General features: G+C 70.9%; 52 protein-coding genes and 1 pseudogene (1 of these 53 only partly in view). 33 read left to right on the top strand and 20 right to left on the bottom strand.

What is annotated here, in order from left to right; all coding sequences use genetic code 11:
* Window positions 1-29: 29 nt before the first annotated feature.
* The 4 genes and pseudogenes from ASC56_RS16925 to ASC56_RS16940 form a co-directional block, all read right to left on the bottom strand.
* A pseudogene (locus tag ASC56_RS16925) lies at window positions 30-1,317 on the bottom strand (IS256 family transposase).
* Window positions 1,318-1,352: 35 nt separating this feature from the next.
* Complete coding sequence (locus ASC56_RS16930; protein ID WP_234376979.1) at window positions 1,353-1,946, bottom strand: hypothetical protein; 594 nt, start codon at window positions 1,944-1,946, stop codon at window positions 1,353-1,355.
* Window positions 1,943-2,617 carry a peptide-methionine (S)-S-oxide reductase MsrA gene (gene msrA, locus ASC56_RS16935; RefSeq protein WP_055492268.1) on the bottom strand — a complete coding sequence of 225 codons (675 nt, stop codon included), beginning with the start codon at window positions 2,615-2,617 and terminating at the stop codon, window positions 1,943-1,945. Before msrA ends, ASC56_RS16930 begins: the two co-directional genes overlap by 4 nt.
* Before the next feature lie 198 nt (window positions 2,618-2,815).
* Window positions 2,816-3,934 (bottom strand): hypothetical protein, encoded by a 1,119-nt coding sequence (locus ASC56_RS16940; RefSeq protein ID WP_055492269.1) that lies wholly within the window; start codon window positions 3,932-3,934, stop codon window positions 2,816-2,818.
* 177 nt (window positions 3,935-4,111) lie between these two features.
* Between ASC56_RS16940 and ASC56_RS16945 the strand changes: the two genes are divergently transcribed.
* Window positions 4,112-5,266 carry a cystathionine gamma-synthase gene (locus ASC56_RS16945; protein WP_055492270.1) on the top strand — a complete coding sequence of 385 codons (1,155 nt, stop codon included), beginning with the start codon at window positions 4,112-4,114 and terminating at the stop codon, window positions 5,264-5,266.
* A 9-nt stretch (window positions 5,267-5,275) separates the two neighbouring features.
* Here ASC56_RS16945 and ASC56_RS16950 read toward each other — a convergent pair whose 3' ends face one another.
* The 3 genes from ASC56_RS16950 to ASC56_RS16960 all read right to left on the bottom strand — a co-directional run bounded on the left by ASC56_RS16950 (window position 5,276) and on the right by ASC56_RS16960 (window position 6,823).
* On the bottom strand, window positions 5,276-5,524 hold the full coding sequence (locus ASC56_RS16950; RefSeq protein WP_055492271.1) for a hypothetical protein: 249 nt from the start codon (window positions 5,522-5,524) through the stop codon (window positions 5,276-5,278).
* A 61-nt stretch (window positions 5,525-5,585) separates the two neighbouring features.
* Window positions 5,586-6,086 carry a sigma factor-like helix-turn-helix DNA-binding protein gene (locus ASC56_RS16955; RefSeq protein WP_055492272.1) on the bottom strand — a complete coding sequence of 167 codons (501 nt, stop codon included), beginning with the start codon at window positions 6,084-6,086 and terminating at the stop codon, window positions 5,586-5,588.
* Between the two features lie 215 nt (window positions 6,087-6,301).
* Window positions 6,302-6,823 (bottom strand): MarR family winged helix-turn-helix transcriptional regulator, encoded by a 522-nt coding sequence (locus tag ASC56_RS16960; protein ID WP_199836013.1) that lies wholly within the window; start codon window positions 6,821-6,823, stop codon window positions 6,302-6,304.
* Between the two features lie 146 nt (window positions 6,824-6,969).
* On the opposite strand from ASC56_RS16960, the gene ilvA reads away from it, so the two are divergent.
* Window positions 6,970-8,199, top strand: a complete 1,230-nt coding sequence (gene ilvA / locus ASC56_RS16965; protein WP_055492274.1) for a threonine ammonia-lyase — start codon at window positions 6,970-6,972, stop codon at window positions 8,197-8,199.
* 100 nt (window positions 8,200-8,299) lie between these two features.
* Here ilvA and greA read toward each other — a convergent pair whose 3' ends face one another.
* Window positions 8,300-8,797 carry a transcription elongation factor GreA gene (gene greA / locus ASC56_RS16970; protein ID WP_055492275.1) on the bottom strand — a complete coding sequence of 166 codons (498 nt, stop codon included), beginning with the start codon at window positions 8,795-8,797 and terminating at the stop codon, window positions 8,300-8,302.
* A gap of 168 nt (window positions 8,798-8,965) precedes the next feature.
* Window positions 8,966-9,364: a DUF4307 domain-containing protein gene (locus ASC56_RS16975; protein WP_055492276.1), complete on the bottom strand. Its 399-nt coding sequence runs from the start codon at window positions 9,362-9,364 to the stop codon at window positions 8,966-8,968.
* 155 nt (window positions 9,365-9,519) lie between these two features.
* On the opposite strand from ASC56_RS16975, the gene mca reads away from it, so the two are divergent.
* Together mca and ASC56_RS16985 are read left to right on the top strand one after the other, a co-directional pair.
* Window positions 9,520-10,392 (top strand): mycothiol conjugate amidase Mca, encoded by an 873-nt coding sequence (gene mca, locus ASC56_RS16980; RefSeq protein WP_055492277.1) that lies wholly within the window; start codon window positions 9,520-9,522, stop codon window positions 10,390-10,392.
* A 12-nt stretch (window positions 10,393-10,404) separates the two neighbouring features.
* Window positions 10,405-10,665, top strand: a complete 261-nt coding sequence (locus ASC56_RS16985) for a hypothetical protein (protein WP_055492278.1) — start codon at window positions 10,405-10,407, stop codon at window positions 10,663-10,665.
* 143 nt (window positions 10,666-10,808) lie between these two features.
* Here the strand turns inward: ASC56_RS16985 and ASC56_RS16990 are convergent, their stop codons facing one another.
* Complete coding sequence (locus ASC56_RS16990; RefSeq protein ID WP_055492279.1) at window positions 10,809-14,009, bottom strand: tetratricopeptide repeat protein; 3,201 nt, start codon at window positions 14,007-14,009, stop codon at window positions 10,809-10,811.
* 265 nt (window positions 14,010-14,274) lie between these two features.
* Window positions 14,275-14,694 (bottom strand): hypothetical protein, encoded by a 420-nt coding sequence (locus ASC56_RS16995; RefSeq protein WP_055492280.1) that lies wholly within the window; start codon window positions 14,692-14,694, stop codon window positions 14,275-14,277.
* Between the two features lie 88 nt (window positions 14,695-14,782).
* On the opposite strand from ASC56_RS16995, the gene ASC56_RS17000 reads away from it, so the two are divergent.
* From ASC56_RS17000 to ASC56_RS17025, 6 genes are all read left to right on the top strand, one after another.
* Window positions 14,783-15,430 (top strand): helix-turn-helix domain-containing protein, encoded by a 648-nt coding sequence (locus ASC56_RS17000; protein ID WP_055492281.1) that lies wholly within the window; start codon window positions 14,783-14,785, stop codon window positions 15,428-15,430.
* Between the two features lie 65 nt (window positions 15,431-15,495).
* Entirely contained in the window at window positions 15,496-17,523 is a 2,028-nt protein-coding gene (locus ASC56_RS17005) for a thioredoxin domain-containing protein (RefSeq protein WP_055492282.1), read from the top strand.
* Between the two features lie 212 nt (window positions 17,524-17,735).
* A complete protein-coding gene (locus ASC56_RS17010; protein WP_055492283.1) occupies window positions 17,736-19,013 on the top strand; it encodes a glycosyltransferase in 1,278 nt (425 codons plus the stop codon).
* Window positions 19,010-20,650, top strand: coding sequence for a glycosyltransferase family 39 protein (locus ASC56_RS17015; RefSeq protein ID WP_055492284.1), 1,641 nt, complete (start codon window positions 19,010-19,012; stop codon window positions 20,648-20,650). Before ASC56_RS17010 ends, ASC56_RS17015 begins: the two co-directional genes overlap by 4 nt.
* Before the next feature lie 40 nt (window positions 20,651-20,690).
* Window positions 20,691-21,926 carry a glycosyltransferase family 2 protein gene (locus tag ASC56_RS17020; protein WP_055492285.1) on the top strand — a complete coding sequence of 412 codons (1,236 nt, stop codon included), beginning with the start codon at window positions 20,691-20,693 and terminating at the stop codon, window positions 21,924-21,926.
* 20 nt (window positions 21,927-21,946) lie between these two features.
* Window positions 21,947-24,346, top strand: a complete 2,400-nt coding sequence (locus ASC56_RS17025) for a galactose oxidase-like domain-containing protein (protein WP_079102591.1) — start codon at window positions 21,947-21,949, stop codon at window positions 24,344-24,346.
* A 52-nt stretch (window positions 24,347-24,398) separates the two neighbouring features.
* On the opposite strand, the gene ASC56_RS17030 is transcribed toward ASC56_RS17025, so the two are convergent.
* The 3 genes from ASC56_RS17030 to ASC56_RS17040 form a co-directional block, all read right to left on the bottom strand.
* Window positions 24,399-25,130: a Mut7-C RNAse domain-containing protein gene (locus ASC56_RS17030; RefSeq protein ID WP_055492287.1), complete on the bottom strand. Its 732-nt coding sequence runs from the start codon at window positions 25,128-25,130 to the stop codon at window positions 24,399-24,401.
* Between the two features lie 25 nt (window positions 25,131-25,155).
* Window positions 25,156-25,824, bottom strand: coding sequence for a TetR/AcrR family transcriptional regulator (locus tag ASC56_RS17035; RefSeq protein ID WP_055492288.1), 669 nt, complete (start codon window positions 25,822-25,824; stop codon window positions 25,156-25,158).
* A gap of 246 nt (window positions 25,825-26,070) precedes the next feature.
* Window positions 26,071-26,784: a hemolysin III family protein gene (locus ASC56_RS17040; protein ID WP_055492289.1), complete on the bottom strand. Its 714-nt coding sequence runs from the start codon at window positions 26,782-26,784 to the stop codon at window positions 26,071-26,073.
* A gap of 316 nt (window positions 26,785-27,100) precedes the next feature.
* On the opposite strand from ASC56_RS17040, the gene ASC56_RS17045 reads away from it, so the two are divergent.
* The gene (locus ASC56_RS17045) at window positions 27,101-28,924 is read left to right on the top strand and encodes a phosphoenolpyruvate carboxykinase (GTP) (RefSeq protein WP_055492290.1); all 1,824 of its coding nucleotides are present in this window, start codon (window positions 27,101-27,103) and stop codon (window positions 28,922-28,924) included.
* A 257-nt stretch (window positions 28,925-29,181) separates the two neighbouring features.
* On the opposite strand, the gene ASC56_RS17050 is transcribed toward ASC56_RS17045, so the two are convergent.
* Together ASC56_RS17050 and ASC56_RS17055 are read right to left on the bottom strand one after the other, a co-directional pair.
* A complete protein-coding gene (locus ASC56_RS17050; RefSeq protein WP_055492291.1) occupies window positions 29,182-29,607 on the bottom strand; it encodes a hypothetical protein in 426 nt (141 codons plus the stop codon).
* Between the two features lie 102 nt (window positions 29,608-29,709).
* Window positions 29,710-30,921 (bottom strand): pyridoxal phosphate-dependent aminotransferase, encoded by a 1,212-nt coding sequence (locus ASC56_RS17055; protein WP_055492292.1) that lies wholly within the window; start codon window positions 30,919-30,921, stop codon window positions 29,710-29,712.
* Window positions 30,922-31,274: 353 nt separating this feature from the next.
* On the opposite strand from ASC56_RS17055, the gene ASC56_RS17060 reads away from it, so the two are divergent.
* The gene (locus ASC56_RS17060; RefSeq protein WP_055492293.1) at window positions 31,275-32,174 is read left to right on the top strand and encodes a serine protease; all 900 of its coding nucleotides are present in this window, start codon (window positions 31,275-31,277) and stop codon (window positions 32,172-32,174) included.
* Between the two features lie 18 nt (window positions 32,175-32,192).
* Here the strand turns inward: ASC56_RS17060 and ASC56_RS17065 are convergent, their stop codons facing one another.
* On the bottom strand, window positions 32,193-33,890 hold the full coding sequence (locus ASC56_RS17065; RefSeq protein ID WP_079102563.1) for an amidohydrolase family protein: 1,698 nt from the start codon (window positions 33,888-33,890) through the stop codon (window positions 32,193-32,195).
* A 93-nt stretch (window positions 33,891-33,983) separates the two neighbouring features.
* Window positions 33,984-35,261 (bottom strand): amino acid deaminase, encoded by a 1,278-nt coding sequence (locus tag ASC56_RS17070; protein ID WP_055492294.1) that lies wholly within the window; start codon window positions 35,259-35,261, stop codon window positions 33,984-33,986.
* A 137-nt stretch (window positions 35,262-35,398) separates the two neighbouring features.
* Here ASC56_RS17070 and ASC56_RS17075 point away from each other — a divergent pair, with 137 nt between their 5' ends.
* The 5 genes from ASC56_RS17075 to ASC56_RS17095 all read left to right on the top strand — a co-directional run bounded on the left by ASC56_RS17075 (window position 35,399) and on the right by ASC56_RS17095 (window position 39,932).
* Window positions 35,399-36,490, top strand: a complete 1,092-nt coding sequence (locus ASC56_RS17075) for a sugar kinase (protein WP_055492295.1) — start codon at window positions 35,399-35,401, stop codon at window positions 36,488-36,490.
* Window positions 36,487-37,248, top strand: a complete 762-nt coding sequence (locus tag ASC56_RS17080) for an IclR family transcriptional regulator (RefSeq protein ID WP_055492296.1) — start codon at window positions 36,487-36,489, stop codon at window positions 37,246-37,248. The genes ASC56_RS17075 and ASC56_RS17080 overlap by 4 nt, the downstream gene beginning before the upstream one ends.
* Window positions 37,245-37,655 (top strand): RidA family protein, encoded by a 411-nt coding sequence (locus ASC56_RS17085; protein WP_055492297.1) that lies wholly within the window; start codon window positions 37,245-37,247, stop codon window positions 37,653-37,655. The genes ASC56_RS17080 and ASC56_RS17085 overlap by 4 nt, the downstream gene beginning before the upstream one ends.
* Before the next feature lie 135 nt (window positions 37,656-37,790).
* On the top strand, window positions 37,791-39,266 hold the full coding sequence (locus tag ASC56_RS17090) for a GntP family permease (protein WP_055492549.1): 1,476 nt from the start codon (window positions 37,791-37,793) through the stop codon (window positions 39,264-39,266).
* Window positions 39,267-39,353: 87 nt separating this feature from the next.
* Window positions 39,354-39,932 (top strand): hypothetical protein, encoded by a 579-nt coding sequence (locus tag ASC56_RS17095; protein ID WP_055492298.1) that lies wholly within the window; start codon window positions 39,354-39,356, stop codon window positions 39,930-39,932.
* Window positions 39,933-40,044: 112 nt separating this feature from the next.
* Here ASC56_RS17095 and ASC56_RS17100 read toward each other — a convergent pair whose 3' ends face one another.
* Window positions 40,045-41,727 (bottom strand): chitinase, encoded by a 1,683-nt coding sequence (locus ASC56_RS17100; protein ID WP_107309274.1) that lies wholly within the window; start codon window positions 41,725-41,727, stop codon window positions 40,045-40,047.
* 445 nt (window positions 41,728-42,172) lie between these two features.
* Here ASC56_RS17100 and ASC56_RS17105 point away from each other — a divergent pair, with 445 nt between their 5' ends.
* From ASC56_RS17105 to ASC56_RS17175, 15 genes are all read left to right on the top strand, one after another.
* Entirely contained in the window at window positions 42,173-43,018 is an 846-nt protein-coding gene (locus ASC56_RS17105; protein WP_234376980.1) for a hypothetical protein, read from the top strand.
* A 163-nt stretch (window positions 43,019-43,181) separates the two neighbouring features.
* Entirely contained in the window at window positions 43,182-43,895 is a 714-nt protein-coding gene (cpaB, locus tag ASC56_RS17110) for a Flp pilus assembly protein CpaB (RefSeq protein ID WP_055492301.1), read from the top strand.
* Window positions 43,896-43,955: 60 nt separating this feature from the next.
* Window positions 43,956-45,569, top strand: a complete 1,614-nt coding sequence (locus ASC56_RS17115; protein ID WP_055492302.1) for an AAA family ATPase — start codon at window positions 43,956-43,958, stop codon at window positions 45,567-45,569.
* 74 nt (window positions 45,570-45,643) lie between these two features.
* On the top strand, window positions 45,644-45,955 hold the full coding sequence (locus ASC56_RS17120; protein WP_079102565.1) for a TadE/TadG family type IV pilus assembly protein: 312 nt from the start codon (window positions 45,644-45,646) through the stop codon (window positions 45,953-45,955).
* A gap of 32 nt (window positions 45,956-45,987) precedes the next feature.
* Window positions 45,988-47,328, top strand: a complete 1,341-nt coding sequence (locus ASC56_RS17125) for a CpaF family protein (RefSeq protein ID WP_055492304.1) — start codon at window positions 45,988-45,990, stop codon at window positions 47,326-47,328.
* A 25-nt stretch (window positions 47,329-47,353) separates the two neighbouring features.
* Entirely contained in the window at window positions 47,354-48,301 is a 948-nt protein-coding gene (locus tag ASC56_RS17130) for a type II secretion system F family protein (protein WP_055492305.1), read from the top strand.
* 13 nt (window positions 48,302-48,314) lie between these two features.
* Complete coding sequence (locus tag ASC56_RS17135; RefSeq protein WP_055492306.1) at window positions 48,315-49,205, top strand: DUF5936 domain-containing protein; 891 nt, start codon at window positions 48,315-48,317, stop codon at window positions 49,203-49,205.
* Window positions 49,202-50,578, top strand: a complete 1,377-nt coding sequence (locus ASC56_RS17140) for a sensor histidine kinase (protein ID WP_199836014.1) — start codon at window positions 49,202-49,204, stop codon at window positions 50,576-50,578. The genes ASC56_RS17135 and ASC56_RS17140 overlap by 4 nt, the downstream gene beginning before the upstream one ends.
* Entirely contained in the window at window positions 50,571-51,323 is a 753-nt protein-coding gene (locus ASC56_RS17145) for a response regulator transcription factor (RefSeq protein ID WP_055492307.1), read from the top strand. Before ASC56_RS17140 ends, ASC56_RS17145 begins: the two co-directional genes overlap by 8 nt.
* Before the next feature lie 132 nt (window positions 51,324-51,455).
* Window positions 51,456-51,647 (top strand): hypothetical protein, encoded by a 192-nt coding sequence (locus ASC56_RS17150; RefSeq protein WP_107309276.1) that lies wholly within the window; start codon window positions 51,456-51,458, stop codon window positions 51,645-51,647.
* 68 nt (window positions 51,648-51,715) lie between these two features.
* Complete coding sequence (locus ASC56_RS17155; protein ID WP_234376981.1) at window positions 51,716-52,252, top strand: hypothetical protein; 537 nt, start codon at window positions 51,716-51,718, stop codon at window positions 52,250-52,252.
* Between the two features lie 15 nt (window positions 52,253-52,267).
* Window positions 52,268-52,858: a hypothetical protein gene (locus tag ASC56_RS17160; RefSeq protein WP_055492308.1), complete on the top strand. Its 591-nt coding sequence runs from the start codon at window positions 52,268-52,270 to the stop codon at window positions 52,856-52,858.
* Window positions 52,859-52,864: 6 nt separating this feature from the next.
* Window positions 52,865-53,509 (top strand): OmpA family protein, encoded by a 645-nt coding sequence (locus ASC56_RS17165; RefSeq protein ID WP_055492309.1) that lies wholly within the window; start codon window positions 52,865-52,867, stop codon window positions 53,507-53,509.
* Window positions 53,510-53,610: 101 nt separating this feature from the next.
* Complete coding sequence (locus ASC56_RS17170; protein WP_055492310.1) at window positions 53,611-54,201, top strand: dihydrofolate reductase family protein; 591 nt, start codon at window positions 53,611-53,613, stop codon at window positions 54,199-54,201.
* Window positions 54,202-54,336: 135 nt separating this feature from the next.
* Window positions 54,337-55,107: a class I SAM-dependent methyltransferase gene (locus tag ASC56_RS17175; RefSeq protein ID WP_055492311.1), complete on the top strand. Its 771-nt coding sequence runs from the start codon at window positions 54,337-54,339 to the stop codon at window positions 55,105-55,107.
* Between the two features lie 228 nt (window positions 55,108-55,335).
* Here ASC56_RS17175 and ASC56_RS17180 read toward each other — a convergent pair whose 3' ends face one another.
* Window positions 55,336-55,671, bottom strand: a complete 336-nt coding sequence (locus ASC56_RS17180) for a DUF192 domain-containing protein (RefSeq protein ID WP_055492312.1) — start codon at window positions 55,669-55,671, stop codon at window positions 55,336-55,338.
* A 587-nt stretch (window positions 55,672-56,258) separates the two neighbouring features.
* Between ASC56_RS17180 and ASC56_RS17185 the strand changes: the two genes are divergently transcribed.
* Window positions 56,259-56,646 carry the 5' portion of an isoprenyl transferase gene (locus tag ASC56_RS17185; protein ID WP_055492313.1) on the top strand. Its footprint extends 386 nt past the window's final position, so only the first 388 of its 774 coding nucleotides appear in the window; it begins with the start codon at window positions 56,259-56,261; its stop codon lies off the right edge, out of view.

The following is a 56,646-nucleotide window of genomic DNA, read 5'->3' on the forward strand; positions in this document are numbered from 1 at the left end:
AAACGACCGGTGCAAACAGGGTGGTTGGGTTACTGACGGGCCACTGAGAGCCGGCCGTCGAAGGTGATGTCGAAGGCGTTCAGCGCGGTCTTCCAGCGCATGGTCCAGCGGGCCTGGCCCTTGCCGGTGGGGTCGAGCGACATGATGGCCATGTAGACGCACTTCAAGGCGGCCTGCTCGTTCGGGAAGTGTCCGCGGGCTTTGACCGCTCGCCGGATCCGGGCGTTGACCGACTCGATCGCGTTGGTGGTGCAGACGATGCGGCGGATCTCCGTGTCGAACCGCAGGAACGGAGTGAACTCCTCCCACGCGCTCTCCCATAGCTTCACGATCGCCGGATACTTCCTTCCCCAGGCATCGGCGAACTCGGCGAACCGGTCCAGGGCGGCTTCCTCGGTCGGCGCGGTGTAGACGGGCTTGAGGAGCCTGGCGATCTTGTCCCAGTCCTGGCGGGCGGCATAACGGAACGAGTTCCGCAGCAGGTGGACCACGCAGGTCTGCACAATGGTGCGAGGCCAGACCGTCTCCACCGCCTCGGGCAGACCCTTGAGCCCGTCGCAGACCAGCATCAGCACGTCGCTCACGCCGCGATTCTTGATCTCGGTGAGGATGTGCAACCAGTGCTTGGCGCCCTCACCACCGTCGCCGGCCCACAGGCCCAGAATCTCGCGCCGGCCCTCAACAGTGACGGCCAGGGCCACGTAGATGGGCCGGTTGGCAACCGCACCGTCGCGGATCTTGACCTGGATGGCGTCGATGAAGACCACCGGATAGACGGAGTCCAGAGGGCGGCTTTGCCATTCGGCCATGCCCTCGAGGACCTTGTCGGTGATGGCGGAGATGGTCTGCCGGGAGACCTCGGCGCCATAGACCTCGGCAAGGTGGGCCTGTACCTCACCGGTGGTCAGGCCCTTCGGCGGCCAGCGAGATCACCATCTCGTCGACGCCGGTCAGGCGCTTCTGCCGCTTCTTGACGATCTTCGGCTCGAACGAGCCGTCCCGGTCACGGGGCACGGCTTCCTCCACCGGCCCGACCTCGGTCAGCACGGTCTTGGAGCGTTTGCCGTTGCGGGAGTTGCCGCCGTCCTTGCCCGCCGGATCGTGCTTGTCATAGCCGAGGTGATCGGTGATCTCGCCCTCCAGAGCGGACTCCAGCAGCCGTTTCGTCAACTGCTGGAGCAGTCCGCCCTGACCGGTCAGCTGCAGGTCCTCTGCCTGAGCCCGGCTCACCAGCTCGTCGATCGGCTGGTCATCCACGGCCTTCGCCGACACAGCCACTGCCGACTCGCCGGCTTCGTGCTCGGCCGCTTGTGACATGCGGCGTCCAGATCTAGCGGCCCTGGTGGCTGGGCTCACAGACCGGATGGATAGGGGGAGAGCCAGTCCGAGTGGCGGTGTCGTAGTCGGTCGCGCTCGGCGGGAGTCGGCAGGATGACGTCCGCGCCGCCGTCGTATGGGTGGTAGAGGCGGCGCAGTCCGACATCGGTCAGGAACACCTCGGCGATGGCTTCGTCAGCGACGGCCCGTAGCAGGGCGTCTATGCCCTCGCGGTGCCATGGGCGGCGGTCGGCGTAGAGATACCAGTAGGAGTGGAAGGCGGGGTCGGGATCGTCACGGTCCGGCTCCGTCCACCAGCGCACGGCGTCCGGGTGGAGGATGCGTCGCTCGGGCGGAATGACCAGACTCGCGGGCGTGTCCGACCAGTCCATCGTCACGACGAGCACGTCGCTGCCGGCGAAGAGCTCATCGAGCAGAGTGTTGTGGCGGTCCAGAACGATCGCGTACTCGTCCTCGGACGCGGGGTAGCGCTTTGAATCCGGAAGGCTGTGGAAGCGCACCCAGCAGTCGGGGTAGGCGCGCCGGAACCGGTGGGCGAGAGGCGGGGACGACGGTCGTCGTTCCCGCCAGCGTCTCGCGAGTTCGTCAGGAACGAAGCCGGAGCTCATCCTTCGGCCGGCGCCACGCCGATCGGGCAGGAGACGCCGGTCCCTCCCAGCCCGCAGTACCCGCCCGGGTTTTTGCTGTCCGAAAGGTACTGCTGGTGGTAGCCCTCCGCCGGGTAGAACTCGCGGCCCTCCGCGGGGAGCAGTTCCGTGGTGATGGCGCCGTATCGCGAGTCCGTGAGGACCTTCTGGTAGGCGTCGCGGGACGCCTTGGCCGCGGCGGCCTGGGCGGGGGAGTGGGTGTAGATCGCCGAGCGGTACTGGGTGCCGACGTCATTGCCCTGGCGGAAGCCCTGCGTGGGGTCGTGCGCCTCCCAGAAGACCTGGAGCAGGCGCTCGTACGAGATCTGCTTCGGGTCGTAGACCACGCGGACCGCCTCCGTGTGGCCGGTCAGGCCCGAGCAGACCTCCTCGTAGGTCGGGTTCTGTGTGTAGCCGCCCTGGTAGCCGACCAGCGTCGTGTGGATGCCCGCGGGCAGCTGCCAGAACTTGCGCTCGGCGCCCCAGAAGCAGCCCAGGCCGAAGTCGGCGATCTCCAGGCCCTCCGGGTAGGGGCCGAGGAGCGGGGTGCCGAGCACCGTGTGCCGCTCGGGGACCGTGAAGGCAGGCTCGGGGCGCCCGCGCAGGGCCTGCTCGGGGGTCGGCAGCTGGGGTGTACGGCTGTGCAGGAACATGGGGTCTCCACAAGGTCACAGGGCCGAGGGGTGGGGTGGCGTCCGTGTACGTCAACGTGCGCGTTCCCCCGGGAATTCCGGACCGGGGCCCGGTTTGGGCGCCCCGGTCCGCAGTCGTGCATGTGCGGTACGTGGGCCCGCCTTGCCGAGCGGTGCGCCCGCCCGTCGCGGAGCGGGCGGTGCTCGTCGCCGTCGTCCTCAGCGGGGCAGCGTCGCCGGGCTTCCCCCGTTCGCCTCGTAACCGGCCACCGCCAGCGCGCGGAAGAGCGCGTAGTCCGCGGCCGGGTCTGCGACCAGCGTCCAGGGCAGCGCGCCCACATGGCCGTCGATGTGGACCAGCTGGGCCATCGCCTCCGTCCAGCGCTCGCCGCGGACCAGGAAGAACACCAGGAGATGGCGGACGTGCGCCAGCATCGGGTCGTCCGGGCGGGCCGACTGGACCGCGAAGAGCGCTCCGTGGACCGCCTTCGTCACGACCTCGCTCCGGTAGAAGCTGCTGACCAGGTTCACCTCGGGCAGGTGCTCGAAGACCGCGAAGAGGGGCATGGCGGCCAGCAGGGAGCCCTGGGGCGCCCGGGCCGCGGCCGACTCCGCGAAGGAGTACGCGAGCTCCCGCGAGCCGTGCCACTTCTCGCACCAGTAGTGCAGCGCCGCCAGGTGCGCCCCCATATGGGTCGGCGCGCGGTCCAGGATCTTCAGCCAGAGCTGCTCGAACTCCGGCTGTGGGTAGCCGAGCCCGCGGGCCACCGAGAGCTCGACGATGTACGGGACGGGGTCACCGGGGGCCAGCAGCGCCGCCTCCGCGCACGCCGCCTTCGCCTCCTCCATGATGATCCGGAATTCGTCCGTCCCCGGTGTCGACGTGCGCCATGCCTGCTGCACCAGGAACTCCGCGTGCACGGCCGCACCGCCCGGGTCCTTGGGGGCCTCGGCCCGCCACACCCGCAGCCACTGACCGCCCGGCGTCTCGCTCACCCCGCCGGGCCGCTGCTGCAGCTCCAGGGACGCGGCGCCCGCGAAGGCCTGCACGCGCTGCCAGCGCGTCTCGCCCTCCTTGTCCGTGCCGGCCAGGAGCTGCGCCGCCGCGCGGTAGTCCTGCGAGCGCTGCACGACGTCCAGGACGTCCAGCAGGTCCTGGTCGGGGCCGGGCATCCGGACGTCCAGCTGCTCCTGGCGCACGAAGCCGTAGTTCGCCGGGTCCGCGGCGTCCGGGTCGCCCGGCGCGACCTGCTGGATGCCCGAGCGCCTGCGCATGAGGACGGGCAGCAGGACCATGCTGAACAGGGCCAGCGCCATCAGGACCCAAAGAATCACCATGCCCCAAGCGAACCAGACCGGTCCGACACTTGGCCAACCTGTTGCCGGGCCTGTGGAAAACCGGTCGCCGCATTCCCCGCTCCGCTCGGGCCCGGGCGGCGCTCCTCCTCCCGCGCGCGGCACCCGCGGGCCCCGCGCGCCCTCATCCCCGCCGCGGGCGCACTACCCTCGGTTGCCATGAGCGACAGGCATATCAGTCAGCACTTCGAGACCCTCGCGATTCACGCGGGGAACACCGCCGACCCCCTCACCGGCGCGGTCGTCCCGCCGATCTACCAGGTGTCGACCTACAAGCAGGACGGCGTCGGCGGTCTGCGCGGCGGCTATGAGTACAGCCGCAGCGCCAACCCCACCAGGACCGCCCTGGAGGAGAACCTCGCCGCCCTGGAGGGCGGCCGCCGCGGCCTCGCGTTCGCGTCCGGACTGGCGGCCGAGGACTGCCTGTTGCGTACGCTGCTCAGCCCCGGCGACCACGTGGTCATCCCGAACGACGCGTACGGCGGTACGTTCCGCCTCTTCGCCAAGGTCGTCTCGCGGTGGGGCGTGGACTGGTCGGTCGCCGACACCAGCGATCCGTCGGCGGTACGAGCCGCGCTCACCCCCAGGACCAAGGCCGTCTGGGTGGAGACCCCCTCGAACCCGCTGCTCGGCATCACCGACATCGCCGCCGTCGCCCAGATCGCCCGTGACGCGGGCGCCAGGCTCGTCGTCGACAACACGTTCGCGACCCCCTATCTGCAGCAGCCGCTCTCGCTGGGCGCGGACGTCGTGGTGCACTCCCTGACCAAGTACATGGGCGGCCACTCCGACGTCGTCGGCGGTGCCCTGATCGTGAACGACCAGGAGTTGGGCGAGCAGCTGGCCTACCACCAGAACGCGATGGGCGCGATCGCCGGCCCGTTCGACGCCTGGCTGGTGCTGCGCGGCACGAAGACGCTCGCCGTCCGTATGGACCGGCACAGCCAGAACGCCGCCAAGATCGCCGAGATGCTCACCCGGCACGCGCGCGTGACGCGTGTGCTGTACCCCGGCCTGCCGGAGCACCCCGGTCACGAGACCGCCGCGAAGCAGATGAAGGCGTTCGGCGGCATGGTCTCCTTCCAGGTCGAGGGCGGCGAGGAGGCGGCCGTCGAGGTCTGCAACCGTGCGGAGGTGTTCACCCTCGGCGAGTCCCTCGGCGGTGTCGAGTCCCTGATCGAGCACCCGGGACGCATGACGCACGCGTCCGCGGCCGGCTCGGCCCTGGAGGTCCCCGCCGACCTCGTCCGCCTCTCCGTGGGCATCGAGAACGTCGACGACCTCCTGGCGGATCTGCAGCAGGCCCTGGGCTGAGGCGCGGTCTCACCAGTTGCTGACGGGCGGAGTCGTCGTCGACGGCGGCTCCGCCCAGGGGCGCGCGACCGACGCCCAGACCACGAAGGCGAGGGCCGCGGCGAGCAGCACCAGCCAGAGCAGGCGACGCGCCGCCGTCCGTCGGCGCAGCATGCGGCTGCCGCGCCGCACCACCTCCGCGTGCAGGTCGGGCGGCACCGGCGGTGGCGTGCGCTCCAGCAGCCGCCGCACGGTCGCCTCCCGCTGGGTCTGGTTCACCGGCCACCTCCGCTCGGGCCCGGCTCCCGATGAGCGTCGGTCACGCCGCGGTAGGGCCCCCTCACGACGGTGCCACCTTCGCGCCCAGCACCGGCGGTACCGGCTTCTGCGGCGGATGCAGCAGCGTCGCCATGGCCCGCGCGCATATCCTGCGCACCCGTTCGGCGGGAAGTCCCAGCAGGGCCGCCGTCTGCTCCTCGGCCACGCCCTCGTACATCCGCAGGACGAGGATCAGCCGCTCCTGGGGTGACAGGCGGGCGAGCACGCTGCCGGAGTCCGGCCGGTGCCGACCGAGCGCCCCGTACCGGTGCCACGCCTCACGCGCGAAGCGGATGGCCAGGTGCTGGCGTGCCCGGGCGTAGGGGTCCTCGCCGCGCAACCGGTCCCAGGAGGCGTACGTCTGGGCGAGGGCGAGCGTCAGCAGGCGTCGCGCGCGGGGGTTGTCGTCCGGGGCCTCCGCGGTGAGCAGCGTGGCGGCGTGCAGCAGCCGGCCGGCCGCGCCCGCAAGGAACTCCTCGAACTCCCGGGCTCGGCGCGCCCTGGACGCATGCCGTTCTCGCACCGCGCCTCCCGCCTGAGGGCGACCCTGAGGGGAATCGGGACCCCGCCCGTACGGGAAGCCTGCGCGCCTGCCCACAGGACGGCGGGTACGGCACGGTGGACCGCGTACGACGGGGACCCGGTCTCATATGAGACCGTCGTGCGGTCCGGGTCAAGAGCCGGGAGGACCCGGACGCCCGTGTGTCGGCGTGCGGACGTACGAGCCGCTCCGGGGGATCAGGATGTCGGCTGGGACTCCGCCACCGGGGGCCCCTGTGCGGCCTGCCGGGCGGAGAGTGCGACGTTGAAGCGTGTGAGCAGGGTGCAGAACGACTGGCGCTCCTCCGCCGTCCAGTCGTGCGTCAGTTCGGCCATCAGCTGTCGCCTGGAGGAGCGGACCTCCTCCAGGCGGGACAGCCCGCGCGGGGAGAGCTGGAGCACCACCGCGCGGCCGTCCTCGGGGTGCGAGGTGCGTTTGACGAGGCCGGTGTCGACCAGCGGGGCCACCTGCCGGGTGACCGTCGACGAGTCGATCCCCATGCTCGCGGCGAGCGCCTTGACGCCCATCGGGCCCTCGTTGTCGAGGCGGTTCAGCAGCAGGTACGCGGCGCGGTCCATGGAGTTGCGCACCTGCCCCACCCCGCCGAGCCGCGTCTGTTCGGCACGGCGCGCGAACACCGCGACCTCGTGCTGCAGCGTGTCCAGAAGACCGGTGTCACCGACGGTCGTCATGTCCATCGAGATTTCAGGTGTGGGCATGGCCGGGGGCTCACTTCATGCGTGGGGGCTGGGTTGGGGGACAGGGTACGCGGCCGGGGCGCGGGGTGTACCGGCGCTGCGCAAACCCGGTCCCGGCCCTTGGTCACACCCGCTGTGGACGGGCGTGAACTGCGAGACTGGGGGTCATGAGCTACAGCACGGCCGACTCCTTGCCGACGGTGACGCCGGACGACGTACGCGGCGCCCAGAAGATGCTCTCGGGCATTGCGCGGGTGACCGCCCTGGAGGGCAGCAGGCATCTGTCCCAGCTGGTCGGCGCGCCGGTGCACCTCAAGTGCGAGAACCTGCAGCGGACCGGGTCCTTCAAGTTGCGGGGCGCGTATGTGCGTATCGCGGGCCTGCTGCCCGAGGAGCGCGCCGCGGGTGTCGTCGCCGCGAGCGCGGGCAACCACGCGCAGGGCGTCGCCCTGGCGTCCGCGCTGCTCGGTGTGCACTCCACGGTCTTCATGCCGAAGGGCGCCCCGCTGCCGAAGATCAGCGCGACCCGCGAGTACGGCGCCGAGGTACGGCTGCACGGCCAGGTGGTGGACGAGACGCTGGCCGCCGCTCAGGAGTACGCGGCCGGGACGGGTGCGGTCTTCATCCACCCGTTCGACCACCCGGACATCATCGCGGGGCAGGGCACGGTCGGTCTGGAGATCCTGGAGCAGTGCCCCGAGGCGCGCACGATCGTCGTCGGCATCGGCGGCGGCGGGCTGGCCGCGGGCATCGCCACCGCGGTGAAGGCCGTGCGGCCGGATGTGCGGGTGGTGGGTGTGCAGGCGGAGGGCGCGGCCGCGTATCCGCCCTCGCTGGCGGCCGGGCGCCCGGTGGCGGTCCGGACGTCGGCCACCATGGCCGACGGCATCAAGGTGGGGCGGCCCGGCGAGGTGCCGTTCCGGATCGTCCGCGACCTGGTCGACGAGGTCCGTACGGTGTCCGAGGACGCGCTGTCGGCCGCGGTGCTGCTCTGCCTGGAGCGGGCCAAGCTGGTCGTCGAGCCGGCCGGCGCGAGCCCCGTGGCGGCGCTGCTGAGCGAACCGGACGCCTTCGAGGGCCCGGTGGTCGCGGTGCTGTCCGGGGGCAACGTCGACCCGCTGCTGCTGCAGCGCATCCTGCGGCACGGCATGGCCGCGCAGGGCCGCTACCTCGCCGTGCGGCTGCGGCTGACCGACCGCCCGGGCGCCCTTGCGACGCTTCTCGGCGTCCTGTCGACGGTCGACGCCAACGTCCTCGACGTCAGCCATGTACGCACCGACCCGCGCCTCGGGCTCACGGAGGCGGAGGTCGAACTCCATCTGGAGACCAAGGGCCCGGAGCACTGCGCGGAGGTCGGCAGCGCGCTGCGGGAGGCGGGTTACACCGTCATCGACTGAGGCCGGGGCGTTGCCGTGGCGGGGCGGCGAAAATGACCTGGGCATGACGAGGCCCCCGGGCCCTGGGGCGCCGGGGGCCTGTCGAAGGTGTCCTGGGGGCTCAGCCCTGGTAGGGCTCGGCCTTGAGGATCCTCACGGTGGCCTTCTTGCCGTTCGGCAGCTCGTACTCGGCGTCCTCGCCGACCTTCTTGCCGTTGACGCCCATGCCGAGCGGGGACTGCGGCGAGTAGGTCTCGATGTCGGAGCTCGCGTACTCGCGGGAGGCGAGCAGGAAGGTCAGAGTGTCGTCCTCGTCACCGTCGAAGGCGATGGTGACGACCATGCCGGGCGCCACCGCACCATCGGCCGCCGGAGCCTCGCCGACCTTGGCGTTCTCCAGGAGCTGGGTCAGCTGGCGCACACGGAGCTCCTGCTTGCCCTGCTCCTCCTTGGCAGCGTGGTACCCGCCGTTCTCACGCAGGTCGCCCTCCTCGCGCGCGGCGGCGATCTTGGCGGCGATCTCCGTGCGCGCAGGACCAGAAAGGTACTCCAGCTCGGCCTTGAGCTGGTTGTACGCCTCCTGGGTCAGCCAGGTGACGTTCTCGCTGGTCTGGGTCACAGGTGCTCCTCGTCGGTACTGGGAATACAAAGCATCGCCCTACCCAGAAGAATGTTCCTTCACGGGTGGGCGAAACCACGAGCCTAACAATTCAACGGCCCAAAGGGGAGGACATAAGCCATCAGAATTACGTCAACGCAGGTCAGGGGGTGTGTGACAGGAGTGGCGTCAGTCCGCGTGACAGCCGAGCAGCTCGGCGGTGGTGCCCGGGGAGGTCGTCCGCAGTGTGAGGACCTGGTCGATGCGTGTGGCGTGTCCGCCGAACCGGAAGTCCGCGCGGCCCACCTCGGTGCCGTCCGCCGCCTGGGAGCGCACGGTGCAGTAACCGGAGGTGTCCGCGTCCTTGCGCACCTCAAGATGGATCTTGACCGCGTCATGCGAGGTGTCGAAGGTGATGACCTCGCCGCTTATCTTGCTCTGCGCCACGTAGTGGTACGCGAACCAGCCGATGACGACCAGCAGGACCGCACCCAGCACAGTGCCGACGATCTTGAGTGTGCGGTCGGCGTGCTCGTCCGCTGAGCGGCCGTAGCGGCCCTCGGGCAGCCGGGTGCTCGCCGTACTCATGATCGTCCTCTCGGCAGGGCCGGGACGGATGTCCCGGATGGGGCGCCCGGAGACCGGACCCGGAATTTTTCGCCCCCCGATTCGGTCACTATAGAAGCCGCCCGAAGGCCCGCATCACACGGGCGCCGACTTGCCGACCTACTGAGGATCGAGTCTTGACTGACCAACTGCGACTGATGGCTGTGCACGCGCACCCCGACGACGAGTCGAGCAAGGGCGCGGCCACCATGGCGAAGTACGTGTCCGAGGGGGTGGACGTGCTGGTGGTGACCTGCACGGGCGGTGAACGCGGCTCCATCCTCAACCCCAAGCTCCAGAGCGACAAGTACATCGAGGAGCACATCCACGAGGTCCGCAAGAAGGAGATGGACGAGGCCCGGGAGATCCTCGGCGTCAAGCAGGAGTGGCTCGGCTTCGTCGACTCCGGTCTGCCGGAGGGCGATCCGCTGCCGCCGCTGCCCGAGGGCTGCTTCGCCCTGGAGGACGTCGACAAGGCGGCGGGGGAGCTCGTCCGCAAGATCCGTGCGTTCCGGCCGCAGGTGATCACCACGTACGACGAGAACGGCGGCTACCCGCACCCCGACCACATCATGACCCACAAGATCTCGATGGTGGCGTTCGAGGGTGCGTCGGACACCGAGAAGTACCCGGAGGCGGAGTTCGGCCCGGCGTGGGAGCCGCTGAAGCTGTACTACAACCAGGGCTTCAACCGGCCGCGCACCGAGGCGCTGCACAAGGCGATGCTCGATCGCGGGCTGGAGTCGCCGTACGGGGACTGGCTGAAGCGGTGGGACGAGTTCCAGCGGGCCGAGCGCACGCTGACCACCCATATCCCCTGCGCGGACTTCTTCGAGGTCCGTGACAAGGCGCTGATCGCGCACGCCACGCAGATCGACCCCGACGGCGGCTGGTTCCGTGTCCCGATGGAGCTCCAGAAGGAGGTCTGGCCGACGGAGGAGTACGAGCTGGCGAAGTCGCTCGTGGACACCTCCCTCCCGGAGGACGACCTCTTTGCCGGCATCCGCTAGCCCTGAGGGACAATGCCTGACATGAGCGCAAGCGTGAGCCTGGCGATGACACATCTGGTCCCCCTCGCCGAGGTCGACCAGAACAAGGTCACCCCCGGCGTCCTCGGCTTCATCGTCTTCGCGGTGATGGCACTGGCGGTGTGGGGCCTGATGAAGTCCATGAACAAGCACATGGGCAAGGTGGACTTCGAGGAGCCCGACGCCTCCGCCGCGGAGACCGGGAAGAAGGGTGCGGGCACGCCCGAGGGGGCGCCCAAGGCCCAGCGGGGCTGAGCATCCCCTGTTCGCAATGAGCGGTCGGCCTGCGGTGCCGTGAACCGGGATCGGGCGGTTCGGCACCGGGCCGCGCCGTCGCCGTTGCCCGCCATGGCCGCGGACAGGTGGCGCACGACGCGGCCGGTCCTGGCCGCGGCCCCTCAGCTCTGGGCCCCGACCGCCACCCCCATGACCTCGCGTGCGTGCCGGCCCGGCACCATTCCCAGGCGCCAAGCCTGCCAGCCGTCCTCCAGGCTCACCCCGCGCTCCAACGCCAGCTGGTAGGCCCCCACGTAGTCGTCCAGCTTCTCGTCCCGCATCGGGTGGCCGGTGCGGGACAGCTGGGCCAGTTCCTCCTGGGCAACGGCCGTGCCCACCTCCGTGCCTCCCGGGGAGGCGTAGGGAAGGAGGGTGCAGCGCAGGAAGCGGGCCCAGTCCTCGCCCCTGCGGTCGCCGTACGAGGTGAACAGGCCCACCGCCTCGTCGCACAGGGCCAGCGCCTGCTGGGTGCGGGCGTTGCCGGCGTCCACCACCGCCAGTTCCAGACACGTCCATGCCTCGCCGTGGGCGACGCCGATGCGCTGGAAGTCCGCCTTCGCGTCCACCAGCAGCTGCCGGGCGAAGCCCGAGTTCCGCAGAGATCCCGTCTGGGCCGCGCGCTGGTCCCGGGTCACCCGCGCCGAGTGGTGGCGGGCGCAGGCCAGGCCGTAGACGTCGCGCATCCGCGAGAACATCGTGCGCGAGCGTTCCAGTTCGCGGACCGCCTGGTCCAGGTCGCCCGTCTCCTCCAGGCCCTGGCCCAGGTAGTAGACCGTCCAGGCCTCGCCGCGCGCGTCCTCGTTCTCCCGGTGGCGGGCGGCCGCCCGGCGCAGGGCGTCGGCCGCCGCGGACGCGTCGCCGGCGACCAGCCGGGCCCGGGCCAGCTGGGTCAGGGCCCAGGCCTCGCCGCGTGCGTCACGGGTGCGGGTGTACAGATCCAGCGCCGTGTTCAGCTCGCTCTCCGCGCGCGGTACGTCCCCCATGCGCAGGGCCAGTTGGCCCAGCTGGAAGTGGGCCCAGGCCTCGCCGTGCACCGACTCGTTCTCCCGGTGCAGCACGAGGGCACGGGTGAGCAGGTCCAGTGCCTGGGCCAGCCGGGCCCGGTCGCGCTCCACCGCCGCCAGCGCGTGCATCGTCCACGCGCGGTCCGCGGCCAGCTCGGGGGAGGCCTGCAGGTCCATCGCCTCCTGGAGCCTGCCCGCCGCCTCGGTGAGGTTGCCCTGGTGGTGGAGGGTGATGCCGAGCGAGCACAGCGCCCTGGCCGCGCCCGCGTCGTGGTGTGCCTCGAAGTAGAGGTCCACCACCGAGGCCAGCGTCGTGCGCGCCTTGTCCAGTTCGCCCAGCTGACGGGCCGCGATGCCCGTACGCCACTGCACCGAGCGCACCAGCAGGCCCTGGTCGACGGCCTGCGTCAGCTCGCTGATCTCACCCAGCCGGTACAGGTCGCCGCGCAGCAGGCAGTAGTCGCACAGGGCGCCGAGGAGGTTGAGTACCGCCGCCTGGTCGACGCCCTCCGTGTGCCGCAGGGTCGCGGTGATGAAGCTCGACTCGTCGTCCAGCCAGCGCAGCGCGGCGTCCAGCGAGGTGAAGCCGTGCGGGCCGAAGCGGTCCGAGCGGGTCGACATGTTGCCGTCCACCAGGCGCAGCACCGAGTCCGCGAGCTCCGCGTAGTTCACGATCAGGCGTTCCTGTGCGGCCGTGCGCTCGGCCGGCTCCTCCTCGTCCAGCAGCCGGGCCTGGGCGAAGGCCCGTACCAGGTCGTGCAGGCGGTAGCGGCTGCCGCGCACATGGTCGATCAGGCCCGCGCGGGACAGCGTCTGCAGATGCCGTGTCGCCTCCTGCTCGTCCGTGGCCAGCAGGGCCGCCGCCGCGGCGGCGCCCAGCGACGCCCGGCCCGCCAGCGCGAGCCGCCGCAGCAGGCGCCTGGCCGTCTCCGGCTGGTCCGTGTAGCGCAGCCACAGGGCGCGCTCCACCGGCTCCACCGGGCCGTAGGCGCCGAGGTCCGTGGCCAGTTGACGGGGCGTCCGGGGACCGAGGGACGAGCCCGCGATGCGCAGGGCGAGCGGCAGGCCGCCGCACAGCTCCCTGGTGCGGTCGGCGGCCTCGGCGTCGTACGGCCCCGAGCTGTCCTGGGCCGCCGCGGTCAGCAGTTCCTCCGCGCCCGCCGCGTCCAGTGCCTCGACCGGGAGCTGGTGCACCCGGGCCGGCAGGTCCGACGGCAGGTCGAGGGGCGCCCGCGCGGTGACGATCACCAGGCTCTCGGAGCGCTCCGGTACGAGGGTGCGGACCTGTTCGGGGTCCGAGGCGTCGTCGAGGACGATGGTGACCGGAAGACCCGTCAGATGCTGGTGGTAGAGCTCGCTCAGCCGCTTGACCTGCTGGTCGGGTGCGGAGCGTTCGCGGAACAGGAGCTGCTCGCGGGGTGCGCCGAGGCGGTTGAGCAGATGGAGCAGGGCGTCACGGGTGGACAGCGGGGGCTCCTCGGGGCTGTCGCCGCGCAGGTCCACGACGCAGGCGCCGCGGAAGTGGTCCCTGAGGTCGTGCGCGGCGCGGATCGCGAGCGTCGTGCGGCCCGAGCCCGGGGTGCCGTGCAGGACGACCACCGATGGCTTGGTCTGCGTACTCGCGCGGGCCGCCTGGACCCATTGCCGGATCCGCGCCAGCTCCTGCCGTCGGCCCGCGAACGGCCCGACGGGCTCAGGGAGCTGACCGAAGGACTGCTCAAGCACCGTGCGCCTGCGGGCCGCGGCGCTCTTGTCGCTGCCGCGCAGCTTGGGCGCGCTCTTCTTGGGCGTCGTGGACGCGACGATCACCCGCTGCTGGTCGAGGAAGGGCCGGATACCGCGCACCTCCAGGGCGGTCAGCCACTGCAGCCGCAGCTGCTCGGGACCGCCGGGCTGGCCGAGCGCGCCGGCCCGCCGGCTGGCCGCCGGAAGATGGGACGCGGTCACCTTCACCACCGTGGCCGCGGCGCCCACGGCCCCGACGGTGACCGCCGTGCCGAGTGCCGTCCCGCCGTCCGTGCCCAGCACGAGGTCCGCCACGCAGGCCGCGACCGCGGCAACGGCCGCCACCATCAAGGCTGTTCCTGCGCCCTCCTTCGCATACCGCTGGCCGAAGGTCAGTCGGCCGGCCTGCCCCTCGTCCAGGGCGCGTGTGTACGCCTCGTACTCCTCCGTGGCCGTCTGTGCCATGGCGTCGAGCGCGGCGCGCGCCCGTGACAGCAGCACTGTCCCGTCGGTGCGGCCGCCGGAGCGGCGCACCTCCTCCTCCACGGCCCGTGCCAACAGCCGCTCGGCTTCCGCCCGATGGCCGTCCCGCATGTCACGTCCCCCTCCGGCGTCAACTTCGTTGCTCCACAGTGTCCTTCGAGTGGCACGTGAGCGCGAGAGCGTCACCGGTGGGCGGCGATCTCTCTTGCGTGGCGGGGACGTTCGGCGTGCAGGGGCGGCGTCGGACTCGACGCGAGCGAGCCGATCGTCGCGGGTTTCCTCAAGGGCGCGGCGCCGCCGGTTCGAGGTCGCCGTCGGGACAGGCCCGCCGCATGAGGGAGGCGGGCCGGGCACGAAGGCCCACCCACCGGTCACCTCACCCGCACCCCGTGATCCCCGTCCTCCTCGACACGGCCAGGAACAGACAGGCCCCCGCCAGCACCCCCTCCGCCACCGCACAGGCATAGGCCCGGGCGAGGTCACTGCCCGGCAGGGAGGTGGTTATGTCGAACCAGGCGTCCAGGACCGCCACCGCGGCGGTCGCCGATGCCGTGAGCCGCGCGGAGACATGGCCGCGCAGGCCGAGCAGGGCCGTGGCCGCGCAGCCGGCCGCCAGCAGGACGTCCAGCCCCACCCACGCCACCTGCCAGTTCCGCACCTTCGGGCTGCCCGGGAGCGTCTGGGCCAGCAGCACCATCCAGGGCACGAGGCCCATGGCCGCCGCGCCCAGCACCACCAGGGTCCAGCGCCGCGCGACGGCGGCGCCCGACCGGTCGTAGGTCTCGATCGTCCGCATGCGCCCACCCTAGACCGCAGAGGAAGTTCTGCAAAGAGAGTTCTGCAGAACTCACTCTGCAGAGCGAAGTCGGCGGTACGGTGGTGCCATGACGGAGCCCGAACCGACCAGCCTGGAGCGCACCGCGCTCTACAAATCCCTCGGCAACCCGTTGCGCCGCCGCATCCTGGAGTACCTGGGCACCCATGCGGAGGCGAACTCGACGGTGCTCGCCAAGGTGCTCGGCGAGAGCTCCGGGACGACCAGCTACCACCTGCGCAAGCTCGCCGAGCAGCGTCTCATCGAGGAGATCCCCGAGAAGTCCGGTGGCCGCGAGCGCTGGTGGCGCGCCCTGCCCTTCCGTCACACCACCCCCGACCCGGCCGCGATGGCCCCCCAGGAGTTCGCGGCCGCGGAGCACCTCGCCCTCCTGAAGATCGACGTGGACGCCGACCTCTTCCGCCGTGCCCACAGGGAGTACCGGGGCCCCGAGGGCTGGGCCCAGGTCATGCGGGCCGGTGCCTGGATGACCCGGGAGGAACTGCTGGACTTCGTACGCGAGTACCAGGCGCTCCTCGACCGTCACGGCCATGCGCGCGAGGACGCACCCGAAGGCGCCCGCCCCGTCAGTCTGCGGTTCTACGCCGTCCCGGACGCGCCCCGCGAGGAGCCCGCCGAGGAGGTCGCCCGGTCCCTCCCCGGAAGTCCGTCCCAGGCCCGAACTCGCAAGGCCGCAGGCCGCTCCGCGTCCCCGTAGACCGGCCCGCGCGAGCCTCGGGCCGCCCGAAGGTGCCCGCCCCGTCCCCGTGGGAGAGTGGGGGAGTGAACCGACTGGCCCATGAGACGTCCCCGTACCTGCTCCAGCATGCCGACAACCCCGTCGACTGGTGGCCCTGGTCGGCCGAGGCCTTCGACGAGGCGCGCCGGCGGAACGTGCCCGTCCTGCTGAGCGTCGGCTACAGCAGCTGCCACTGGTGCCACGTCATGGCCCACGAGTCCTTCGAGGACCAGGCGACCGCGGCCTATCTCAACGAGCACTTCGTCAGCGTCAAGGTCGACCGCGAGGAGCGGCCCGACGTCGACGCCGTCTACATGGAGGCGGTCCAGGCCGCCACCGGTCAGGGCGGCTGGCCCATGACGGTGTTCCTCACCCCCGACGCCGAGCCCTTCTACTTCGGCACCTACTTCCCGCCCATCCCCCGCCACGGCATGCCCTCCTTCCGTCAGGTCCTCCAAGGCGTCCACCAGGCCTGGGCCGACCGCCGGGAGGAGGTCACCGAGGTCGCCGGGAAGATCGTCCGCGACCTCGCCCACCGCGAGATCACCTACGGCGGCACCCGCACCCCCGGCGAGGAGGAGCTGGCCCAGGCACTGCTCGGCCTCACCCGTGAGTACGACCCGCAGCGCGGCGGCTTCGGCGCCGCCCCCAAGTTCCCGCCGTCCATGGTCATCGAGTTCCTGCTGCGCCACCACGCCCGCACCGGCTCCGAGGGCGCCCTCCAGATGGCACAGGACACCTGCGAGCGCATGGCGCGCGGCGGCATCTACGACCAGCTCGGCGGCGGCTTCGCCCGCTACTCCGTGGACCGCGACTGGGTCGTCCCGCACTTCGAGAAGATGCTGTACGACAACGCCCTGCTGTGCCGGGTGTACGCCCACCTGTGGCGGGCCACCGGCTCCGAGCTCGCCCGTCGCGTCGCGCTGGAGACGGCCGACTTCCTGGTGCGCGAACTGCGCACGAGCGAGGGCGGGTTCGCCTCCGCCCTCGACGCCGACAGCGACGACGGCACCGGCGAGCACGTCGAGGGCGCGTACTACGTGTGGACGCCCGAACAGCTCGCCGAGGTCCTCGGCCCCGAGGACGCCGAATACGCCGCCCAGTACTTCGGTGTCACCGAGGAAGGCACCTTCGAACAAGGCAGTTCGGTCCTCCAACTCCCACAACAGGAGGGGGTGTTCGACGCGCAGAGGATCGAGTCGATCAGGCGCCGCCTCCTGGAGAGGCGAGCGGAACGCCCTGCCCCCGGCCGCGACGACAAGGTGGTGGCGGCCTGGAACGGCCTCGCCGTCGCCGCCCTCGCCGAGACCGGCGCGTACTTCGACCGCCCCGATCTCCTGGACGCCGCGATCGGCGCCGCCGACCTGCTGGTCCGGCTGCACATGGACGAGCACGCCCGTCTGGCGCGTACGTCGAAGGACGGCGGGATCGGCGCCAACGCCGGCGTGCTGGAGGACTACGCGGATGTCGCCGAGGGCTTCCTCGCGCTCGCGTCCGTCACCGGCGAGGGTGTCTGGCTGGAGTTCGCCGGATTCCTGCTCGACCATGTGCTCGCGCAGTTCGCCGACGAGACCGGGGCGCTCTACGACACCGCCGCCGACGCCGAGAAGCTCATCCGCCGTCCCCAGGACCCCACCGACAACGCCACCCCATCCGGCTGGACCGCCGCCGCCGGGGCCCTCCTGTCGTACGCCGCGCAGACCGGTTCCGAACGCCATCGCACCGCGGCGGAGCGGGCGTTGGGCGTCGTCAAGGCGCTCGGGCCGCGTGTGCCGCGTTTCACCGGCTGGGGGCTGGCCGTCGCCGAGGCGCTTCTGGACGGTCCGCGTGAGGTCGCGGTCGTCGGTCCGGCCGCGGACGATCCGGCGACAAGGGCCCTGCACCGTACGGCGCTTCTGGGCACCGCTCCCGGGGCGGTCGTGGCCGTGGGTACTCCTGGGAGTGATGAGCTGCCGCTTCTTGTTGACCGTCCTCTCGTCGACGGCGCACCGACCGCGTACGTCTGCCGCAACTTCACCTGTGATGCTCCGACCACCGATCCGGACCGCCTGCGCAGGGCGCTGAGCGGCTGAAACGCTTTCCGGAGCGAGCTGTTCCAGATATCCGAATTGGGCACCTGTTCGGAAAGATCCCCCTAGGCAACCGACCGGTCCGAAACAAGCTATTTATCGGAAGAGCTCCCCAACTTCACAGTTCCCCCCTAGTCTCTGCACGGTGACGTGACGGAGGCGGCTCATGACGCGCTGTCGCGACCGGGGGGTTCTTGGGGATCTGGGGGGATCTTTTGCTGATGTCTGTCTTCATCGCTGCCGTTTCACTGGCCTTGTTCTGGATGGCGGCCTTCACCCTGTGGTGGCAGATGCACGCGTGGCGCACGCCCGAGGTGCTCGCCTCCACCCGCTTCAGCAGCCCGGACGGCGCCGCGCACCTGTCGTTCTCGCTGTTGCTGCCGGCGAGACACGAACAGGCCGTACTGGACCACACGATCGGGCGGCTGCTGGAGTCGACCCACGCCGACTTCGAGATCATCGTCATCGTCGGGCACGACGACCCGGAGACCACCGAGGTCGCCCGGAAGGCCGAGGCCCGCGACGCACGGGTGCGCGTGGTCGTCGACCACCACGAGAAGAAGAACAAGCCGAAGGCCATGAACACGGCGCTGCCGCACTGCCGCGGCGCCGTCGTCGGGGTCTTCGACGCCGAGGACCAGGTCCACCCGGAGCTGCTCGCCCACGTCGACCACGCCTTCCGCTCCACGGGCGCCGACGTCGTCCAGGGCGGGGTGCAGCTCATCAACTTCCACTCCAGCTGGTACAGCCTGCGCAACTGCCTGGAGTACTTCTTCTGGTTCCGCTCCCGGCTGCACCTGCACGCGCAGAAGGGGTTCATCCCGCTCGGCGGCAACACCGTCTTCGTCCGCACGGACGTGCTCAGGGAAGCCGACGGCTGGGACGCCGACTGCCTCGCCGAGGACTGTGACCTGGGCGTGCGGCTGTCCAGCGTCGGCAAGAAGGTGGTCGTCGCCTACGACTCCGACATGGTCACCCGGGAGGAGACCCCCGGCTCGCTGATGTCGCTGCTCAAGCAGCGCACCCGGTGGAACCAGGGGTTCCTGCAGGTCTACCGCAAGAAGGACTGGAAGCAGCTCCCCGGCTTCGGGCAGCGGCTGCTCGCCCGCTACACCCTCATGACGCCGTTCCTGCAGGCCTTCTCCGGCGTCGTCATCCCGCTCAACGCGGCGGTCGCCCTCTTCCTCGACGTGCCCGTCGGTATCGCCTTCCTCACCTTCCTGCCGCTCGTCACCGCGGCGGTCACCTTCGTCTTCGAGGTCGTCGGACTGCACGACTTCGGCACGCAGTACGGGCTGCGCGTCCGCCTCGTCCACTACGTGAAGCTCATCGTGGGCGGTCCCTTCTACCAGGTGCTCCTCGCCGGTGCCGCCCTCCGCGCCGTCTGGCGCGAGCAGCGCGGACGCAACGACTGGGAGCTGACCAGCCACGTCGGCGCGCATCTGACCGCGGCCGGTGTGATCCGCCAGTCCCGAGAGGACGTTGCTGCGTGACCTCCACTCTTCCCGCGGCGACCGGCACCCAGGTCCCCGCGCAGGGCACACGTGTCCCCGGCACCGTCCCCGCTCCCCGTCCGGCGTTCCGTCTGCGTGGCTCTCGTCCCGATCTGGTGCTGTGCGGAGTGCTCCTCGCGGTGATCCTCACGGTGCAGGGCTGGAACATCGGCGCCTATCCGACGCTCAGCGACGACGAGGGCACCTACCTCGCCCAGGCGTGGGCCGTGCAGAACGGCCACGGCCTCGCCCACTACACGTACTGGTACGACCACCCGCCGCTCGGCTGGATCCAGATAGCACTGCTGACCTGGATCCCCGCCCACATCGTCCCCGGCCTGATGACGGTCGGCACGATGCGGGTCGCCATGCTGCTGGTCAGTGCGGTGAGCGCGGTGCTCGTCCATGTCCTCGCCCGCCGGCTGCTGCTGCCGACCTGGGCGGCCGGGCTCGCCATGGTGCTGTTCGGCGTCTCCCCGCTCTCGGTGGTCCTCCAGCGTGAGATCTTCCTCGACAACATCGCGGTGATGTGGACGCTCCTCGCGTTCACCCTGGCCGCGTCCCCGAGCCGCCACCTCTGGCACCACTTCGGCGCGGGCCTCGCCGCCGCCGCGGGCGTCCTCACCAAGGAGACGATGCTCGTCGTCCTGCCCGCCGTCTTCCTCACCATGTGGCGCCACAGCCACCGCGACACCCGGAAGTTCGCGCTGACCGGCGCGGTCACGGCATGTGTCCTGATCGGCATCTCCTACCCGCTCTTCGCTCTGCTCAAGGGCGAGTTGCTGCCGGGAGCGGGCCATGTCTCCCTGTGGGACGGCATCACCTACCAGATGAGCCGCGCCGGTTCCGGATTCATCCTCGACCCCCGCTCCGGCTCGTACGGCGTCCTGCACTCCTGGCTCTACTACGACCGCGTCCTGCCGCTCGGCGGCCTCGCCGGAGCGCTGGTGCTCCTGCTCACCTGGCGCTGGTCGGTGACCGCACGGGCGCTGGCCGGACCCGCGCTCGCCGTCGCGATCCTCACCCTGGTCGCGATGCGGCCGAGCGGCTATCTGCCCGCGATGTACGTCATCCAGGCCCTGCCGTTCCTCGCGCTCGTGCTCGCCGGAGCCGCCGCGAGCATCGCCCATCTGGTGCTGCGGCGGTGGCGGAGCAGGACCGGGAAGCCGTACGTCACCTGGGCGCGGTACGCCGTGGCGGCGCTGCTCGTGGCCGCCGCCGGGGCCTATGTCGTGCCCCGCTGGTACGACGGCGACCGCACCGCCCTGACCGCCGACGCCAACGCCCCCTACCGGGCCGCCTCGCACTGGCTCACCAGCCAGGTGAAGGACCCCGCCCGCACCCGGGTCCTGGTCGACGACGCGCTCTGGCTCGACCTCGTCCACGCCGGATACCGGCCCGGGCTCGGCGCCATCTGGTTCTACAAGGCCGACCTCGACCCCGCGGTGACCAGGACGATGCCGAACGGCTGGCGGGACCTCGACTACGTGGTCGCCTCCCCGACGGTCCGGCGCGACGCGGCCAATCTGCCGGGCGTCCGGGCCACCATCCAGCACTCCACACCGGTCGCCACCTTCGGCACCGGCGCCGACCGGATCGAGATCCGTCGGATCCAGACCGCCGGAGGCGCCCGATGACCACCGACGTCCGCAGCATCCAGGCCCCGGGAGACGACCGATGAGCCACGAGCCCACCGCTCCGGGCGGACTGGGGGACCCGGCGGTACGCGCCGCCACCGTGCCAACCGAGCGCCGAAGGGAGGTCCCCGAACCAGGGGCCGTCACCATCGTCGTACCGACCTACAACGAGTCGGGGAACATTCGTGAGCTGCTGCGCCGGATCACCGAGTCGGTGCCCGCACGGCTGCCCTGCGAGGTCGTCTTCGTCGACGACTCCACCGACGACACCCCTGACGTGATCTCCCGAGAGGCGCAGGACTGCCCCTTCCCGGTCACCGTGCTGCACCGGGACGAGCCGGCCGACGGGCTCGGTGGGGCCGTGGTGGAGGGCATGAAGGCGGCCGGCTCCGACTGGATCGTCGTCATGGACGGGGACCTGCAGCATCCGCCGTCCCTGGTACCGGAGTTGGTCGGCACCGGCGAGCGTACGAACGCCGGGCTCGTGGTCGCCTCCCGCTACACCAAGGGCGGCAGCCGCGCCGGACTCGCGGGCGGCTACCGGATCGCCGTCTCGCGTGGCGCGACCTGGCTGACCAAGTCGCTGTTCCCGCGCAGGCTGCGCGGCGTCAGCGACCCGATGAGCGGCTTCTTCGCCATCCGCCGCAGCGCGGTCACGGCGGAGATCCTGCAGCCGCTCGGCTACAAGATCCTCCTCGAACTGGCCGTGCGCAGCAGGCCGCGCACGGTCACCGAAGTGCCGTTCGTCTTCCAGGACCGGTTCGCGGGCGAGTCCAAGTCGACCGCGCGGGAGGGCCTGCGCTTCCTGCGCCATCTGGCCGGGCTGCGCACCGCCTCGCCCCTCGCGCGCATGGTGGCCTTCGGACTGATCGGCGCCACCGGATTCGTACCGAACCTGGTCGGCCTGTGGACCCTCACCGGACTCGGTATGCACTACCTGCCGGCCGAGATCCTCGCCAACCAGCTGGGTGTGGCCTGGAACTTCCTGCTCATCGAGCAATTGCTGTTCCGTGAGCGCCGCCGGCACCGCCACTGGTGGGACCGGGTGGGACGGTTCGCGCTCCTGGCCAACGCCGACCTGGTGCTGCGCATTCCGCTGATCGCGCTGCTGGTCGGCACGTTCGCCATGGGGGTGCTGTCCGCCACCGCGCTGGCGCTGGCGATGACCTTCGTCCTGCGCTTCGTGGGGACCGAAGCGCTGGTCTATCTGCCGCGCCGCGGCCGGCGCACGCATCGTGCCGCGGGCGGAAGCCGCACAGCAAGGAGAACCATGTGAAGACCGTCCGCCCACTCCGCATGTTCCGCAGACGCAGAACCGCCCTGCTGGCCGTGACCGGCATGACCGCGGGCCTGCTTCTGACCTCGCCGCAGCCCGCGTCCGCCGCGAACCTCGTCAAGAACCCCGGCTTCGAAGTCGACGGCACCGACGGGATGCCGTACTGCTGGGAGAAGTCCGGCTGGGGCGACAACGACTTCACCTTCACCACCACCGGTGACTCCCACTCCGGCAGCAAGGCCATGAAGGTCGAGCTGACCCGCCGCGTCGACGGCGACCGCAAGGCGCTCATCACCGAGTCCGCGAGCTGTGCGCCCGTGGTCACGCCGGGCAAGCAGTACGACCTGGGCGTCTGGTACAAGTCGACGACCCCGGACACCGCGGTGACCCTGTTCCGGCACGACACGACCGCGGGCTGGCAGTACTGGACGGACCTCAAGACGCTCGACATGAGCGCGAGCTGGTCCCAGGCGAGTGTCCGCACACCCGCGGTACCGGCCGGCACCGACATGATCACCTGGGGTGTCTCGGTGTACGGCACCGGGTCCGTGACCACCGACGACTACACCATGGCGCAGGTCCCCGACCCGCTGCCGCCCGCGCAGTGCACGGGCACGGCCGACCAGTGCGCGGGCGGCGGCTGGCAGGTCCTGCCCACGCAGAACCCGGTGCGCTCGATGCACTCCGTCGTCCTCAACAACGGCAAGGTGCTGCTGATCGCGGGCTCGGGCAACAACCCGGACGACTTCGCGGCCGGCACCTTCACGAGCGCCGTCTACGACCCGTCGAACGGCTCGTACAAGCTGATCCCCACTCCGAAGGACCTGTTCTGCTCCGGGCACGTCCAGCTCCAGGACGGCCGGGTGCTGGTGATGAGCGGCACCAAGGCGTACACGGTCCCGGGCGGCCACGGCTACGAGGGGTTCAAGGACTCGTACATCTTCGACCCGGCGACCGAGACGTACACCAAGACGAACGACCTCAACGACGGCCACTGGTACCCGTCGGCGACCGAGCTCGGCAACGGTGACGTGATCACCTTCGGCGGACTGCGCGAGGACTCCACGGGCTCGGTGACCGCCGACTACTGGTCGAACAAGGACCAGCAGTGGCTGCCGACGTGGAAGGTCAACCAGACCTGGTCGTTCTGGGGCCTGTACCCGTCGATGATCCTCATGCAGGACGGCCGCCTCTTCTACTCCGGCAGCCATGTCTTCGGCAACAACATCCCCGGCACCGGCTCGGCGATCTACGACTACCACGCGAACACGGTCACGCAGGTCCCTGGCCTGCAGAACAAGGACGAACGCGACCAGTCGGCGAGTGTGCTGCTGCCTCCCGCCCAGGACCAGAAGGTCCTCACCATCGGCGGCGGCAACATCATGACCAACCCGGACGCGAACCGCCTCACGGACATCATCGACCTCAAGCAACCCAACCCGCAGTACGTCGCCGGACCGCCGCTGCCGCAGGGCAAGGTCGACCTCGGCAACGGACCGGTGGCCGAGACCGGGAACCAGGGCAAGATGTACGCCTCCACGGTGCTCCTGCCGGACGGCAAGGTGCTGGAGACGGGCGGCGCGCTGCACAACCGCGCCAACTCGGTCTACGAGGCCTCGGTCTTCGACCCGAACACCACCACCTTCACCCCGGTGGCCGTCGACCCCGAGTCCCGCGGCTACCACTCCTCCGCCTTCCTGCTGCCGGACGGCCGCGTGATGGCGACCGGCGACAACCCGGGCAACGGCACCTGGAACCACAACGTGTCGATCTACTCGCCGCCGTACCTGTTCAAGGGCCCCCGCCCGACGATCACCTCGCTGATCGACAACCAGTGGACGTACGGCACCACACAGCGCATCACGGTCGACCGGCCCATCGCCAAGGCGGAGCTGATCCGTCCCGCTGCGGTCACCCACTCCTCGGACCCCAACCAGCGGTTCGTCGACCTGCCGCTGTCGGTGAACGGCCCCAACGTCGACCTGAACGTGACGAGCAACCCCGACCTGGCGCCGCCCGGCTGGTACATGCTCTTCGCGGTCGACGCGAACGGCGTCCCCTCGGTCGCGAAGTGGGTCCATCTGCAGGGGCCGGCGGCGCTGTCCGCGAGCACGCCCTCCGCCCATGTCCACTCCTTCGCCGACTCCCTGTCGGGCACGACCACCCGGGCGGGAAAGAAGCGCACGTCGCAGCCGGTCAGTCCGACCATCTCGGGCTGCGACCGGCACTACGGCTCGGCCAACGTGTGCGTGCCCACGGTGTTCCCGCCGGAGGTGAGGAAGACGACGGCCGCACGCTGCGCCTGGCTGCGGCAGAACGACTACGGCCGTCTGAAGGTCAACGGCAGGGACGACCCCCTGGGCCTCGACCCCAACCGGGACGGGGTGGCCTGCGGCAAGGGCGATGTGAAGAGGCGTTAGGGATCCTCGCACTATGCCCGCCCGGGTCGCGCGCTCATAGTGCAAGGACCCCTTAGCCCCGGCTCGAACCCTGCGCGAGGGCGCGCTCCACGATGGCCTCCAGCTGTTCGTGGTGCGCGCCCTTCCAGTACGCCCGCCCGCACTCCCGGCACTGGGCGAAGACGTCGTACGAGCGCTGTGTACCGCCTTCGAGCTGGTCGGCGACCTCTTCCTTCGTGGCGTCCCTCAGCAGTCCGTTGCAGGCGGTGCACCGTGTCCACGGGCGCAGCTCGGGCGCGAACCGATCGAGAACGTCGCGGAGTTGGTCCTCCGGACGGGTGCTGTAGATGAACGCGCCCGCCCACAGCTCCCGGCGGCGCAGCAGCCCCCGGTCGCGGCTGAGCATCACGCGCTGCTCCGCCGCCGAGCGGGCGGCGAGCGCCGGGTCGCCGATGTCCGACGCCTCGTACGCGGTGTCCACGCCGAGCAGCCGCAGACGGCGGGCGAGGGTGCCGAGGTGGACGTCGAGCAGGAATCGCAGCGGAGCTCCCGGGACGCGCTGGGGGCGGTCGACGGGGCGTACGGCCACGGACTCACCGGCCGTCGGGACATGGGAGACCGGCACGTCGCGGCCGTCCACGACCAGTGCCCCGACCTCGGTCAGCGGCACGCCCAGGGACTCGACGACATGGCCGAGTGTGGAGGCGCCGTCGGTGACGACCTTGGTGGCGCGCCCGCGCCGTCCGTGCGGGACGAAGAGCCCCAGCTCCGGGGAGAACTCGACGTGGATCTCGGGTCCGTTCACGTGGTCAGCATGGCACGGGCCGCGCTCAGGGCGCCTCGGAATCGCGCCGCGCCAGACCCTGCTCCAGCACCTCCAGCGCGCGCTCGGCGTACTCCCCGATGTCCCCCCGCTGCCCGTGCTCGGCCCAGTAGCGGGAGGCCTCCATCAGCGCGCCGACGATGCCCATGCAGTACACCCGTACCTCCAGGTCGTCGGGGTCGCGCCCGGTGCGCTCGGCCACCACCCGGCACATCATCCGGCCGGTCACGGACATGCTCTCGATCATCCGGGAGCGGACGGCGGGCACCTCCACCATCAGCCGTCCGCGCAGCTCCATCTCCTCGCGCGTCTCGAACTCGTCCGACATGCTCCGCTCGACGGCGTGGCGGACGACGTGCCGGAGGGACGTCAGCAGGGGTTCGTCGGCGGGCCGCGCGCGCAGTTCCTCCTCCAGGATCGGGTCGTACTCGTCGGTGACGACGATGTCCTCCTTGGTGGGGAAGTACCGGAACACCGTGGAGGGGGAGACCTCGGCCGCCTCCGCGATCTGCTCGATGGTGGTCGCGTCGTACCCCTGCTCCTGGACCAGCCGGTACGTCGCCTCGCGGATCGCCATACGAGTCTTGATCTTCTTCCGCTCGCGCAGCCCCAGACGGGGTTCGACGGCGGGGTGGAGCTGTGTGCGGTGGCGGCCATGGTCGTCATTGTCGGGCATCCCCCGGGGCGGGGACCATGTCGGGGCTCTGGCCCGGGAGCGTTCCCGCGGGTTTCGCGCCGGGCGGGAGCGCCGCCGCGAGCAACGCCGTGACCAGCGCGACGATGCCGCTGACCAGCAGGAACAGGATGACGGCAGCAATGAAATGAGAGTAGCTCTCAAAAGATGTCAGCCGTCAATGGGGAGCGGGTTTCGGGGCGCGGGAATGGCCACGGCGGGGCCGTGGCCATGAAGGAGCCGGGGGAGCTATGAGTGCTGGTAGGCCACCAGCGAGATCCCCACGTAGTGCACGACGAAGGCGGCGAGGGTGAGGGAGTGGAAGACCTCGTGGAAGCCGAACCAACGCGGGGACGGATTGGGTCGCTTGATGCCGTAGACCACGCCGCCCGCGCTGTAGAGCAGGCCTCCCACGACGACGAGCACCAGGACGGCGATCCCGCCCCTCCGTGTGAAGTCGGGCAGGAAGAAGACGGCCGCCCAGCCCATCGCGATGTAGCAGGGCGTGTACAGCCAGCGCGGGGCGCCGACCCAGAAGACCCGGAAGACGATGCCGGCCGCCGCCGCGGCCCAGATGCTCCACAGCAGCCACCGGCCCTTCGTGCCCGGCAGGAGCAGCAGGGTCAGCGGGGTGTAGGTGCCCGCGATGATCAGGAAGATGTTGGCGTGGTCGAGCCGGCGCAGGACGCCGTCCATGCGCGGGCTCCAGTTGCCGCGATGGTAGAGCGCGCTGACTCCGAACAGCAGGCAGGCCGTCAGAACGTAGATGCCACAGGCGATGCGGCCCCGGGTCGAGTCCGCGAGGGCCGTGAGCACCAGACCTGCCACCAGGACGGTCGGGAACATTCCGAGGTGCAGCCAGCCACGGAGCTTCGGCTTCACCGGGTGGGGCAGCGAGAGCGCGACGGGACCGCGGCCGACTGCCGGCGAGTCCGTGGGCGCGTCGGGGACGGACGCAGTCATGCGGGCATGGTACCTACGCGACCGTAAGTCGTGAATCAAGGTGGGACCGGTATCACCCGCGCTGTCCGGACTGCGCGGAGGCGGCGCCGGACCGCGGCAACGCAAAAGATCCTTCAGTCGAACCCTACGTGCACGCAAAGAAACGCGGAGACAGTGGCGATCCTCACTCCGCTCAGCTGTGACGTCCTCTGGACAGATGCGCAATCACGTCGGATGATCAAATGAGTGCGGTCGGCACCGGATGAGCGGCTACGAAGCATCCGGGTCGCGGCCCCCACGGGGCAATCAACAAAAAATCCCTCATCTAGGAGCGATCGTGGCGCGCGACATCGCGGCTCCCTCAACCGTCCCCACCGAACACAAGGACCTGATCTCGTGGGTCAACGAGATCGCTGAACTGACGCAGCCGGACAGCGTGGTCTGGTGTGACGGATCCGAGGCCGAATACGAGCGCTTGTGCGAGGAGCTCGTCCTCAAGGGCACCTTCAAGAAGCTCGACCCGATCAAGCGCCCGAACTCCTACTACGCCGCCTCCGACCCGACGGACGTCGCCCGGGTCGAGGACCGGACCTTCATCTGCTCCGAGAAGGAGGCGGACGCGGGTCCGACCAACCACTGGAAGGCCCCCGCCGAGATGCGGGAGATCTTCCAGGGCGACAACGGCCTGTTCCGCGGCTCCATGCGCGGCCGCACGATGTACGTCGTGCCCTTCTGCATGGGCCCGCTCGGCTCGCCGCTCTCCGCGACAGGCGTGGAGATCACCGACTCCGCGTACGTCGCGGTCTCCATGCGCACCATGACGCGGATGGGCCAGGCGGTCCTCGACGAACTCGGCTCCGAGGGCTTCTTCGTCAGGGCCGTCCACTCCCTGGGCGCCCCGCTGGAGCCCGGGCAGGAGGACGTCCCCTGGCCGTGCAACCAGACCAAGTACATCTCGCACTTCCCCGAGAGCCGCGAGATCTGGTCCTACGGCTCCGGCTACGGCGGCAACGCGCTGCTCGGCAAGAAGTGCTACGCCCTGCGCATCGCCTCCGTGATGGCGCGTGACGAGGGCTGGCTGGCCGAGCACATGCTGATCCTCAAACTGACACCGCCGCAGGGCGAGTCGAAGTACGTCGCCGCGGCCTTCCCGAGCGCCTGCGGCAAGACGAACCTCGCCATGCTGGAGCCGACGATCTCCGGCTGGACGGTCGAGACGATCGGCGACGACATCGCGTGGATGCGGTTCGGCGAGGACGGCCGCCTGTACGCGATCAACCCCGAGGCGGGCTTCTTCGGTGTCGCGCCCGGCACCGGCGAGCACACCAACGCCAACGCGATGAAGACGCTGTGGGGCAACTCGGTCTTCACGAACGTCGCGCTGACCGACGACAACGACATCTGGTGGGAGGGCATGACGGAGGAGACTCCGGCCCACCTCACCGACTGGAAGGGCAACGACTGGACGCCGGAGGCCGGCGCCCCGGCCGCCCACCCGAACGCCCGCTTCACCGTGCCGGCTTCACAGTGCCCGATCATCGCGCCCGAGTGGGAGGACCCGAAGGGCGTGCCGATCTCGGCGATCCTCTTCGGTGGCCGACGCGCCACCGCGGTCCCGCTCGTGACGGAGTCCTTCGACTGGAACCACGGTGTCTTCCTCGGCGCCAACGTCGCCTCCGAGAAGACCGCCGCGGCCGAGGGCAAGGTCGGCGAACTGCGCCGTGACCCCTTCGCCATGCTGCCCTTCTGCGGCTACAACATGGGCGACTACATGGGCCACTGGGTCGATGTGGCCAAGGGCAAGGACCAGTCCAAGCTGCCGAAGATCTACTACGTCAACTGGTTCCGCAAGAACGACGAGGGCAAGTTCGTCTGGCCCGGCTTCGGCGAGAACAGCCGCGTCCTGAAGTGGATCGTCGAGCGCCTGGAGGGCAAGGCCGAGGGAGTCGAGACCCCGATCGGCATCCTGCCGACGAAGGAGGCGCTGGACACGAACGGCCTGGAGCTCTCGGAGTCCGACCTCGACTTCCTGCTCACCGTCGACAAGGACGTGTGGCGCGAGGAGGCGGCCCTGGTCCCCGAGCACCTCAACACCTTCGGTGACCACACGCCCAAGGAGCTGTGGGACGAGTACCGCGCGCTGGTGCGGCGCCTGGGCTGAGGGGTCCTTTCACACCCTAAGAGCTCCGCGGCCGGTCGGACTTGCCCTGACCTGCGACGTCATCAAGACCGGCCGCGGTGACAGCACCACGGAACAGGCCGGGGCCCCGCACAACGGCGTGCGGGGCCCCGGCTGTGTGCTGGAGGGAGCCGCGACGGAAGCCGGTGCGGTGTCATGGCGCCCGGTCCGCGCGTCTCTGCGGGTGCACGCGGACCGGGGCCGACGAGGGGAGCCGCCCGGAGGCGGCCCGGGTGGCGTCAGCCGGCGGCGATCGGCTCGCGCGGCTCGGCCAGTGCGGCGGTGTGCGCGTCCATGCGCTCCGCCGACAGGATCGCCGCCGCCGTGTCCGCGCGCGACGCCGCCACCACCAGGGCGCGGCCCGCCAGCGCGAGAGCGCGCCGGTGGAGTGCCGCGACGCGCGGCTCATCGCCGCGCGCGGTCCCACTCGCGCGGATCGGCGGCACTCCCGCGCGCAGCCGCGTCACCTGCTCGGCGAGCCGCTCCGCGGCCGTGTCCAGCTCCGGGGCGGGCGCCAGCGTACGCAGCTCGTCCGTCACCGCGAGCAGTGCCGCCAGATGGCCCGCGAGCTGGATGTCCAGCTCCTCCTCACGCGAACGGTGCGGGAAGTCGGGGGCGGTGCCGGCCATCGTGTGCACCGACTTGGTGCGGATCGGTTCGTACATGGGACGGCCTCCTGTGCTCTGACAGGAAGCCATCCTAGCTTGGATTTCGTCTAAAGTTGAGTCGAATCGCAAAGCGTGTGCGCTGAGCACGTACGGTGAGCGTCAGGGCTGGCTGTAGCCGTCCAGGAAGCTCCCTATGCGGGTGATCGCCGACGTAAGGTCACTCACGGTCGGCAGCGTCACGACCCGGAAGTGGTCGGGCTCGGTCCAGTTGAAGCCCGTCCCCTGTACGACCATGATCTTCTCGCGCCGCAGCAGGTCCAGGACCATCTGCCGGTCGTCCTTGATCTTGAAGACCTTCGGGTCGAGACGGGGGAAGAGATACAGCGCTCCCCGCGGCTTCACGCAGGTCACACCCGGGATCTGCGTCAGCAGCTCGTACGCCGCGTCCCGCTGCTCCTTCAGGCGTCCGCCCGGCAGCACCAGGTCGTTGATCGTCTGGCGGCCGCTCAGCGCCGCCACCACGCCGTGCTGGCCCGGCATGTTCGCGCACAGTCGCATGTTCGCGAGGATCGTCAGCCCCTCGATGTACGACTCTGCGTGCGCCCGGGGGCCCGAGATCGACATCCAGCCCACCCGGTAGCCCGCCACCCGGTACGCCTTGGACATGCCGTTGAAGGTGAGGGTCAGCACGTCCGGGGCCACCGCCGCGGTCGGCGTGTGCGTGGCGCCGTCGTACAGGATCTTGTCGTAGATCTCGTCGGAGCAGACGAGGAGGTTGTGTCGGCGGGCGATGTCGGTCAGGCCCCGGAGCACCGCCTCGTCGTACACAGCGCCCGTCGGGTTGTTCGGGTTGATGATGACGATCGCCTTGGTGCGGTCGGTGACCTTCCGCTCCACGTCCGCGAGGTCCGGCATCCAGTCCGACTGCTCGTCGCAGCGGTAGTGGACGGCGGTGCCGCCCGACAGCGAGACCGCCGCCGTCCACAGGGGGTAGTCCGGCGCCGGTACGAGCACCTCGTCGCCGTCGTCCAGCAGGCCCTGCATGGCCATCACGATCAGTTCGGAGACGCCGTTGCCGATGAAGACGTGCTCGACGTCGGTCTCGATGCCCAGGGTCTGGTTGTGCATCACGACCGCCCGGCGGGCGGCGAGCAGGCCCTTGGCGTCGCCGTAGCCGTGTGCCGTGGAGACGTTGCGGAGGATGTCCTCGAGGATCTCGGGCGGGCACTCGAAGCCGAAGGCGGCCGGATTGCCGGTGTTGAGCTTGAGGATGCGGTGACCCGCCGCCTCCAGCCGCATCGCCTCCTCGAGAACCGGGCCCCGGATCTCGTAGCAGACGTTGGCGAGCTTCGTGGACTGGATCACCTGCATGTCCGTGAGCTTACGGCCGCGTAACGCCTCGCGCCGCGTGTTTTCCACCACGTGGGACGGGGCAGCGTGATCGGTCGACGCCGGTGAACGCGCCCGAGCTGCCCAGGGCTCCGCGCGGGTGACGCGGCCGCAGTCCCGAATCCGTGGGCCGCGCCTGCTCCGAGTGGGGGAGGGCCGGGCCCCGGCGCCGGCTGTGTGCCTCCCGTTGCTCGGCCACCATGCCTCGGCCGAAAACAACACCTTGTCCCCACATACCCCTCCATTGACAATGCGCATGACAAGAGCAGAGGGTGGCCGGAAAACCTTCGGTCCTCCATGTCATCGCAAACCTCGTCGAGAGGGGAACCCCCCACATGAGAAAGCCTCTCGTTGCCGCGCTCTTCGCTCTGGTGATCGCCGGAGCCGGCGCGGCACCGGCGGTCGCGGCTCCCCAGCCCGCGACCGCCGCGGTCAAGACGGTCCTCACGACCGTGGCCACGACCGCCAAGGCGGTCACGGCGGGCCGGACGGCGACGGTCCAGGCCGCCGACTTCGCCGGCACCGTCTCGCTCAGCAACTGCTCCGGCTCCGTCATCCGCCTCCCGAACTCCGCGGACACCGACCCGGCGCTCGTGCTCACCAACGGCCACTGCCTGGAGACCGGCTTCCCGTCGCCCGGTCAGGTCATCGTCGACCAGCCCTCCAGCCGCACCTTCGGCCTGCTCAACTCCTCGGGCAGCAAGGTCGCGACGCTGCGTGCGAGCAAGGTCGCGTACTCCACGATGACCGACACGGACATCACGATCTACCAGCTCACCAGGACCTACGCGCAGATCAAGAGCTCGTACGGGATCAGCGCGCTCGCCCTCGCCGACACCCACCCGGTCGCCGGCACCGCCATCAAGGTCGTCTCCGGCTACTGGAAGCGGATCTACAGCTGCAACATCGACGGGTTCGTGTACCGCCTGAAGGAGGGCGACTGGACCTGGAAGGACTCGGTCCGTTACACCTCCGCCTGCAACACCATCGGCGGTACGTCCGGGTCGCCCGTCATCGACAACACCACCGGCAAGGTCGTCGCCGTCAACAACACCGGCAACGAGAGCGGCGAGACCTGCACCGTGAACAACCCGTGCGAGGTCGACGCGAGCGGCAAGGTGACCGTCCGTCAGGGCATCAACTACGCCGAGGAGACCTACCAGATCCCGGCGTGCTTCGGCATCGGCAACAAGCTCGACCTGAGCGCGAGCGGGTGCGTCCTGCCCAAGCCGTAGCAAGGATGGGGCGGGCGGTCACCCGGGAGTCCTGCGGACCGCCCGCCCCGCCAGTACGTCCGTCCTGCGCCCGTCCTCGATCACGAAACGGCCGTCGATCAGGACGTACGGGATGCCCGTCGGGAGCGTGCGCGGACGCTCGAACGTGGCGCCCGCCGCGACCGTGGCCGGGTCGAAGAGCACGAGGTCGGCACGGTAGCCCTCGCGGACCAGCCCCCGGTCCGGCAGCCGCAGCCGGGCCGCCGGACGCGAGGTGAGACGGGCCACGCACTCCTCCAGCGACAGCACCCCCAACTCCCGGACGTAGTGGCCCAGATACCGCGGGAAGGTGCCGTAGGCGCGCGGGTGCGGTTTCGTGCCCCGCAGGATGCCGTCGGAGCCACCGGTGTGGACGCGGTGGCGCATGATCGCGCGGACGTTCTCCTCGTGCCCCACGTGCTGCAGGATCGTCGAGCCCAGCCGGTCCTCGACCAGCAGGCGCCGGGCGGTCACCCACGGCGCCTCGCCGCGCAGGTCCGCCGACTCCTGGACCGTCCGGCCGACGTACGACGCGAGGCCGGGAGCGTCCACGCCCGAGATCTCGATCGTGTCCCACTCGACGGGCACGCCGTGGCAGCCGTCGGCGCCGACGACCTCCATGTCGTGCCGGATCCGCTCGGCGACGACGTCGTCCGCGAGCCGCCTGAGGATCTCCTCCGGCCCGCCCTCGCTCGCCCAGCTCGGCAGCAGCGCCGCCAGCGTCGTACTGCCCGGCGTGTAGGGGTACGTGTCCAGCGTGATGTCCGCGCCCGCCGCCAGCGCCTCGTCGAGCAGGGACAGCAACTCGGGGGCCCGGCCCTCGTTCACGCCGAAGTTCATGGTCGCGTGGGCCAGGTGGAGCGGGCAGCCTGCCTGGCGGGCCAGGGCCACCATCTCCGCGTACGCCTCCAGGGCCCCCGCCCCGTACGAGCGGTGGTGCGGGCAGTAGTAGCCGCCGTACCGGGCCACCACCCGGCACAACTCGGTGAGTTCGGCGTCCTCGGCGTACATGCCGGGCGTGTAGGTCAGCCCCGACGACATGCCGACCGCGCCCTGCTCCATCCCCTCGGCCACCAGCCGCCGCATGCGGTCCAGCTCCTCGGGCGTCGCCTGCCGGTCCTCCCAGCCGACGACCATCATCCGGACCGTGCCCTGCGGGATCAGATACGCCGCGTTGACCGCGATGCCCTGGTCCAGGCGGTCCAGGTACTCGCCCACCGACCGCCAGGTGAAGTCGGCGTCGTCGCCGTACCCGTTCCAGCCGGTGATCGCGCGGCGCACCTCGTCGAGCGTGCGGTCGTCGACCGGCGCGTACGACAGCCCGTCCTGCCCGATGACTTCGAGCGTCACGCCCTGGGCCGCCTTCGCGCTGTGGTCGGGGTCGCGCAGGAGGGCGAGGTCGCTGTGGGCATGCATGTCGATGAAGCCGGGGGACAGGGCCAGGCCCTCGGCGTCCAGCTCCCGCACCGCCCTGGGGCGTTGGCAGCCCGCGGCCATGGCCTCCTTGACGATCGAGACGATCCTGCCGCCCTTGATCGCCACGTCGGCGCGGTAGGAGGGACCGCCGCTGCCGTCGACGACCTCCGCGTCACGGATGACGAGATCGGCGAGATCGACGGGATCGGCGGGACGGACGGGACCGGTTGGACGGACGGGACCGGCGGGACGGACTGGTCCGGTGGGATCGGCGGGATCCATGGAGCGACTCCTGTTGCTGGACGTGTTCCTGGACGTGTTCCTGGACGTGTTCCTGGTGGTTCCTGGTGGTTCCTGGTGGTTCCGGTGGTGTTCCTAGAAGAACGTGCGGATGTAGTCCACGACCGTGCCGTCCGCCTCGGCCACCGGAATCAGCTGCCACTTGTCGAACGACGTGCAGGGGTGGGACAGGCCCAGGCCGAGCCAGTCGCCGACCTCGACGTCCGCCTCCGGCGTCGTCCGGAGCCAGGCGTGCTGGTCGGAGAGGGCGGTCACCGAGACTCCTTCGGCCGGTCGCTCCTCGCCGTCCCGGCGCACCACCAGAGCGGACGGCAGGTCGAGGTCGTATGCCGCGTCCCGCTTGCCCGCGTTGGCGAAGGCCTGCTCGGGGGAGGGCCGGGACACCACCTGCGCCCACAGGCGGAACGCCGGCTCCAGCGCGCCCTCCTCCGGCACACGGGTGAACGGGGTCAGCCTGCGGTAGTGGCCGTCGTCGTGCGAGACGTACGCGCCCGAGCGCAACAGCTTCAGAACCGGGAGGGAGAGTTCCGGGATCCGCGCGAAGACGTCCGCCACCGCGTCGAACCACGCGCTGCCGCCCGCGCTCACCACGATCTCGTCCAGACCGGCGAACCGGCCCGCCTCGTCGAAGTCCGCCGCCAGCGCGGTCAGGCGGCGCAGCCACGCGCGCACCCGGTCCGGATCCGGCTGCGGCACCTCCCCCTCGTATCCCGCCACGCCCACCAGCCGCAGCGTCTCCGTGGCCGCCACCGCGTCCGCGACCGCCGCGCACTCCTCCTCCGTACGGACGCCGGTGCGCGCGCCCTCTCCGGCGGCCAGCTCCACGACCACGTCGACCGGGCGCGCGCTGCCCGTCAGGGCCGCGTCCATCAGCTCCACTCCGCGTACGGAGTCGACGTAACAGATGAAGCGGAACCCGGCGTCCGTGGCGAGCTCGGCGGCGATCCGGCGCAGGGCCGCCGGGTCCACCAGTTCGTTCGCGAGGAACACCCGCTGGATGCCGAAGTGCCGTGCCACGCTCACCTGGTGGGGGACCGCGAGCGTGATGCCCCAAGCCCCGTGCTCGATCTGGCGGTGGAAGAGCTGGGGAGCCATCGACGTCTTGCCGTGCGGGGCGAAGGCGAGGCCGTGGCGGGCCGCGTAGGTCTCCATGAGGCGGAGGTTGTGCTCCAGGCGCTCGGCCGAGAGGGTCAGGACCGGGGTGGTGAAGCCGCCGGTGAACAGGTTGCGGCGCTCGGCCGCCAGGTCGGCGACCGTCAGGCCCTCGGCGTCCGGCGGGAGCCCCTTGAAGCGGTGGTCGACGCGTTCCGCCCCGAGGGCGGCGAGGCGTTCTGCGGCGGTAGCGGCGTCCATGTGGCCTCCCTGACGTGGTGCGTTGCGTACAGTGCAACACCCATTGCGTATAGCGCTGAATGCTGTCTAACATCCCGGTCAACGCGGGGTCAACGGAGCCGCCGTGCCCAGCGACGTGACGAGGAGCCACCACCATCGTGACCGCCGACGGCCTGCCCATCGCCCCGGACGTCGTGGACGTCGTCGCGCTCGGCGAGTCCATGGTCACGTTCGTGCCGTCACGGCCGGGCCGCCTCGCCGACGTTCCCTCCTTCCACCGCGCCATCGGCGGCGCGGAGTCCAACGTGGCGTGCGTGCTGGCGGCCGCCGGCCACTCCGCGCGCTGGGTCGGCCGGGTCGGCGCGGACGGCTTCGGCGACCACCTGGTCGAGGCGATCGGGGCGTACGGCGTCGACGTGTCGTCCGTACGGCGTGACCCGGCGCGTCCGACCGGGATCTACTTCCGTACGGCGGGGGACCGGGCGACCGACGCCCATGAGGTCGCGTACTACCGGGCCGGTTCGGCGGCCTCGGCGATGGCGGTGGAGAACGTGGACATGGGCGCGGTGCGGGCCGGCCGCGTGCTGCACCTGTCCGGGATCACGGCCGCGCTCTCGGGCGACTGTCTCGACCTCATGAGGGAGTTGACGGCGCCCCGGGCCGGGCGTCCGCTCGTCTCCTTCGACGTCAACCACCGCCCGGGGCTGTGGCGTGACGCGGAGGGGCCGCGGGTGCTGCAGGAACTGGCGCAAGCGGCCGACATCGTGTTCGTGGGAGAGGACGAGGCGGAACTGGCGTGGGGCGTCACAGGGGGCCCGGCGGCCGTCAGGGAGGTGCTCTCGCGGCCGCGGGTGCTGGTGGTGAAGCAAGGGGTGTGCGGCGCGACCGTGTTCGAACGCGAACCCGGGGCCGGGACGGAGGTGCGCGTCGGCCCGGAGGGCCCCGACAGCGTCACCTTCGTTCCCTCCCTTCGTGTCGCGGTCGTCGCGCCGGTCGGTGCCGGTGACGCCTTCGCCGCGGGCTTCCTCTCCGCCACCCTCCGCGGGCTGCCCGTGCGTGATCGCCTCCGCCACGGTCACCTCATGGCCGCCGCCGCCCTCACCGTTCCCGGCGACCTCGCCACCCCTCCCTGCCGGGACCACGCCGATCGGCTGGCCGCACTCGACGACGCCCGGTGGGAGACACTTCGACTCGGCCCCGGCTGGACCGAAGCCGTCGCGCGGGCCGAGGAGGAGGTACGTACGTCATGAGCCAGACCGTCGACCGGGCGCTGAGCATCCTGCCGCTGCTCGCCGAGGGACCCGCCGATCTCGGGCAGGTCGCCGACCGGCTCGGCGTGCACAAGTCCACCGCCCTGCGCCTGCTGCGCACCCTGCACGAGCACGGCCTGGTCTACCGCCAGTCCGACCAGCGCTACCGCCTCGGCGCCCGCCTCTTCGCCCTCGCCCAGCAGGCCGTCGAGAACCTGGACGTCCGCGAGATCGCCCACCCCCACCTCGTGCGCCTCAACGAGGAGTGCGGGCACACCGTCCACCTCGCGGTCCACGAGGAGAACGAGGTCCTCTACATCGACAAGGTGGACAGCCGCTACCCGGTACGGATGTACTCGCGGATCGGCAAGCCGGTGGCCATCACCGTCGCGGCCGTCGCGAAGCTCCTCCTGGCCGATCTGCCCGAGCCCGAGCGCCGCGCCGTCGCGGAGAGACTCGACTACCCCCTGTACACGGCCCGTTCGACGCCGAACGCCGCCGCCTTCCTGAAGGAGCTGGCGACCGTGCGCGAACAGGGCTGGGCCACCGACCTCGGCGGCCACGAGGAGTCCATCAACTGCGTCGCCGCCCCCATCCGCGGCGCCGATGGACGGGTCGTCGCGGCCATGTCGGTCTCGGCGCCCAACGTCGTCGTCACCGCCGACGAACTCCTCACCCTGCTCCCGCTGGTGCGCCGTACCGCGGACGCCGTCACCCGGGAGTACTCCGGCAACACCCCAGCAAAGGACGCCGTATGACGGACAAGATCGCCCTGACCCCGAAGACCCACACCGCCCCGCCCGCCAAGTTCTCGCACGGCGTGAAGAAGGGCAACATCCTCCAGGTCGCCGGACAGGTCGGCTTCCTGCCCGCCGAGGAGGGCAAGCCGCCCACGCCGGCGGGCCCGACCCTGCGCGAGCAGACCCTCCAGACCCTCGCCAATGTGAAGGCGATCCTGGAGGAGGGCGGCGCCAGCTGGGACGACGTGATGATGATCCGCGTCTATCTGACCGACGTGGACCACTTCGCCGAGATGAACGAGATCTACAACGCCTACTTCGAGGAGCAGGGTCTCACCCTGCCGTCCGCCGCCCGGACCACCGTCTACGTGGGTCTCCCGGCCGGCCTCCTCATCGAGATCGACGCGCTGGCCGTCCTCGGCTGACGCGACGTCGACCCGCACTTCCCGCACTCCGTACGCCGTCACGGCCCGGCGTCCTCCCGGGGCGCCGTGCCGCGATCCCCCCTGCCCGAAAGCTCCATGGAATTACGAGAAGCCAGAGGTCCTCCTGTCATGCGCATGCTCCAAATTGCGGCGACCGGCACGCCGGCGACCCCACCCCACACCGGCGGCCTGCTCACGCTCGTCCACGGCACGGCCGGTCTGCTCACCATCGCGGCGCTCGGTATCGCGCTGCTCCTGGTCCTGATCATCAAGGTGAGACTGCAGCCCTTCGTGGCGCTGCTCGCGGTCTCCATAGCCGTCGGCCTCGGCGCGGGACTGTCGGTCACCGAACTCTTCGGCACGGTCCAGCGCTCCGACGCCGTCTCCCTCATCGAGTCCGGCATGGGCGGCACCCTCGGCCATGTCGCCGTCATCATCGGCCTGGGCACGATGCTCGGCGCGGTCCTCGAAGTCTCCGGCGGCGCCGAGGTGTTGGCGTCGAGGCTGCTGGGACTGTTCGGCGAGGAGCGAGCCCCGCTCGCCATGGGCCTGACCGGCCTGATCTTCGGCATCCCGGTCTTCTTCGACGTCGGCATCTTCGTGCTCGCGCCGATCGTGTACGCCGCCGCCAGGCGCGGTGGCAAGTCCATCCTGCTCTACTGCCTCCCGCTGCTCGCGGGCCTGTCCATGACTCATGCGTTCCTGCCGCCGCACCCCGGCCCGGTCGCCGCCGCCGGTCTGCTCAAGGTCGACCTCGGCATGGTCATCCTGATGGGCATCGTCTGCGGCATCCCGGCGGTCCTCGCCGCGTGGGCCTGGTCGGCGTGGATCGGCAAGCGGATCTTCGTGCCCGTACCGCAGGACATGGTCGAGGCGGCCGAGGAGGCGAAGGCGGCGCTCGCGCAGGAGCAGCGGGCGGCCGGTGTGACCCCGACGGAGAAGCCGGTGCCGCTCGCCACGGTCCTCACGATCATCGGTACGCCACTGGTCCTGATCCTCCTGGCCACCTTCTCGTCGATCGCCTTCGGCCCCTCGACGGGACGGTCGGTGATCGAGTTCTTCGGCCACCCCTTCGTGGCGCTGACGATCGCGCTGCTGCTGGCGTACTACCTGCTCGGCATCCGCCGCGGCTGGTCCCGCGCGTCCCTGGAGACGGTGTCCACCGCATCCCTCAAGCCCGTCGGCAACATCCTGCTGGTGGTCGGTGCGGGCGGGGTCTTCGGCGCGGTCCTCAAGGGCAGCGGGGTCGCGCAGGCCCTCTCCGACACCTTCCACGGCGTCGGTCTGCCGGTGATCGCGCTGGCGTACCTGATCTCGCTCGTCCTGCGTGTGGCCCAGGGCTCGGCGACGGTCGCGATCGTCACGACGGCGGGCATCGTTGCGCCCCTGCTGTCGGACAGCCACCACTCGGGGGCGTTCGCGGCCCTGGTCATCATGGCCGTCTCGGCCGGCTCGATCTTCGCCTCGCACGTCAACGACGGGGGCTTCTGGATGGTGGCGAAGTACTTCGGGATCACCGAACGGGACACGCTGCGGACGTGGACCGTGCTGGAGTCGGTGCTGTCCGTGGCCGGATTCGCGGTGGCCGCCCTGGTGAGCGTGTTCGTCTGACGGAGTTCGTATGACTCTGAACGGAGTTCGTATAACGAAGTCGGGGCTGGCTGTGTCCGGCACAGGATCTTGCACCATACTGCCCGCGTGGAGCAGCGCATAGGTACGAGCAGCCAGCCCCTGGACGGCGCCGGAGTCGACCCCGCCTTCATCCCCGGGCTCACCTCAACCGTGTCCGGCGAACCGGAGGATGCCGAGCCGGGGGACGCCGAGCCGATCGAGCCCCGGGACGCGGTCCCGGCCGGGGAAGCGGCGGAAGCCCGGGAAGCCGAGGAAGGGGCCCCCGAGGAGCTCCTGGTCGAAGAGGCCTCCACGGTGGATGCCTCCACCGAAGAGGAGGAGGCGCCCGATGGCCCCGTCTTCGAGGCCGCGGACCGCCGTGCACGGATCGTCGCCGACCACAGCGGCGTACGTCTGCGCCTGGACGACCAGGAGTGCGAGTTCAGCTGGGACGAGATCGGGGCCGTGGAGACCGAGACCGCGCGCTTCGGGAAGCGGTTCACGGTGACCGTGCACACCCCGGAGCGCCGCTGGTACCCCATCGAGATCGAGGCCGACTCCCGTTCCCGCTTCCAGGAGTGGGAGACCCGGCTCGACGAGGTCCTCGACGCCTACTTCGAGGACGGGGAGCACGAACTCCCCACCCCCGAGAAGGACGGCGACTGACGTAGCGGCATCGTCCGCCGCGCGGGGTGCCGCCCTCACCGGGAACGCCGAGCGGCTGCCGACGCGCCTTCTGGCGAGGCGTGGCGGCAGCCGCGTACGGGATGGGTGAGGGTTACGGCAGCGCGTGCACGTGCGGACCCACCGCGTTCGACCAGGCGTTGCCCGACGTCGCGTCCCAGTTCGTCGACCACGTCATCGCGCCCCGGAGGTCCGGGTACGTCTTCGACGGCTTGAAGGAGCCGCAGCCCGTGGCCTTCGTCAGGCAGTCCAGGGCGTTGTTCACCACCGAGGGGGCGACATAGCCGCTGCCCGCCGCGCTCGTCGAGGCCGGGACGCCCAGGCCCACCTGGGAGGGGGACAGACCGCCCTCCAACTGGATGCAGGCCAGGGCCGTCAGGAAGTCCACCGAGCCCTGGCTGTAGACCTTGCCGTCACAGCCCAGCATCGAACCGCTGTTGTAGTACTGGGTGTTGACGACCGTCAGGATGTCCTTGATGTTCAGCGCCGTCTGGAAGTAGGCGTTCGACGTCGACTGCATGTCGATCGTCTGCGGGGCCATGGTGATCACCAGGGAGGAGCCCGCCTTCGACGACAGCTGCCTCAGCGCCTGCGGCATGTACGTCGCGTTCAGCCCGTTCTTCAGGTCGATGTCCACCCCGTCGAAGCCGTACGTCTGCATCAGCGAGTACACCGAGTTGGCGAAGTTCGTCGCCGACGCCGCGTCGCTCACCGACACCGTGCCGTTCTGGCCGCCGACCGAGACGATGACCTTCTTGCCCGCCGCCTGCTTCGCCTTGATGTCCGCCTTGAACTGGTCCGCCGTGTAGCCGCCCAGCCCGGAGGAGTCCAGGGTGAAGGACACCGCGCCCGGCGTGCTCGTCGCGTCCGCGAACGCCACCGCGATGATGTCGTACTGCGACGGGACGTCCGCGATCTTCTGGACCTTCGCGCCGTTGTTGAAGTTCTGCCAGTAGCCGGTCACCGCGTGCCTGGGGAGAACACCGCCTCCGCCGCCGCCGGTGGCCGCCGTCGTGGCCGTCACCGCCGCCGACTTCGCCGACTCGCCCGCCGCGTTCGTCGCCGTCACCTGGAAGGAGTACGACGTCGAGGGCGACAGACCCGTCACCGTCGCCGAGGTGCCCGTTGTCGTGGCCACGTTCGTACCGCTGCGGTACACGTTGTAGCCCGTCGCGCCCGACACCGCGTTCCACGACAGGGAGACGGACGAGGACGTCGTGGACGAGACCGACACGCCCGCCGGAGCCGCAGGCACGATCGGGCCCGGGTCGCCGCCTCCGCCGCCGTCCGGGCCGTACACCGACACGTCGTCCGCGTAGTACGCCGCCTGCCCGTACCAGCCGTGCAGATAGACCGTCACCGACGTCGTCGCCGCACCGGTCGTGAACGTCGTGGTGAGCTGCTTCCACGTGGTCGAGTCCGGTGTCCACGTCGACACGTCCGTCGTGCCCGTGCCCGTCGCGCCCAGGTAGGCGTACCCGCCCTGCACCCACGCGCTCAGCGTGTACGTCGAGTTGGGCCTGACCGCGACCGTCTGGGTGCACTGGGCGTTGTCCTGCCCCGCCGGCGTCGCCTTCAGCGCGGCCGCGCCGCCGTGCACCGGGGACGACACCGTCGTACCGCTGCCCGCCGAACAGGTCCAGTTGCTCAGGCCCGACTCGAAGCCGGGGTTCTTGGCGTTGTTCACGTCCGCGGCCGCCGCCTGGCCGGCGGCCAGGAAGGAGAGGGCGAGCGCGGCGACGGCGGCCCCGGCCAGGGTTCGTCTGCGACGGGGCATGCCTGGTACGCGGTCCACTTGGGCCTCCGAGGAGAGGGGAGAGGAGGAAGAGGGGGGGAGACGAGGAAGGGGGAAGAGGGGAGAGGGGGAAGGGGGGAGAGGGGGAGAGGGGGAAGGAGGAGAGGGGGAAGGCAGGAGGGCAGCGCGGAACGCGCCACCGCCTGCGGAACGAATTTGGTCCAGACCAATCCGGATGTCAAGACCTCTGGCGACGTCAACACCCCTGCGACCATGCCGAGTTGGGGTATATGCGCCTACGCTGTGTCGATCATGCCGCACCTTCAGTGAGATGATCTTCCGGATTCGGTGTTGAGTGGGGCACGCCGTGGATATGGTGCTGGTGCAGGACGATGCCATTGGACGTCACAGGGGCCAACTGAGGCGGTGGTCGACCACCCCGCCGCAGTGAACGGGGTGGTGTGCAGCCGTGCCGATCGCGATATGCGTGACCAGTCCCGGCCTGGTGCTCCCGCCGCTCGACCGGCAGACCCCGCCCGTCGCCGTCCAGCCCCAGCCCACGCTGGAACAGTCCCTGAACGGCATGCACGCGCTCGTCGAGCAGTACGGATACGTCATCGCCCTGCACTCCGGCTCCGTTGACGACCCGGCGGTCCAGCGGCTGCACACCGTCCGCTCCGTCCTGGAGAGCGACCGCATCGCGCTGCTCGGCATCGACCTGCCTCCGCTCGGACTCGCCCTGCTCGCCCAGCAGTTGCGCCAGCTGTCCGTCTGCGACTTCAGCCCGGGGGTACTGGCGTCGTCGGCGCGTCTGCTCGCCCACTACATCTACGCCGGTGCCCTCCTCGGCTCCGTCGCCCGGCTCGACCGTGTCCCCGTCCCGCTCACGTCCCACGCCAAGTCATGGGTGCCGAGCGCCCAGTTCGCCGTACTCGCCCATCCGCGGCCGCAACTCGTACGGGTCGGGCAGGAGGAGTTACCGGGCCCCGAGTTCCGCACCCGGATGCTCGTCGCCGCCGGGCAGCCGCCCTCGGACTGGGTGACCGCCTCTCTCGCGCCGGCCTGGCGCGTGCAGGGCGTCGCGACCGTGCCCCTGCCGGAGGAATCCGCGCGCTGGTGGGGCACCGACCGGCTCGTCGAGTTCGCGGCCGGCCTGCCCGACGTGTCCGTGCTCTACCAGCTCGTCTCCTCCGTACGACGCGTGCTCTGCCACTGGTGCGGCCTCGAACTCATCGGTGACCGCTGCGGGTTCTGCGCCGCACCCCTGCCACCACCCCCCGAACAGGAGCCGGTCACCGCCGCCGCCCGCGCACTGCCCCGAGGCGGCACCTAAGCCCCGTACACACAACTCCACAGCCGCCCGCTCGCCCGACCGCCCGCTAGACCACCCGCTCGCCCGCTAGACCACCCGCCCGACCGCCCGCCCGACCGCCCGACCGCCCGACCGCCCGACCGCCCGACCCGCCGTCCCCCGCTCCGATCGAGGTTGTCCGCGCATGAACTCACGCCAGCGCCGCGGCGTCATTCTGATGGTCCTCTCGGCCCTGTGCGCCGTCGGCGCCTTCGCCGGAGTGCTGTCGGTGATCCGGGACGTGAACTCGAAGGTCGGCCCGGAGGTCACGGCGTACCGGCTCAAGAGCGACATCGCACCCTACAAGGAGCTCACGGCGGACCAGTTCGAGCAGATCTCGATGCCCAGGCGCTGGCTGTCCGAGACCGCCGTCACCAGCCTCTCGCAGATCCGCGGCAAGATCGCCGTGACCAGGCTGCAGAAGGGGTCACTGCTCCAGAACGACATGGTCGTCGACCGGCCCGCACTCCAGCCCGGCCAGCAGGAGATCGCGATCATGATCGACGCGTCGACCGGTGTCGCGGGCAAGATCGACCCCGGTTCGAGGGTGAACATCTACGCCACCTTCAAGGCCGCGAACGACAAGAGCAAGGACGAGTCCAAGGTCATCGTGACCAACGCCCGCGTCCTCGACGTCGGCAAGCTCACCGCCCTCGATCCCAGCCAGTCCAGCGACCAGCGTCGGACCAGCGCCGCCGAGGCCGTCCCGATCACCTTCGCGCTCGACACGGCGGACGCCCAACGCGTCGCGTACGCCGAGTCGTTCGCCACACACGTCCGGCTCGCGCTGGTCGCGGGCGGCTCCCAGACCTCGGTCGCGCCGGGCGACCGTACCTACACCCTCGACCAGGACAAGTAGGAGGCCGCGCATGAGGTCCGTCCCGGCCCCCAGCGGGCCCGTCCCCACGGGGCGGTGCCGATGACGATCCGTATCCTCCCCGCCGTCGGCGACCCCGACGCGGCCCGCGCGCTGACCACGCTGCTCGGCCAGCTCGCCGACGCCGAGCCCGCCCCGCCCGTCCCCGACTCCACGGCCCTGCTCGACACCCTGGCGCGTCTGGCCGGCGACTCCCTCGACGAGCTGCCCGAGGTCGTGCTCGTGCACGAGCGGATCGGGCCGGTCCCCGCGCTCGACCTGATCCGCGACCTCGTGATGCGGTTCCCGGCGGTCGGGGTCGTCCTCATCACCGCCGACACGAGCACCGGCGTGCTCACCGCCGCGATGGACTGCGGCGCCCGCGGCATCGTCACCCTGCCCCTCGGCTACGACGCCCTCGCCGAACGCGTCCAGGCGGCCGCCGCGTGGTCGGCCGGCATGCGGCGCCACCTGGGCAGCGGAACCCCCGAACTGTATGCCGGACCGGGCGGGACCGTGGTCGCGGTGACCGGCGCGAAGGGCGGCGTCGGTACCACGGTCACGGCCGTCCAGCTGGCCCTCGCGGCACGGGCGTCGGGCCGCACGGTCGCGCTGGTCGACCTCGACCTGCAGTCCGGGGACATCGCCTCCTACCTGGACGTACAGTTCCGGCGCTCGGTCGCCGACCTCGCCGGGATCACGGACATCAACCCCCGTGTGCTGCAGGACGCGGTCTACACCCACGACAGCGGCATGGGACTCCTCCTCGCGCCCGCCGAGGGGGAACGCGGCGAGGAGGTCACGGACCGGGTGGCCCGTCAGATCCTGGGCGCGCTGCGCTCCCGCCACGACGTGGTGATCGTCGACTGCGGCTCCCACATGAACTCCGCCACCGCCGCCGCCGTCGAGGTCGCCGACCACGCGCTTCTGCTGGTGACTCCGGACGTGGTCGCCGTACGGGCCGCCAAACGGATGGTGCGTCTGTGGGACCGGCTCCAGATCCGCAAGGCGGAGGAGACGCTGACGGTCGTCAACCGCCTCTCACGCGGTACGGAGATACAGCCGACCCTCGTCGAACGCGTCACCGGCACCAGGGTGGCCCGCGCCGCGGTCCCGGCCGCCTTCAAGGAACTCCAGTCGGTCGTCGACGCCGGGCGCCTCCAGGACCTCGACGCCCGCTCCTCCGTGAAGCAGGCACTGTGGGCGCTGGCGGGGGAGCTGGGCCTGGTGACGGTGCAGGAGGGCGGGGGCGGCCGGCGGCGCAAGCCGTCCCCGGACCGGGGAGCGCTGAGCCTGTGGCGCAAGGGCGGCGACCGCGGTGCGGTGACCCTGGAGTTCGCCGGGATGTTCCCGCTCCTCCTGGTCGTGATGGCGCTCCTGTGGGAGTGCGTCCTGTACGGCTACACGTACTCCCTGGCGGGCAACGCGGCGGACGAGGCGGCGCGGGCGGCGACGGCGGCCTACGCCGTACACGGTGATGTGCCGGGGGCGTGCCGGTCGGCGGGCGCCCGGCATCTGCCCGGCTCCTGGAGCGGCGCGGAGATCCGCTGCGGGCAGGACGGCCCGTTGATGAAGGCGACCGTACGGGCCCAGGTGCCGCTGTTCTTCCCCGGGGTCAACCCGGGGTGGCACGTGGACGGCTCGGCGGGGGCGGCGCTGGAGGGGAGCGGCCGATGAAGGCGCTGCTTCGCCGCGCGGGGACGCTTCGACCGGGTCGGCGAGCCCACCGGTGGAACGATCGTGGGGTCTCCATGCTGGAGTTCGCCGGCTTCCTCCCCATCCTCCTCGTCATCGGCATGGCCGCCATCCAGCTCGGCCTCATCGGCTACGGCATCAACCAGGCCGGGACGGCCGCCCGCGCAGCCGCACGGGTCGGCTCCCAGAAGGGCGACGGCTCGGCCGCGGCTGCGGCGTCCGTCAGCGACTGGCTGAAGCCGCGGCCCACCGTGGAGCGAGGCCCCGACGTCACCACCGCCACCGTCAAGGTCCACGTCCCCGCCGTGATCCCCCTGTTCGGCGGCTGGGACGTCACCCGTCACGCCACCATGCCCACCGACCACTGAGCCCGTAGGACAGAGAGGAGTTGACGACAGGCATGAGCCTCCGCTCCCGTATCGCCGCCCCCGACGACGGCGGCGCCGCCCGCGAGGACGGACACCTCGTCGCGGTCTACCGCGCCAAGCTCCTCGAAGAGATCGACCTCGCCGAGATGTCCGGACTCGCTGCCGCCGAACGCCGGGTCCGCCTGGAGCGCGTCCTCGGCCACATCATCAGCCGCGAGGGACCGGTCCTCTCCTCCGCCGAACGCTCCCAGCTGATCCGGCGGGTCGTCGACGAGGCCCTCGGCCTCGGGGTCCTCGAACCGCTCCTCGCCGACGCGTCGATCACCGAGATCATGGTGAACGGGCCCGACTCGGTCTTCGTGGAGCGTGCGGGCCGCGTCGAACAGCTGCCGCTGCGCTTCGCCTCCACCGAGCAGCTGATGCAGACGATCGAACGGATCGTCTCGACGGTCAACCGGCGCGTCGACGAGTCGAACCCGATGGTCGACGCCCGCCTCCCCACCGGCGAGCGCGTCAACGTCATCATCCCGCCGCTCGCCCTGACCGGCCCCACGCTCACCATCCGCCGCTTCCCCCGCGCGTACACGCTGCCCGAACTGATCGCTCTCGGCTCGCTCGACGAGCAGATGCTGATGCTGCTCGCCGCCTTCGTCCGCGCCCGCTTCAACCTGATCGTCAGCGGCGGCACCGGCTCCGGGAAGACGACCCTGCTCAACGCCCTGTCCGGGCTCATCCCGTCGCACGAGCGCATCATCACCATCGAGGACTCCGCCGAACTCCAGCTCCAGCAGGAGCATGTGATCCGCCTGGAGACCCGGCCGCCCAACGTCGAGGGCAAGGGCCAGATCACCATCCGCGATCTGGTCCGCAACAGCCTGCGGATGCGGCCCGACCGCATCATCGTCGGTGAGGTCCGCGGCGGTGAGACGCTCGACATGCTGCAGGCGATGTCGACGGGTCACGACGGCTCCCTCGCCACCGTCCACGCCAACTCGGCGGAGGACGCGCTGATGCGCCTGCAGACCCTCGGCTCCATGTCCGAGGTGCTGATCCCCTTCGAGGCGCTCAAGGACCAGATCAACTCGGCGGTGGACGTGGTGGTCCAGCTCGCCCGCTACGCCGACGGCTCCCGCAAGGTCGTGGAGATCGCGCTGGTCGTGTCGCACGGCCGCGAGCAGTTCCGTATCGCCACCGTCTCCCGCTTCGTCCCCCGGCCCCTCGGCCCCGACCGGGTCGTCCGCGGCCACTTCGAGCACCTTCCCCTGCCCCGGATGGTCGCGGAGAAGCTGTACGTCGCCGATGAACCGCTCCCGCCGGCCTTCGGCGTCGCGGAGGCCATCGACGCACTGAACACCAGGCAGGCCCTCGGATGACCCCCGCTCACGAGAGGAGCGAGCCATGAACGACCCCGCCCTCCTCGCCCTCGGCGCCACCGTCCTCACCGGCACGCTCGCCGTGGCCGGCGTGCACGCCTACGCATCCGGCCGGGCCCAGCGCCAGGCGCTCGTCGACCGGCTCTCCGGCAGCGCGGCGGGCCCGATCCGTGCGGCGGCCGGGCGCGTACGGCGCTTCGTGGGCGTGGACCGCCGGCTGCGCCGCACCCGCCTGGGCCGCATCCTCCAGTTGCGGCTGTCGGCGACCGGACTCGACCTGACGGCGGGGGAGTTCTTCGTCTACGTCGCCGCCGTCGTCGTCGCGCTGTGGCTGATCGCGGCGTCGACCCTGGCCCCCTTCTTCGGGCCGGTCGCCGGGCTGGTCGGCGTCTGGAGCGCGGCCTTCTTCCTCAACTGGCAGCGGCAGAAGCGCATCGAGGCCTTCATCAACCAGCTCCCTGACGTGGCCCGTCTGCTGGCCAACGCCACGGCCGCCGGTCTCGCCCTGCGCACGGCCCTGGCCATGGCGGCGGAGGAGCTGGAGGCCCCGGCGGGCGAGGAGCTGGCGCGGGTCGCCGACCAGCTCACCCTGGGCCGCTCGGTCGACGACGCCCTCGACGAACTCGCCGAACGCCTCCCCTCCCGCGAACTGGTCGTCCTGGTCACCACTCTGGTGCTGGCCAACCGGGCGGGCGGCTCGGTGGTGAGCTCGCTGCGCAACCTCACCCACACCCTGGAGGACCGCAAGGAGACACGGCGCGAGGTCCGCACGATGCTCTCCGAGGTCAACGCGACGGCCTTCACGGTGCCGCTGCTGGGCCTCGGCTCCCTGGTCCTGGTCAACTCCGCGAACGAAGGGGCACTCGCCCGCGTCACCGGCTCCCCGCTCGGTCAGGGCCTGGTGCTGCTCGCGCTCGGCCTCTACACGGTCGGCTTCTTCGTCATCCGCCGCCTCGGCAAGATCGAAGTGTGAGGGGGAGACCGCGATGCTGCCACTGCTCCTCGCCCTGCTGACGGCCGTCTCGGTCGCGGGGATCCTCCTCGGCGTCCGCATGATCCGCGCGGACGCGAAGCTGCCGGGCGACCTGGCGCTCGCCCTGGAGGTGGGCGCCACCCGCGTCTCCAAGGCGGGCTCCGCCGTCGACCGCCTCGGTATGCGCTTCGCCCCGCTGGTCCTGCGTCTGATGGGCCCGCGCCGTGTCGACGCCAAACGCCGCCGCATCGACATGGCGGGCAACCCGGGCGGACTCACCCTGCACCGGTACGCCGCGCGCCGGGCGGTGTACGGCGTCTTCGGGCTGGTCCTGGGCCTGGTCTTCCTGTCGAACGGCCAACTCCTCTTCGCGGCCCTCACGTTCGCCTTCGGACTGCTCGCCGCCGACGCACTGATCTGGCAGGCCGTCCGCGAGCGCAAGGACGTCATCGACCGTACGTTGCCGGACTTCCTGGACGTCCTCGCGGTCGTCGTCTCGGCGGGCCTCGGCTTCCGCCAGGCACTGGACCGGGTCGCGGAGAAGTACCAGGGTCCCTGGGCGGACGAGCTGAGGATCACCCTGCGCCAGATGGACATGGGGGTCAGCCGCCGCCAGGCCTTCGACGAACTACGCCGCCGCAACTCCTCCGAGCAGGTGGCCCAGTTCGTCTCCGCCCTGCAGCAGGGGGAGGAACTCGGCTCCCCCATCGCGGAGACGCTGATCCAGCTCGCCACGGACATGCGCCGCACGGACGCCCAGAACGCCCGGCGCCGAGCCGCCAAGACGATCCCCAAGGCCACGCTGGTCACCCTGGTCTTCATGCTCCCGGCGACGATGATCTTGATCGCCGCGGGCATGTTCCTGGGCTCGGGGACGAACTTCGGATCGATCCTGGGCCGATGATGAGCAGCCGCAGCGGTCGCCGCACACCCGGACACCCGAGCGGTCGCGGCACGCCCGGACACCCGAGCACACCCGGACACCCGAGCGGTCGCAGCACGCCCGGATACCTGGAGGACGACGCCCCGCCCCCCGCCAGCGTGCGCCTCCAGCTGGGCGCGCTCCAGGCCCTCTGCCGCCAGACCGTGGCCGTGCGCCTCGCCATGGTGGTGATCGGCGCCCCCTTCGCCCTCGCCCACGCCCCGCACGGCGCACCCCGCTACGCCGCCCTCGCGGCGGCCGTCCTGGGCGTCATGGGGTGCTACGCCGTGCTCCGCGACTGGGAGCGGGTCGGCCCGCGCCTCCTCGCCCACCCCACACTGATGGCGCTGGACCTGCTGTTCGTGGCCACCCTCCTGCTCACCGCGTCCCCGGCCTCCCCGCTCGCCTACGCCACGGTCTGCACCCCCCTGCTGTCCGGCCTGCTCTACGGCTGGCGCGGCGCCGGTGTCATCACCGGCCTCCAACTGGCCGTCCTGCTCACCGGGTTCCGGGCCTGGCACAACCACCCCGGCGCCGGCACCAGCACCCTCCTCGTCGCGGGCTTCTGCATCGCCGCGGGCATCATCGGCGTGACCCTGCGCAATCTGCTGTTCCGCTTCGGCGCGGCCGGCGAGGCACTGTCGGAGGCCAACGCCCGCCTCGCCGCTGCGGAGGCCGTCGAGTCCGAACGCGCCCGGCTCGCCCGGGAGATGCACGACTCGGTGGCGAAGACGCTGCACGGCCTGGCCCTGGCGGCGGACGCCCTGGCCGCCTCGGCGGACCACTGTGACCCCGAGACACTCCAACGCCAGGCGACCCTGGTGGCGGGTGCGGCGCGCAGGGCGGCGGCCGAGTCCCGAGACCTGCTGTCGGACCTGCGCCGGCGTACGGACTTCACGACCGCGCACCTGGACGTGGCGGCGGAACTCGGGGTTCGGACACGGGAGTTCGCCGGTCGCACCGGGCTGGAGGTGGAGCTGAAGGTGCCGGACGCCCCGCTGCTCCTCCCGCACACGACGGCACACCACGCCCTGGCGATCACGGCCGAGGCACTGGAGAACATCCACCGCCACGCCCGCGCGACCCGCGTACGCGTCGAGCTCGACGTGACCGGGACCGCCGCCTTCGATCTGCGGATCGGGGACGACGGCGCCGGTCTGCCCCCGGACGCGGCACCCGAGGAACTGGCGAGAACCGGCCACTTCGGTCTGCTGGGCATGGTGGAACGCGCCGCGTCCCTCGGTGGACGCCTCCGCCTTGGCCGCTCACCGCTGGGCGGCGCCGGGATCCATCTGCGCGTCCCCCTCCCCACGACCGCTCCCCACGCTCCCCAAGAGGAGGCCGCACATGCCTGACCAGGCACTTCCCGGCCCGCCCCTGCGCGTCCTCGTGGCCGACGACAACCCGGTCGTACGGGCGGGCCTGACCGCCCTGCTCTCCGTCCACCCCGACATTGAGGTGGTGGCGGAGGCGGCGGACGGCGGACAGGCGCTCGCCCATGCCACCCGGCACCGACCCGATGTGGTCCTCCTGGACGTCCGCATGCCCGGCACGGACGGCCTGGCCGCCCTGCCCGAACTGGCGCGCCTGGCCCCCGTGATGATGCTGACGTACAGCAGCGAACCCGAGGTGGTGACGGAGGCGCTCCGCCGCGGCGCCTCCGGCTATCTGGTGCACGGGGAGTTCACGACGGCCGAACTGATCACGGCCGTACGGGGCGTGGGGGAGGGGCGGCCGACGGTGTCCCGGTCCGCCGCCCGTGTCTCGTCCTCGCTCGGCGATTCCTACGAACCGACGCAAACTCCTTCGCACCTGCAATCAGTTGTGGCACAGTCGTCGAAGGCTCGGCCGGCCCGTGCGGGGGGTCCTCGGCGTCGCGCCTCGGGATGGCTGGACTTCGGTCTGAGCTCAAGGGAGGTGGAGGTCATGGATCTCATCGCGTCCGGTATGAACAACCGGCAGATCGCCGCCGCCTGCTTCATCAGCGAGAAGACGGTCAAGAACCACATCAATCGCATCTTCGCAAAGCTGCACAGCTCTTCGCGCAGCGAAGCGATCGCCCACTGGCTGGGCACGGCGCGGGAGGGGTGGAGCCGATGACCCCCCGGGGGTGGCGAAGTTGGGCCCCTGGGCCCACTCGGAGTGAGAACCCTTTCACGTACGGTGCATGGGTTGGTGCCAGCCGCATTGGGTGGGAGGGCAGGGGCCGTGATGACGGACACGAGGCGCAGGATGGGTGCCTGGGGCCGGACCGTGCTGTCCCGGATGCGGGGAGCCGGGCGGGATGCCGGGGCCGGGTTCGTGGAGTACGCCGGCTTGATGATCATCGTTGCGGGCATCTTCACGATGATTCACGGTCTGGGGCTGGACGGCGCGATCTCGGGAGCGATCATGCGTGCCGTGAACAACGTCATCGGCGGCTGACCGCCCCGCACCGGCTGAACGACCGTGGACAGACGCTCCCCCTCTACATCTGGCTGACGGGGATCCTGTTGTTCGCCGCGTTCGCCTTCTTCGTCTTCGCCCAGGCGGCGTCCGCCCGCAATGGAGCACAGTCCGCGGCGGACGCTGCGGCGTTGGCGGCCGCGCGGGACTCGCGCGATGAGCTGATGACCGGACTGCAGGGCGCCATCGGCCATGACGACCACTGGCTGGACTGGCTCAAGGGTGACCAGTTCAGAGGGACGGGGGCCACGGCCGCGGCCGAGCGGCTCGCCGGGGACAACGACGCGACCGTAACGGGCGGCGCGGTCCCCATCACCGTCAACGGCTACCCCGGCTACCGGGTGGCGATCGAGACGCGGTACACGGTCGGGAAGTCCATCATTCCGGGTACCGCGACTCGGCATGCCAAGGCCCACGCGACCGCGGTCATCGAGCCTCGCTGCACCTTCGCCCAGGACGCCGATCCGAAGAAGCCGTTGCAGCTGAACTGCGGTGGCCAACTCGTCAACATCGATCCCAGTTCTTTCCATTCGGGCGACCTTCCTGACGCGTCCGTGCTGTTCTCTGTGCATCTGGCCGAGTGAAAGGAAGCAGTACCGATGGACTTTCGGCACACCACGAAGGGCCGCGGGGCGCTGAGCGCGGTGGCGGTCACGACTGGTCTGCTCCTCACGGTGGCCGGTTGCGGTGGGGGAGGCGACGGCAAGTCGGACAAGGGTGGCGCGGCGTCCTCCGCTCCCGCCCGGAGCGGCAGCGGAGGCCAGAAGGAATCCCAGGCCCCCCAGTCGGACACGGTGCTCGCCGAGGTCAAAGGGGAGAACGGGCTGACGCTGACGGTGACCTCCGCCAAGCGGGGCAGCGGGGGCTTCGTGACCGTCGACGGGACGGTCACGAACAACACGGGCACCCTGTGGGTCGCGGCGAACTGGCGCGGTGACGAACAGGAACTGGCCAGGAACGGCGGGTCCGTCGCGGGCGCCAGCCTCGTCGACTCGAACGGCAGGAAGAAGTACCTCGTCCTCCGGGACACTTCCGGCCGCTGCCTCTGCACGCAGTTCACCGGCGGCGTCAAGGACGGTGAGACGGTGCAGTGGTTCGCCCAGTTCCCCGCCCCGCCCGAAGGCACCGCCAAGGTCGACTTCCAGGTCGGCGCCATGCCCCCGGCCTCCATCCAGATCTCCCAGGGGTGAGCGACGATGTCCCCCACTCCTCGTACCGCCACCGCCCTCACCCTCCTCACCGCCCTCACCCTCGTCGGCATCCCCCCGGCAGCCGCCGACGGCAACCCCAGCGCGCCCCCCGGTACCGTCACCACCTCCCCGCCCCCGTCCGTCGACCCCACCAGCCCGGGACTCAAGCTCGCCTCGGGGGCCACCCTGGCGCCCGCCAAGGTGCTGGACATCAAGTCGGTCGTGGAAGACCTGGGGGGTGAGGAGCGGCGTGTGGACACCAACGAGAACGTCACGTTCGCGCTCCAGGCGGAGGTGCTGTTCCCCAAGGACAGCGCCAAGCTGAATCCCGAGGCCCGCTCCCGCATCAACGCCATCGCGAACGAGATCAAGAAGCAGAACGCCTCCAGCGTCCGTGTCTTCGGTTTCACCGACAACCTCGGCACGTACGCCCACGGCCTGGTCCTGTCCAAGCAGCGCGCGGAGGCGGTCCATGACCAGCTGGCCGCGAGCCTCGGCGGGAACATCACCTTCGAGGTGCGCGGCTACAGCGAGGACTACCCGATCGCCGACAACTCCACCGAGGAGGGCCGCCGCAAGAACCGTCGCGTGGAGGTGTCGTTCCCTAGGGCGGCGTCCTCCGCCAACTCGGGCAGTACCGTCGGCGGTTGAGTGCGCGGCACGAATCACCCGGAGCCGCCTCCCCGGCGGCGCGGTGCGGCTGCGCGATGCTCTTGGGGTTCAGTCGGCCGACGTCGGAGCCAGGAGCCGCCATGAGAAAGATCGTCCTGATGATGTCCATGTCCCTGGACGGCTACATCGAGGGACCGAACCGCGAGATCGACTGGCACCTGGTCGACGACGAACTCCACCAGCACTTCAACGACGTCCTCAGGAAGATGGGCGCCTTCCTCAACGGGCGCGTGACCTACGAGCTCATGGCCGGCTTCTGGCCCACCGCCGACGCCGACCCGCACTGCTCGGCACCGGTGGCCGACTACGCCCGGATCTGGCGGAACATGCCGAAGGTGGTGTTCTCCCGGACCCTGCACCACGCCGAGGGGCACACCACCATCGTCCGGGACGTCGTCGTCGAGGACATCCTCGCGCTCAAGGCGCAGGACGGCGGCGACCTCGCGCTCGGCGGTGCCGGCCTCGCCGCCGAGTTCCTGCGGCACGACCTCGTGGACGAGTTCCGTGTCTACGTCCATCCGGTCCTCGTCGGCCGGGGCAGGCGTCTCTTCCCCGAGGCCGACGCCCTGACCTCGCTCCGGCTGATGGACTCCCGCCGGTTCGGCAACGGTGTCGTCCTCCTGCACTACGAACGCGCCGGTACGCGCGGCGGGCAAGGGGGCAGCCGGTGATCCGTCAGCCGAGAGCCGAGAGCCGAGAGCCGAGAGCCGACAGCCGACCTCGGCCCCCGTGGAATTCGGTCGCGTGGATTTCGGCCCCGTGGAATTCGGTCGCGTCCCGCTCCCGGCCGTTGGCAGGATCGTCGTATGACCACCCGCCGCGCCTTCGAAGACCTCGTCCGGGAAGCCGTCGACGCCCCCGTCGACGGCTGGGACTTCTCCTGGTTCGAGGGCCGGGCCACGGAGGAGCGGCCCCCGTGGGGATACGCGCGCTCCATGGCCGAGCGGCTCACGCACGCCTCCGCCGCGCTCGATGTCCAGACCGGAGGAGGGGAGGTCCTGGCCTCCGCGCCGACGCTGCCGCCGCTCACCGTCGCCACCGAGGGCTGGCCGCCGAACGTCGCCAAGGCCACCGCCCTGCTCCACCCGCGCGGCGCCGCGGTCGTCGCATCGCCCGAGGACGCGGCGCTGCCGTTCGCGGACGCCGCCTTCGACCTGGTCACCAGTCGGCATCCGGTCCACACGTACTGGCAGGAGATCGCCCGCGTGCTGCGCCCGTGCGGCACGTACTTCTCCCAGCAGGTCGGCCCGGCAAGCGCCTTCGAGGTCGTGGAGCACTTCCTGGGACCGCAGCCGGAAGAGGTCCGCACCGCACGCGATCCCCAGCGGGCGCGGGCCGGGGCCGAAGCGGCCGGACTGGAGGTCGTCGACCTCCAGGAGGCCAGGTTGCGCATGGAGTTCCACGACATCGGGGCCGTCGTCCACTTCCTGCGCAAAGTGATCTGGATGGTGCCCGGTTTCACCGCGGAGCGGTACGAGTCCCGGCTGCGGTCCCTGCACGAGCTGATCGAGTCGCAGGGACCGTTCATCGCCCACAGCACCCGCTTCCTGATCGAGGCCCGCAAGCCTGACGCGTAGAACCCAGGGGGCGTAGCGGACGCCCAGCGAGACCGGGGTCCATGTGGCGAGACGCTTGCCCGGGGTCTCCACATCGTTATCGAGGGCATCTCGCCTCACCCTCGTGGCTCACGTAAGTTCAGACCAAGGTAATTCGCGTAGGCAAAGCCGCGCGGGCGGGTACCGCGCGGTCGAGGGGGCTGCGCGGTGCCCTGCGCGCCGCGCCGGCGCCCCGGTCGGGCGCCCCGGTCAGGCGCCCCGCACGGCGATCCGCACCCCGCGCCGTATCCCCCACCGCTCCATCGACCCGGCCTCCGCCTCCAGGACGTGACGCGCACGCGGCCGCGGCAGGCCGATCCGCCCCGGCCGCATCGTCCGTACCGCGACCACCCGCCATGTCCGGTCCAGATGGGCGACGTCGATCGGGAACCGCATCCCCAGTGTGTGCACCGCGCTCGCCGGGCTCAGCAGCAGTGCCCCCTCGATCCCGTCGCGTCCGAGCAGCCCGCGTCGCCGGGCCCGTGCCGACCGGGCGATCTCCAGAGGCACCGGGCCGGGCGTCCCAGCCGTCGTGAACGTCGCCATGGCGGTGAAGTTAGCGATGGCGTCAAGTGGGCGTTCCCCTCGCGGCTCACCCGCCGGGAGTACGCGGCTGTGTGTCGCCACGCGCCCCACAACACCGCGCAAATCCCTTGGATAGCCCTGGATCCAGCCTGGTTCCCTTTGGATCTGCTGTGATCCAGCCATGACCACGCCCTGAATGAACGATTCCGGAGCCCTCGACGCGTTGTCGGGCGATTTCGGAGAGTAGTTGTTTCGCGCCGATGTACGCAGCATCACTTACGAAGGGTTATGGTGGAAGCCCCCCCCTCGGGCCGGTCCGTCTCCCCCCCACGGACCGGCCCGTTTCCTTTCCGCGCTCCGCCCGTCCCGGTGCCCTCCGGCCCGCTCGCCGAGCGCCCGGTCCGTCCGGGGCGGTGCCGGCCGCCGGAATCGGCCCGGAACGCCGGGCAAGGGGGCCCATGTTCATGCGTAGGAATCCCGCACAGTGCGCTGACACCCGTTGGCGGGGCGGACGTCCTCCAGGGGTAGGCTTCCCATCGGGGACCGCCAACTGACGGGGATCGCACGCGCCCGCACCTGTCTGATCCGCACGGAGGGGCTGACATCACGTGAACCTGCGCGACAAGCTGCGCGGCCTGTTGGTCAGGCTGTACGCGCGCCGGGTGGAAGGCCACCTGGACCACGCTCAGGTGCCCAAGCACATCGGCGTCATCATGGACGGCAACCGCCGCTGGGCGAAGGCGGCGGGCTCCACCGCCGCGCAGGGCCACCGGGCCGGCGCCGACAAGATCGAGGAGTTCCTCGGCTGGTGCGCCGAGACGGACGTCGAGGTCGTCACGCTCTGGCTGCTGTCGACGGACAACTTCGACCGGCCGAAGGAGGAGCTGGTCCCGCTCCTCGGGATCATCGAGGACGTCGTCCGGTCCCTGTCCGCCGACGGCCGCTGGCGCGTGCACCACGTGGGCGCGCTCGACCTGCTGCCGCCGCCGATGCAGT

It is taken from the genome of Streptomyces sp. TP-A0356, assembly GCF_001417775.1.
GTDB lineage: Bacteria > Actinomycetota > Actinomycetes > Streptomycetales > Streptomycetaceae > Streptomyces.

What these genes read in the sequence shown, in the direction of transcription:
- ASC56_RS16930 (WP_234376979.1), bottom strand. Translation starts at nt 1,946, where the DNA reads ATGAGCTCCGGCTTCGTTCCTGACGAACTCGCGAGACGCTGGCGGGAA.
- msrA (WP_055492268.1), bottom strand. Translation starts at nt 2,617, where the DNA reads ATGTTCCTGCACAGCCGTACACCCCAGCTGCCGACCCCCGAGCAGGCC.
- ASC56_RS16940 (WP_055492269.1), bottom strand. Translation starts at nt 3,934, where the DNA reads ATGGTGATTCTTTGGGTCCTGATGGCGCTGGCCCTGTTCAGCATGGTC.
- ASC56_RS16945 (WP_055492270.1), top strand. Translation starts at nt 4,112, where the DNA reads ATGAGCGACAGGCATATCAGTCAGCACTTCGAGACCCTCGCGATTCAC.
- ASC56_RS16960 (WP_199836013.1), bottom strand. Translation starts at nt 6,823, where the DNA reads ATGCCCACACCTGAAATCTCGATGGACATGACGACCGTCGGTGACACC.
- ilvA (WP_055492274.1), top strand. Translation starts at nt 6,970, where the DNA reads ATGAGCTACAGCACGGCCGACTCCTTGCCGACGGTGACGCCGGACGAC.
- ASC56_RS16975 (WP_055492276.1), bottom strand. Translation starts at nt 9,364, where the DNA reads ATGAGTACGGCGAGCACCCGGCTGCCCGAGGGCCGCTACGGCCGCTCA.
- ASC56_RS16985 (WP_055492278.1), top strand. Translation starts at nt 10,405, where the DNA reads ATGCCTGACATGAGCGCAAGCGTGAGCCTGGCGATGACACATCTGGTC.
- ASC56_RS16990 (WP_055492279.1), bottom strand. Translation starts at nt 14,009, where the DNA reads ATGCGGGACGGCCATCGGGCGGAAGCCGAGCGGCTGTTGGCACGGGCC.
- ASC56_RS16995 (WP_055492280.1), bottom strand. Translation starts at nt 14,694, where the DNA reads ATGCGGACGATCGAGACCTACGACCGGTCGGGCGCCGCCGTCGCGCGG.
- ASC56_RS17000 (WP_055492281.1), top strand. Translation starts at nt 14,783, where the DNA reads ATGACGGAGCCCGAACCGACCAGCCTGGAGCGCACCGCGCTCTACAAA.
- ASC56_RS17020 (WP_055492285.1), top strand. Translation starts at nt 20,691, where the DNA reads ATGAGCCACGAGCCCACCGCTCCGGGCGGACTGGGGGACCCGGCGGTA.
- ASC56_RS17025 (WP_079102591.1), top strand. Translation starts at nt 21,947, where the DNA reads ATGTTCCGCAGACGCAGAACCGCCCTGCTGGCCGTGACCGGCATGACC.
- ASC56_RS17035 (WP_055492288.1), bottom strand. Translation starts at nt 25,824, where the DNA reads ATGCCCGACAATGACGACCATGGCCGCCACCGCACACAGCTCCACCCC.
- ASC56_RS17040 (WP_055492289.1), bottom strand. Translation starts at nt 26,784, where the DNA reads ATGACTGCGTCCGTCCCCGACGCGCCCACGGACTCGCCGGCAGTCGGC.
- ASC56_RS17050 (WP_055492291.1), bottom strand. Translation starts at nt 29,607, where the DNA reads ATGTACGAACCGATCCGCACCAAGTCGGTGCACACGATGGCCGGCACC.
- ASC56_RS17055 (WP_055492292.1), bottom strand. Translation starts at nt 30,921, where the DNA reads ATGCAGGTGATCCAGTCCACGAAGCTCGCCAACGTCTGCTACGAGATC.
- ASC56_RS17060 (WP_055492293.1), top strand. Translation starts at nt 31,275, where the DNA reads ATGAGAAAGCCTCTCGTTGCCGCGCTCTTCGCTCTGGTGATCGCCGGA.
- ASC56_RS17065 (WP_079102563.1), bottom strand. Translation starts at nt 33,890, where the DNA reads ATGGATCCCGCCGATCCCACCGGACCAGTCCGTCCCGCCGGTCCCGTC.
- ASC56_RS17070 (WP_055492294.1), bottom strand. Translation starts at nt 35,261, where the DNA reads ATGGACGCCGCTACCGCCGCAGAACGCCTCGCCGCCCTCGGGGCGGAA.
- ASC56_RS17080 (WP_055492296.1), top strand. Translation starts at nt 36,487, where the DNA reads ATGAGCCAGACCGTCGACCGGGCGCTGAGCATCCTGCCGCTGCTCGCC.
- ASC56_RS17085 (WP_055492297.1), top strand. Translation starts at nt 37,245, where the DNA reads ATGACGGACAAGATCGCCCTGACCCCGAAGACCCACACCGCCCCGCCC.
- ASC56_RS17090 (WP_055492549.1), top strand. Translation starts at nt 37,791, where the DNA reads ATGCTCCAAATTGCGGCGACCGGCACGCCGGCGACCCCACCCCACACC.
- ASC56_RS17100 (WP_107309274.1), bottom strand. Translation starts at nt 41,727, where the DNA reads ATGCCCCGTCGCAGACGAACCCTGGCCGGGGCCGCCGTCGCCGCGCTC.
- cpaB (WP_055492301.1), top strand. Translation starts at nt 43,182, where the DNA reads ATGAACTCACGCCAGCGCCGCGGCGTCATTCTGATGGTCCTCTCGGCC.
- ASC56_RS17115 (WP_055492302.1), top strand. Translation starts at nt 43,956, where the DNA reads ATGACGATCCGTATCCTCCCCGCCGTCGGCGACCCCGACGCGGCCCGC.
- ASC56_RS17120 (WP_079102565.1), top strand. Translation starts at nt 45,644, where the DNA reads ATGCTGGAGTTCGCCGGCTTCCTCCCCATCCTCCTCGTCATCGGCATG.
- ASC56_RS17125 (WP_055492304.1), top strand. Translation starts at nt 45,988, where the DNA reads ATGAGCCTCCGCTCCCGTATCGCCGCCCCCGACGACGGCGGCGCCGCC.
- ASC56_RS17130 (WP_055492305.1), top strand. Translation starts at nt 47,354, where the DNA reads ATGAACGACCCCGCCCTCCTCGCCCTCGGCGCCACCGTCCTCACCGGC.
- ASC56_RS17135 (WP_055492306.1), top strand. Translation starts at nt 48,315, where the DNA reads ATGCTGCCACTGCTCCTCGCCCTGCTGACGGCCGTCTCGGTCGCGGGG.
- ASC56_RS17140 (WP_199836014.1), top strand. Translation starts at nt 49,202, where the DNA reads ATGATGAGCAGCCGCAGCGGTCGCCGCACACCCGGACACCCGAGCGGT.
- ASC56_RS17145 (WP_055492307.1), top strand. Translation starts at nt 50,571, where the DNA reads ATGCCTGACCAGGCACTTCCCGGCCCGCCCCTGCGCGTCCTCGTGGCC.
- ASC56_RS17150 (WP_107309276.1), top strand. Translation starts at nt 51,456, where the DNA reads ATGGGTGCCTGGGGCCGGACCGTGCTGTCCCGGATGCGGGGAGCCGGG.
- ASC56_RS17160 (WP_055492308.1), top strand. Translation starts at nt 52,268, where the DNA reads ATGGACTTTCGGCACACCACGAAGGGCCGCGGGGCGCTGAGCGCGGTG.
- ASC56_RS17165 (WP_055492309.1), top strand. Translation starts at nt 52,865, where the DNA reads ATGTCCCCCACTCCTCGTACCGCCACCGCCCTCACCCTCCTCACCGCC.
- ASC56_RS17170 (WP_055492310.1), top strand. Translation starts at nt 53,611, where the DNA reads ATGAGAAAGATCGTCCTGATGATGTCCATGTCCCTGGACGGCTACATC.
- ASC56_RS17175 (WP_055492311.1), top strand. Translation starts at nt 54,337, where the DNA reads ATGACCACCCGCCGCGCCTTCGAAGACCTCGTCCGGGAAGCCGTCGAC.
- ASC56_RS17180 (WP_055492312.1), bottom strand. Translation starts at nt 55,671, where the DNA reads ATGGCGACGTTCACGACGGCTGGGACGCCCGGCCCGGTGCCTCTGGAG.